The sequence below is a fragment of the Frankia sp. Allo2 genome, assembly GCF_000733325.1.
Classification (GTDB): domain Bacteria; phylum Actinomycetota; class Actinomycetes; order Frankiales; family Frankiaceae; genus Frankia; species Frankia casuarinae.
The window spans coordinates 57,672-115,125 of record NZ_JPHT01000014.1; the positions used below are offsets into that span (position 1 = coordinate 57,672).

Below are 57,454 nucleotides of genomic sequence, written 5' to 3' on the forward strand. Positions count from 1 at the left end.
CGTTCGGCACCGGTCGCATCGACGCCATTCTCTACCGCATCGTCAACGAGCCGCCGCGGCTCGACGGAGTTGGCGGCGAGTTGCGCAACCTCGTCGAGATCGCGATGGCGAAGGACCCGGCGGCCCGGCCGAGCGCGGAGGAGCTGCGGACGGCGCTGATCGGCGGGGGNACCCTCCCCNCACGCCCGGAGCCCGGCTCCATACCGTCCGGACCGCCCGGCGCCGGGCCCACCGGACGTGCCCGCCGCTGGGCTCGGCGCCGGCCGTCAGGCGCCGCGGGGTCGGCGCCCAGGTCGGAGCCGCCGCCCCGCGGCACGGGCAGCACCGGCAGCACCGGCAGCACCGGCGGTACCGCCGCGAACGTGGCGGACATGCCCGTCACCCAGCTGTCCCCGCCGCCTGTCGCCTCGCCGCCGCCGATCCCAGCCCGGACCCCGCCGCCGATNCCGGCCCGGNCCNCCCCGCCGCGTGGACAGCCCGGGTCGGTNCCCCCGCATCCAGCAGGAACCCCACACCCGCCGGCACCCAGCCCATCACCACCGGCCCCATCACCACCGGCCCCATCCAGGCTGCGGTGGTCTCGGACGGCACTGCTCGTCGCCGGACTCGCCATCGCGATCACCGCCGCAACGGTGCTGATCATCGTGCCGCGCGGCGGTGGCCCGTCGCCGGTGTCGGCGGCCGACCGCGCGTCCATCTCGTCGCGCCTGGCCGCGGACGCGGCGGCCCAGCGGGCCCGGCAACCGGACCTGGCCGGCCGGCTGAGCCTCGCGGCCTACCGGATCGCCCCGACGGAGGCCGCGCGCGCGGCCGTCCTCGCGTCCTTCGCCCAGTCCACCGCCGCGCGGATCCCCGCCGGCCCCGCGGCCTTCTCCGACATCGCGCTCAGCCCGGACGGCACGACCCTCGCCGGCACCGACGACACCGGCAGCCTCCACCTCTGGAAGGTCGACGCTGCCGGCCGGCCCACCGCCACCACCGGGGGCTCCGCGAACGACCATGCGCACGGCGTCGTGTTCGACCGCTCGGGCACCCGACTCGCGACGGGTGGGGAGACCGACGCCGGCCGGCTATGGGACATCGCCGATCCGGCGCGCCCCCGGCCGCTCAGCACGCTCGACCCCCAGGCCACGCCGGTCCATCGGCTCGCGTTGTCGAGCAGCGCGCATCTGCTCGTCACCGCCGGCGAGGACTGGTCGGTGGGGCTGTGGGACGTCGCCGACCCGGCGCGGCCCGTCTCGATCCAGTTGCTGATCGGCCGCGCCGGGCCGGTGACGGATGTGGCACTGCGGCCGGACGGCGCCGTCCTCGCCATCGCCGGCGCCGGCGGCCCCGTGCAACTGTGGAACGTCCGCGACCCCCGCAGGCCCGTCCAGACGGCCTCGGTGCCCGGCCACACCGGTGCGGTGAACACCGTCGCGTTCAGTCCGGACGGACGGCGGCTGGCCACCGGCGGCGACGACCGGATCCTGCAGGTCTCCGACGTCGGCGATCCCGACCATCCGCGGGTCCTGCGCCGGCTGTCCGGCCACACCGCCCCCGTCGCCGCCGTCGCCTTCACCACCGACGATCATCTGGTGAGCGCGGACGGCGGTGGCGCGGTCGCCTACTGGGACCTCTCCGCCCCCACACCCCCGATGACCCCCCTGGGCGTCCTGGACGCACCCGCCCGGGCGGTGGCCGGGACCGGCACCGAGACCGTCGCGCTGACCACCGACAAGGGGTCGGTCCTCCTCGGGACGCTCGACCCGGCCAGGCTGCGCCGGCTGGCCTGCGCCAAGCCGGGCGCGGCCCTGAGCCCGGCCGAATGGAGCCGGCTCGTTCCCCGCCTCCCCTACACCGACTCCTGCTCCGGTTAGGACCGCTCCCCGGTCCGGTTAAGGCCCGTTCTCCCGCTCCGGTGCGGACCGCTCCCCGGCGCCGTCCGGCACGTCACGCCCCGGGGCCCGGCGACGCCGACAGCCGAGCTCACCCGCACGCCCGGTCCTCACCCGCGGCCGCTCGCCGGTGACCGCCCCCGCACGCGGGGGCGGTCGGGGGCGGGGGCGGCTAGGCCGGTACGGGTCCCACGCCGGCCGTCAGGCTCGCGAGCTTGGCGACGTTCTCCCCGACCGTGTCGTCGTTGCGGGGGACGTAGTGCGCGTCGAAGGCGATCTTCCGGCCGTTCGCCAGGTAGTAGCGCAGGAAGGCGGCGGTCGCTGGCCGGCGCAGGGCGTCCGTGCGGGCGTAGACGAACAGCGGCTTGCACAGCGGCAGGTAGAGGCCGGTACCGACCGACACGGCGTTCGGCGCGACGCACCCGTCACCATTGTTGATTTCGACACCGCGCAGCTTGGTGCCGAAGGTCTCGTAGGTGGGGAAGTCGAGGTAGCCGATGGCCGAGCGGTCGGCGGCCACGTCGTTGGCGACCCCGCTGAGATCGGTCTGCCGGTAGTCGCGGGACCGGTCACTGGCGTCACTGATCGTGGCGTTGAACACCTGCGCCTGCACGGAGCCGCGCGGCGGCCCGACAAACGTGATCGGCTCGTCCGGGAACGACGGGTCGATCTGGCTCCACCGGGTGACGGCGGAACCGGCCCCCCACACCTGCTTGACCTGCTGCAGGGTCAGACAGTGCAGCCAGGTGTTCCGCGGGTTGACCACGATCGGCAGGGTGTGGTGCGCCACCTCGAACCCGACGACCTTCTTCTCGCAGTCGGGGTTCTTGATGAACCCGGGATTGAGTTCGAACGAGGCGTCGGCGATGTCGGCCTTGCCGCTGCACAGCGCGGCGAAACCGTCCTCGGTCGTCGTGGACTCGATGCTGACGGTGACGTTGCGCTGGACCTGACGAAATTCGTTATAGGCGGTCTCGGTAATCGGGGCGACCTCCGAGGATCCCGCCACCCGGACGAGGTTCGCGGCGGAGGCGGGTGGCCCGGTCGGGCCGGTGGCGGATGGGGCCGGCGACGCGGTGACCGCCGGGGCGGCCACCGCATCCGCCCCGGAGCCCGCCCCGGAGTCACGGCCGGTCAGCACCACGGCGAAGGTCGTCCCGAGAGCCAGGAAGAGGACCACGACAATGGCGGCGACGACCGCGGCCCGCCGGGAGCCGAAGATTCCCCGGCCGTCCCCGGCGGAGGCACCGTGCGGGCCGCCCACACCGCCCGTCGAGAAGTCCGAGGGCAGGTCGAGCTTCCCCGGCGGCCCGAGCAGAACGTGGTCCCGATCGGCGCCCACCGTCATGAGGCCGGGTGGGATCCGGTGACCGGACGTGTCGGACGGGCCCGGCCCGCCGACGACGATCCCCGGCGGCGGGGAATCCGCCGCGCCACCCGAGGAGATCATCGTGTCGTCCCCGGCGCCCAAGCCGTGCGGCGCGGAGCCGTCCGGGCCGCTGAGCACCGTCGCCGCGGCCGTCACGCCGTCCGCCTCCGGCACGCCTCGGATCCCGGCCGGACCCGCCGCGCCCGCGAACCCCCTCGGCCCGGACAGCCCCCTCGGCCCGGACAGGAAGGGCGGCCGCGAGACCAGGTCCGCGGCGTCCGGCGGCCGGATCACCGCGGTGACGTCGGAGGGTTCCTGAGCAGAGGGTTCCTGGGCGTCACCGACCTCGCCCGACGCGCCGAAACCGCCGGCGGTCACCGCCCCGACGGCTCCAAAGGCCGCGGGCGCACCCGGAACACCCGGAACACCCGGTGCACTCCCGGCGCCGACGGCGCCGAACCGGTCAGCGAGGTCGGCGGCGAGCAGTGCCGCGCCCATCGCCACATCCGCGTCCGAACCGTGGTCGATCCGGCCGATCCCGCTGAAGGTCTCCCGCAGCCGGCGGGCCACCAGCGGAAGGTGGGAGATCCCGCCGGACAACAGGATCCGGGACAGCTCGGCGGAGGTCACCGGCACCGAGCGGAGCGCCCGGCGAAAGGTCATGATTGTGTCATCGACAATCGGGCCGATGAGGGTCTCCAGCTCCGCCCGGCTCAGCGTGACGAAGGTATCGGCTCCGGGAAGGGAGACCGGAACGTCANCCTCGTCCTCACCGGAAAGGATCTCCTTCGCCTGCGCGCATTCCCGCCGCAGCCTGCCGAGCGCGGTCCGGATCATCGGGTCGGAACGGTCGAGCGCCGCACGCTCGACACCCGCGCCGGTCAGCACCCGGTCGACCAGGAGCTCGTCGAGCTCGAGGCCGGCGCCGTGGCGCAGACCCGCGGCCAAGCCGAGCAGCTGGAACCCGAACGGCGAGAAGGACAGGATCCCCGTGTCGAGGAAGCCGGCGCCGAAGTCGTACCATCCGACCAACTCGACGGTCTGGGTCGAGGAGCCGTGAGACAGCAGGGTTCCGATCGCGTCGGCGGCCGGGAACGCCGCGACGGGCACCGTGACATCGGAGAGCTGGCTCACGGCGTCCGCGAACACCTCGCGCCGGGCCGCCGACCAGAACGTCGGGAACGTCACGACGACCTGGTCCGGTTCCGACCCGAGCTGCTCGGTGGCGGCCGTGACGAGGTAGGACACCAACCGGGCAATCAGCCCCTCCCGGCTGTAGGCGGCACCCCCGAGCAGAACGGGACCGCTGTCCCCGAGCGGGCGCAGGAGGTCGGTTGCGGCACGCTCGGGGTCGACCAGCGACCGGCGGTCCGCCGAGCGCGCGAACTGCAGGCCACCGGCCGGGGCGGCGTAGATCACCGACGGCAGGCGACGCTGACCGCTCAGTTCGAGCACGCGGGGCCAGCCTCCGTCCGCCACCCCGACGATCGTGTTCGCGGACCCGAGGTCGATACCCAGCTGATAGCTCACCGCGTCTCCCGAAACCCACGCGATCATCACGGCGACCGGAGCCACGGTACTCCGCTCGGCCGCCGGAGATCCTTCCACTCCCGTTACCACGATCATCGTAGACGTTTGACCAGGCAATATTTGTGTCCGGGAGCGGACAAAATATTTCCGGCTCCCGTTGAGCCGGTGAGCAGGTCCCTGAGTTGCCGAATGGTGCCGGACGGTGCCGAATGGTGCCGAGCCCCGGCCCGACCGGCCTGCCGTGGGCGGAACTGTGGAGGGTTAGGCACAGTCCAGCGGCCGTGGGCCGTTCCTAACCCTCCACACTTTTCCGTCGTGGCTTTCCGTCGCGGCTTTCCGCGGCGTCGGAGGGTGCCGCGGCCCGGCCCTCGTGGGCGGCCAGGCCATCATGCGCGGCGAGGATGGCGTCGGCGGCCAGGCTCGGGGGGAGGGTGCCGTCGCGGACCCGCCGTTCAAGGTCCGGAGTGATCTCGCGGACCCCCGGATCGGCCCGCAGGCCCGCGAGCAGCCGATCGTGGACCATCGCCCACATCCAGTCGACCTGCTGGCGGCGGCGGCGGGCGGCGAGTTCGCCGGAGGCGTCGAGGGTGTCCTGATGCTTGACGATCTGCGCCCAGACAGTGTCCAGCCCCGTCCGCTCCACCGCGCTGCACGTCAGCACCGGGGTGTTCCAGTCCCGGAGACCGGCGGGGCCCTGCAGCAGCCGCAGCGCGCCGGCGAGTTCCCGGGCGGCACGGCGGGCGTCGAGCTCGTGCGGCCCGTCGGCCTTGTTCACCGCGATGACGTCGGCGAGCTCCAGCACCCCCTTCTTGATGCCCTGGAGCTGATCCCCCGTGCGGGCCAGGGTCAGGAACAGGAAGGTGTCGACCATGTCGGCGACGGTCGTCTCCGACTGGCCGACGCCGACCGTCTCGACCAGGACAACGTCGTAGCCCGCCGCCTCCATGACGACCATCGCCTCGCGGGTCGCCTTGGCGACGCCACCGAGCGTCCCCGCGGTGGGCGAGGGCCGGATGAACGCCGCCGGATCGGTGGACAGCGCCGCCATCCGGGTCTTGTCCCCCAGGATGCTGCCGCCGGTACGCGTCGAGGAGGGGTCGACGGCGAGCACCGCCACCTGGTTTCCCTTCCCGGTGAGCATGGTGCCCAGCGCGTCGATGAACGTCGACTTGCCCACCCCGGGCACCCCGGTGATGCCGATCCGACGGGCCTTGCCCGCGTGCGGCAGCAACGTCACCAGCAGCTGCTGCGCGAGCTCCTGGTGGTCGGGCCTGGTGGACTCGACGAGGGTGATGGCCCGCGCGATCCAGGTCCGCGACGAGGCCAGCACCCCGTCGGCGTACTCACCCGGATCGATCGGTCGTCGGGTCACCATGCCGGATACCATGCCGGATCTGCCGTCACTCGGGGCGGGTCAGGCCGCGGGGNGAGCGGGGNGAGCGGGGNGACCGAGCTGGGCCGACAGGGTCGCGAGCAGGTCCAGCGCGGCGTCGGCGATGACCGTGCCGGGCGGGAAGATCGCGGCGGCGCCGGCGGCCCGCAGCTCGTCGAAGTCGCCGGGAGGGATGACCCCGCCGACCACGATGAGGATGTCGGGCCGATCGAGCGCGGCGAGCTCCTCGCGCAGCGCGGGCACCAGGGTGAGGTGGCCGGCGGCCAGCGAGTTGACGCCGATGATCTGGACGTCCGCCTCGACGGCCTGGCGGGCGACCTCGGCCGGGGTCTGGAACAGCGGGCCGACGTCCACGTCGAAGCCGAGGTCGGCGAACGCGGTGGCGATCACCTTCTGGCCGCGGTCGTGACCGTCCTGGCCCATCTTCGCGACCAGGATCCGGGGCCGGCGACCCTCGGCGCGTTCGAAGGCGGCGGCGGCCTCGCGGGCGGCGACGATGTTACCGGCGGGTCCCGCCTCGTCCCGGTACACCCCGGAAATGGTACGGATCTGGCCCGCGTGACGCCCGTAGACCTTCTCCAGCGCGTCGGAGATCTCCCCGACCGTCGCCTGAGCCCGGGCCGCGTCGACGGCGAGCGTCAGCAGGTTCTGCTCCAGCCCGGGGCCGCGGCGCCCGTCGCGGGCCGCGTCGGCCGCCGCGGTCAGGGCGTGCAGCGCCGCCTCCACCGCGGCCGGGTCACGGTCGGCGCGCAGCCGGCGCAGCTTCTCGATCTGCTCGGCGCGCACCGCCGAGTTGTCGACCTTGAGCACCTCGATGCCCTCGTCCGCGTCGACGCGGTACTTGTTCACTCCGATCAGCGGCTGGCGGCCGGAGTCGATGCGGGCCTGGGTGCGGGCGGCGGCCTCCTCGATACGCATCTTCGGGATCCCAGCGTCGATGGCCTGCGCCATGCCGCCCGAGGCCTCGACCTCGTCGATGTGCTCCCAGGCCCGGCGGGCCAGGTCGTGGGTGAGCCGCTCGACGTAGTAGCTGCCGCCCCACGGGTCGATCACCCGGGTGGTGCCGGACTCCTGCTGCAGCAGCAGCTGGGTGTTGCGGGCAATACGGGCCGAGAAGTCCGTCGGCAGGGCCAGCGCCTCGTCGAGGGCGTTGGTGTGCAGCGACTGGGTGTGCCCCTGGGTGGCGGCCATCGCCTCCACGCAGGTGCGCACCACGTTGTTGAACACGTCCTGGGCGGTCAGCGACCAACCCGAGGTCTGCGAGTGGGTCCGCAGCGACAGCGACTTGGCGCTCTTCGGGGTGAACTGGTTGACCAGCCGCGACCACAGCAGCCGGGCCGCGCGCAGCTTGGCGACCTCCATGAAGAAGTTCATGCCGATCGCCCAGAAGAACGACAGCCTTGGTGCGAACGCATCGATGTCCAGCCCCGCGCCCAGCCCTGCCCGGATGTACTCGACCCCGTCGGCCAGGGTGTAGGCGAGCTCCAGATCGGCCGTCGCCCCGGCCTCCTGCATGTGGTAGCCGGAGATCGAGATCGAGTTGAACCGCGGCATCCGCCGCGAGGTGAAGGAGAAGATGTCCGAGATGATCTGCATCGACGGCTGCGGCGGGNAGATGTAGGNGTTGCGGACCATGAACTCCTTGAGGATGTCGTTCTGGATGGTCCCGGCGAGCTGCCCCGGGGCCACCCCCTGCTCCTCGGCCGCGACGATGTAGAGCGCCAGCACCGGCAGCACGGCGCCGTTCATGGTCATCGACACGCTCATCTTGTCCAGCGGGATACCGTCGAACAGCTGGCGCATGTCGAGGATGGAGTCGATGGCGACGCCGGCCATGCCGACGTCGCCGGTGACCCGTGGGTGGTCGCTGTCGTAGCCGCGGTGGGTCGGCAGGTCGAAGGCGACCGACAGGCCCTTCTGCCCGGCGGCGAGGTTGCGCCGGTAGAAGGCGTTCGACGCGGCGGCGGTGGAGAACCCGGCGTACTGGCGGATGGTCCACGGCTGGGTGACGTACATCGCNGGGTATGGGCCGCGCAGGAAGGGCGCGATCCCCGGGTAGGTGCCCAGGAAGTCCAGGCCCGCGGTGTCGGCGGCGGTGTAGAGCGGCTTCACCGCGATGCCCTCGGGGGTATCCCAGGTCAGCGCGTCGGCGTCCTTGCCGGTCGCCNCCNCCNGGGCGGCCCGCCACTCACCCTCCGCCGTGTCCGCCCCGGCCGGCGTGGTGCCCAGCTCCACCGCGGAGAAGTCCGGGATCATCGTGGCACGTTGCGAGCTGTCCGTGGACATCAGGCCACCCCAACCTCGGCGAGCGCCGCCCGCAGCACGGCGACGGCGTCGCATCCAGTGAACACGTACCCGCCGATGCCCGCGGCGGCGTCGGTCCGCGCGCGCGCACCGGCCTGGCCCGCGAGCCACACCCGGCTCGCCCCGGCGGCCCGCAGCGCCTCGGCGACCGGCCCGGCGTGCTCGGCGTATACCTTGTCGGCCGAGCACAGACAGGCCACGGTGGCCCCGGAGGCGCTGAACGCCGCCGCGATCGACGCCGGGTCCGTGCCCGGGCCGGACGTCGGAGTCTCGAACCCGCCCGCCTGGAACAGGTTGGCGGCGAAGGTGGCGCGCGCGGTCGAGGCCGCCGCGCTGCCCAGGGTGGCCAGGAAGACCACAGGCCGGCCGCCCGTCGCCGCCAAGTGCGCGTCGGAACGGGCGCGCAGCTCCTCGAAGGTGAGGTCGTAGGTGACCTCCGGCAGCCCGGCGCCCACCGCCGTGGCGGCCTCCCCGCCGGCGCCGGCGGGGCTCGCGGCGGGCACGGGGCTCGCGGCGGGCACGGGGCTCGCGGCGGGCACGGGGCTCGCGGCGGGCACGGCGGGCCGCTCGGGGAGCTTCTCGCCCAGGTTCGGGAACTCGCTCACCCCGGTGATCGGGTCCCGCCGGTGGGCGATCGCGTCGGAGCGCGTCGCCCAGGTGGCCGCGATCCGCTCGGCGACGAGCCCGGACCGCAGGCCGGCGACGATCCCGCCGGCCCGCTCGATCTCGGTGAACCAGGCCCAGGCCGCCTCGGCGAGCCCGGCGGTGAGCGACTCGACGTACCAGGAGCCACCGGCCGGGTCGGTCACCCGGATCAGGCTCGACTCCTCCTGCAGGAGGGCCTGGGTGTTGCGGGCGATCCGGCGGGAGAAGTCGTCGGACCGGCCGAGGCGCGTGTCGAACGGCAGGACAGTGACCGCGTCGGCGCCGCCGACACCGGCGCCGAAGCAGGCCAGCGTCGTGCGCAGCATGTTCACCCAGGGATCCCGGCGGGTCATCATCGCCGCCGAGGTGACCGCGTGCTGACGCTGGGCCCGGTCGGCCGGCTCAGCGCCGCACATCTCGGCGACCCGTGACCACATCCGGCGGGCGGCCCGCAGCTTCGCGATCGAGGAGAACTGATCGGCGGTGACCGCGTAGCGAAACTCGATCTGGGCGAGCGCCTCGGCAAGGCTCAGGCCGGCCTCGGTGAGCTCCCGCAGGTAGGTGACGCCGGTGGCCAGTGACGCCCCAAGCTCCTCGGCGTCACTGCCACCCGCGCGGTGGTACGGCTGGGCGTCGACGACGAGGGCGCGGATCCCGGGGAACTCCCGCACGCACCGGCCGGCGAGCGACACCGCCTCGGCGAGGCCCACCGGGCCGCCGGCCGGCAGGCCGGTCCGCGCGGCCAGACCGATCGGGTCGGCGCCGAGGCTGCCCGTGAGCTGCGAACCGGGCAGGCCGCGGGCGGCGACGAGGCCGAAGAACTCCTCGGCGGCCGCGGCGGTGAGCTCCCCCGCGTCCAGCACGATCGGCGCGAGGTCGAGGTAGNCCTCGCGCAGCNCCGCGCCGAGCCCGCCGATCGGCAGACCGGCGGGCCCCAGCCGCAGCCAGAGCGAGGNGGCGCCGTTCTCCAGATCGGCGAGGACCGCTTCGGCGGCGAGCGTGGCATCGGGGTTGTCATGCAGCGCGCGGACANCCCNCCCGCCGGTGCCCGCGCCCTGCGCCCGCCCACCCCGCACGAACGGGGCGAACCCCGGCAGGCCCACCCCGCCGGCGGGGGTGTTCTCGGCGGTGTAGAGCGGACGGATCCGCAGACCGTCGTAGGTCCGCGTGGCCAACAGCTCCTCGACCTCGCCGGGAGTAGTCGCCTCGGTCGCCACGCCGGACTTGCGCAGCACCTGCAGGACGAGCGTCTGCCAATCGGCGCGCGTCGCCTCCGGAAAGTCTGCGGCCAGCGACAACCCGGCCGATGGAACGCTCATGTTCCGGATCGTAGGCCCGGGGGACCCAGGCGGCCTGGAATGTACTTCCCGTCACAACGCCTTGCGCGCGTTTCGCCGGATCGTGTCCCTGCTCACGATGCCCACAGCCGCTCAGCCACCGCGGCTGTGCCGGCGGCGGACGCCTCAGCGACCGCTCTGGACGCCTCGGCCCGCTCGGCCGCCCGCGCCGCCAGGACCCGGGTCACCGCCGAGACGACCCGCTCCGGATGCCAGGTCACGTCGGCCACGCTGAAGCGCAGCACCGTCCAGCGCAACGCGGCGAGGATGTTGCCGCGATGACGGTCCTGGTAGATCATCGCCGGCGGGCTGGTGGCCGAGAAGGTGTCCGCCTCCACGTCGAGTCGCTGCGCCGGCCAGGCGAGATCCAGCCGGGTGATGATCTGACCGGTCCCGTCCATGACCGGCCACTGCAATTCCACGGGCGCGAGCCCGTTGTCGGCCAGCAGCAGCCGCAGCCGGGTCTCCAGGGGGGTCTCGGCCCGGCCGTCGGCCAGCGACCACCAGTCGGTCGTCTGCCGGAAACCGCGCCGCCCCTCGGCGGCCGCCCGTGCCCCCGCCAGGCTCGGCACCAGGCCGCGGTGCAGGGCTGCGTCCAGGTGGGCGACCGCCACCTCACGCGACTGGGCGGCCAGCACGAGATCCGCCAGCGTCCGCTCCGGCGAGGTGAGTGGGATCCCACCCAACTCGACGCGCTGGTCGACGTCGAGATCGCTGAAGTGCAGCCGGATCCCGCGCGGCTGGGCCCGGGTCTGCCGAGCCGGAAGAAGAAGGTGCACGGGTTCGGCGGAGCTTTCCGGAACCTCGAGCGGAAAACCGTGGAGCCGGGCGGCGGTGATCCCGCAGACGACGGCTCGGGGACGCCCGATGAGCGCGGCCCTTACCCGTGCAGAAAATGGCGAGAAGAAGACCGGGAGAATCGGCGTTGTATTTTCACCGCCGACGACCGACGCCGCGTGTCCGGGGCCCGCGGTGATGGCACCATGGCGCTTTCTTCGTCGGCGCGCGACGTCGTTACGGACAAGTCCGGCGGATTCCTTCTCCCGGATTTCAGAATGCTCGGCGCGCCGCCGGTCCCCCGGCCGCGGGACGTCGTTGACGGAGCCGGGGAGCTCCGTCGGGCCGAGAGGTACGACGAAGACACCGCGCACCGGATGGCTCCACTGGCCAGAGTGGACGAGCTGGCGCAGCTGGCCGCGGGTCAACCCAGCGGCCATCGCCTGCCGGTAGGTGATCGCACCCCCCTGGCGACCGGCGATGCGGACCGCGGGGTCGAAACCGGGATAGCGCACGGGACGGGTCGGCGGGGACGAGGCCGAAGCGGAAAACGTCATGGACCGAGAATCCATCAGGTAGCCCCGGTAATCCAGCGCCACAGGCCACCTGTGGATAACTCCTCACAGGAGGACGACGAACGTAGGGCCCAGCGGTAACCCAGCCGGCTGTCACCGGAACCATTTCCTCAAGCTGGCTTCGGAAGCGTAGCCGCTACCTGGCCGAGTTGCTTGCGCGAATGTACGATAACGACGGCGTGCACCGTCCGATAACGTAAGATAGTCCACGGACGGCCGGTTCGACGGACGGCCGGCTGGTCAGCCACGGATCAGCAACGCGATCGCCACGGTCGCACCGAGCGTGATGACCACGCCACGTAGAACGTTCGGTCGTAGCCGGCGGGCCACCCGGGCACCGATCGTCCCACCGAGCAGGGATGCGACCACGAGGATGCCGGCGANCCCCCACGAGGCCTTCGCGGTGACCAGGAAGACCGCCACTCCCACCGCGTTGGCCCCGAACGCGAGCAGCGTCTTCAGCGCGTTGGTGCGCTGCAGGTCGTCGGTGAGCAGAATGCCCAGCACCCCAAGGAGCAGCACCCCGAGCCCCGCGCCGAAATACGATCCGTAGGCTCCCGCGACGAAGATCCCGAGCCGAGTCGGCCAGGTCACCCGGTCGGAGGCGAGCGAACCGGAGGCGGGCGACAGCAATGCGGCCGCGGGCGAACCGGATGGCCCGGATGGCGCCGACTCCGGCGGCCCGCCACCCGCCGCCGTGCTGGCTCTCCGGCGTGCCACCACGGCCGCGAGCCGGGACTGAGCCGCCAGAAGCAGACAGGAGACCAGCACCAGGTACGGAACCAGCGCCCGGAAGCTGTCGGAGGGCGTGGCCAGCAGCACAACGGCGCCGGCCAGACCGCCGAGCAGAGCCGGCGGTCCCAGGGCACGCAGCCGGACGGCCTGCCCGGCAAGCTCGCGGCGGTAGCCCAGCGCCCCACCGGCGTACCCGGTGACCAGCCCCACCGATGAGGTGATGTTGGCGGTCAGCGCCGGCAGACCGGTGGCGAGCAGCGCCGGGAAGGCGATCAGGGTCCCGCCGCCCGCGATCGTGTTCNCCGCGCCCGCGAGCAGACCCGCCCCGCCCGCGAGCAGGGCATCGGCTGGTCCCACGTGTCCTCTATGCCGATGGAAGGAAGGGTGACGGGGTGACGGGGTGACGGGTTCGGCGCAGTGCGGCCGGTCCGGCTCAGAGGTCGAACTCCTCCGGGTTGATGCCGACCGCGAAGCACGCCTCCCGCACGACGGCCTGCTCCGTCTTGTCGAAGTTGCCATCGGCCCCGCCGATGACGATCCCGATCTGGATGACCGCCCTGGCCTCCGCCGGCTTCTTCTTCGTCTTCCCGATCTCCTGGAGGATGGAGACCTTGCCGAACTCGAAATCGGCCTGCAGCTTGCCGACATAGTCGTTGAAGCGACGCTGGAGATCATCCGCGGGAAAGTTGTTGAGCACGTCGTTGGAGATGATCAGTGCGGCGACCCGCTGCCGCTCGGCCGGGTCGATGGTCCCGTCCGCCGCGGCGACCAATGCGCACATCGCCATGCTGGCATCGCGGAAGGCACCGCTCTTCAGGTCGTTTTTCTTGGCGTTCAGCTGGCCCTGCATCGTCTGGGCGGACTGACGCAGCTGGTTCCAGATCGGCACCTGGGCTCCCTCGCACGGTGACGTATCACTAGATGGTTCCTCGCAGGTCAACGCATGACCGCCCGGACATGCTCCCACCGGCTGGCCGAGGGTCAGGAACCGGCACCGCCGCGAACGCGGTTGAGCCGGTCCACCGCCGCCTGCGCGTCACCGATCGTGGCGAAGTCGACCGCGACGAACGTCGGGATCCGCCCGCGCTCCTGGCGACAACGCTGTGCCCGGGTAAACACGGTCTCGGCGGCGTTCGCGCCGAGGGCGGCACGGCGGCTGGGCGCGGCGGCGGTGAGCCAGTGGTTCATCAGGAGCAGCGAGGCACCGTCCACGCCCCGGTTGCGGGCGCAGGTTCGCAGATCCTCGGGTTTCTTCGCATCGAACGGAGTGTCCTCGGCATACCGGTAGAAGCTGCGCAGGAACGTGCCCGGCAGGTCCTGCCGCTCGGTGAAGACCACCAGGCGTCGGCCCGAGGCGACCATCTCGCGCAGGGTCGGCCATCGGCCATGCGGATCCTCCGGCGGCGTCGTCACCATCCCCGCGAGGCCCGCGGCCGCCACGCCGCCGGCGATCTCGCTCGCCGGCACCTCATTATCCTGGATGATCAGCGTCACGACCTCGGTGGGATTACGGTTCATCCAGTCCCGGACCCGAGTCAGCTCCGCCACGAAGTCGAGGGAGCCGAGCTGGCACAGGTCATGGCACAGCCAGGTGCCGGGGCGTTCCGACCGGGCGCCTCGCGTCAGCGGGGCGAGCGCGTCGCGGGTCGCGGGCGGCAGGGTCTGCAGATAGGCGTCGACCTGGGTCGGCGATGTCCAGTGGTGCACGTCGAGCAGCAGGGCGCGCACCCCCAGGTCGAGCTGGTGCGTGATCGCCGGGTCCTGGGCAGGCCCGAGAAACCGGTCCTCGCTGGTGGCCATCGCGTTGTGGGTGGCCAGGTAGCTCACCTGGTCATAGCGCCGGTCGCACAGCGCCTGCTGGCTGTTGCAGAGCTTGCGGGCCTCGGCGGCGGCGCCCGGGAAGGCCGTCCAGGTCACGATGATCATCAGGGGCGCCGCGAGGGCGAACGCCGTGGCGACCCGGCGCCGCCGGCCGGTCCGGTTCCACCGGGCGGACACCGCGACGAGCCGCGACAATCCGTAGCCGACCAGGCCGGCCACCAGCGTCCAGGCCACGATCCGCAGGAAGTCGCTCTCGAGCGTGCCGTAGGCGCGCGAGGAGAAGTCGACCAGCACTGCGCCGGCTCCCGGCGGCAGGGGCGACGACGACCTGTCCAGCGAGGTCAGCGGATTCGGCAGCGCGATGCGCAGGACGACGCCGAGCAGCCCCGCACCAACGCCGGCGAGGACCACCGCACCGGTCGCGGCCCGGACCCGGGACACCCCCCGCCGCCCGGCCAGCACGACGATGCTGACCATGGCCGCCGTCATGATCAGGGCGAGCAGGAGGGAGACCCACACCAGGGTCGCGGCGACGTCGTGCAGCCGGTCGATCGCGACGATCATCGGCCGGTCACGCAGATCCGACAGACGGACCCCGAGATCGAGGGTGGATCCGTGGAGATACACCTGGAGCCGGCCGATGGCCGTCTCGTCGCCCCGGAAGACCTCCGGACCGACCAGCGCCAGCGCTCCGGCGATGTTGCCCGACCTCAGCAGGGCGCGCAGCGGAGCCTCGATGCGCGCCCGGGTGTCGGCGTCCACCCGGTCCAGCACCACGGGCAGGACGCGGTCGGTGTCCTGCGGGGAGAGCTCGATCGTGGGCAGGGACTTCGGCGGGCGCCCGGCGGCGATGTCGTCGAGCGCGGTGACGACACCGTGGGTGAACTCCTGCACGGTGGTGACCTGGTAGCTGGTGCCGGCGCCCAGTTCACCGGCGACGTACCGGTTGGCCAGGCCCGAGATGTTGTCGAAGATCGGCCGGAGATCGACGGCGAGTTCGACGTCGTCCGTGTCGGCCCGCAGGTAGGCGACGATCCGGTTGATCTGCTCGTCGGTCATCGCCTGGATCGTCGACGGGGGCAGCACCGTGCGCAGGTTCGCGGTGACGAGGGAGCTGTCGATCGGGAGGCCGGCCAGCAACGTGTCGACCGCGGGATCGGGCAGTACCTGGGTGTAGACGCGGTCGAAGGCGTCGGCCCGGTTCAGCGACTGCGAATAGAAGGCCGGGTTCAGCACGGTCCGCCACGCGGTGATGACGACGACCAGCGGCAGCCAGCAGAGCACGACGAGGGCGACGAGGGCGACGTGCGCGAGGCGCCCCCGCTCCCCTCCTCGGCGACCCATGGCCTACCGACAGACAGGCAGACCCGGATGGGCCCGCAGACCCGGATGGGCGACGTCCGCCAGCATCTCCTCGATGCGGGCCGCAACCTCGTCCGGGCTGCCGGAACCGTCCACCGTGCGCAGTAGGCCACCCCGCTGGTAGTAGCGGCGCAGTGGTGCGGTCTCCTGCTCGAAGACCTTCAACCGGCGACGGGCGGTGTCCTCCGCGTCGTCAACCCGGTCCTCGGTGCGGGACCGGCGCCGGATGCGGTCGAGCACCTCGTCGACGTCGACGTCGAGGTCGACGACCGCGTCGAGCGGGCCGCGGGTCGCCACGAGCATCCGGTCCAACGCCTCGGCCTGGGGGTAGGTCCGGGGGAACCCGTCGAACAGGAACCCCACCGCACAGTCGACGCCGCTCTCGAGCCGGTCGGCGACGATGTCGAGCACGATCTCGTCGGGGACCAGCTCGCCCGCGCGGACGTAGCGCTCCGCGCGACGGCCCAGCGGCGTACCCGCGGCAATCTGCCGGTCGAACAGCCGGCCGGTCGAGATCGAGGGGATGCCGTGCCGGGCGCTGATGCGAGCGCCCTGGGTTCCCTTGCCGGAGCCAGGTGGACCGAGCAGCACGAGCCTCATGGCACTGAACGGTACCGCCGCAGGTCACCAGGCGGGTCGGCGAGTCCGGTCAATCGCCGCGGATCCGGCATGGAGCAAGGCAGATCACATGAATCTTCGGCCGAAAAGTGCTCCGATGTTCCGGCCGCACGCCGGGGCTGGCCGGCTCCCGGTCAGCGACGCGTCGGCGTGATGGGCTCGGGCAGGTCCGTCCTGCCCATCAGCCAGCGGTCAGTGGCGGCGGCCGCGGCACGTCCCTCGGCGATCGCCCAGACGATCAGCGACTGCCCGCGTCCCATGTCCCCGGCGACGAACACGCCGGGGACCGAGGAGGCCCACCCGGCGTCGCGCGCCACGTTGCCGCGCGCGTCCAGCTCCACCCCGAGATCGGTCAGCAGGCCGGACCGTTCCGGACCGGTGAACCCCATGGCGAGCAGCACCAGCTGGCAGGGCAGCTCGGTGTCGGTACCCTCGACCTTCTCGAACTTCCCGCCGACGAGGCGCACCTCGTGCATGCGCAGCGCCCGCACGTTGCCGTCCTCGTCACCGAGGAAGCGCTCGGTGGAGACGGCGAAGACCCGCTCGCCGCCCTCCTCGTGCGCGCTGGAGACCCGGTAGATGATCGGGTACGACGGCCACGGGTTGGCCGGGGCCCGCAGCTCCGGCGGCCGGGGCATGATCTCGAGCTGGTGCACGGAGAGCGCGCCCTGGCGGTGGGAGGTGCCCAGGCAGTCCGCGCCCGTGTCACCGCCGCCGATGATGACCACGTTCTTGCCCTTGGCGGAGATGGGCGACTCGGGCAGGTCCCCCTGCGCGACCCGGTTCGCGGGCACCAGGAACTCCATCGCCAGCTGGACGCCACCCAGCTGGCGGCCGGGAACGGGCAGGTCCCGGCCGACCGTCGATCCGCCGGCGAGGACCACCGCGTCGTGGGAGGAACGCAGCTCGTCCGCGGAGATGTCGAGGCCGACGTTGCAGGACGTGACGAACGACGTGCCCTCGGCCGCCATCTGCGCGAGCCGGCGGTCCAAGACCCGCTTCTCCATCTTGAACTCGGGGATGCCGTAGCGGAGCAGGCCGCCGATCCGGTCGGCCCGTTCGTAGACCACGACCTCGTGGCCGGCCCGGGTGAGCTGCTGGGCGGCGGCGAGACCGGCCGGGCCGGAGCCCACGACCGCCACCCGCTTGCCGGTACGCAGCGACGGCGGAACCGGGACCACGGTGCCGTCGGCCCAGGCGCGGTCGATGATGCTGACCTCGATCTGCTTGATGGTCACCGGATCGTCGCCGATGCCGAGCACGCAGGCCGCCTCGCACGGCGCCGGGCACAGCCGCCCGGTGAACTCGGGGAAGTTGTTCGTCGCATGCAGCCGCTCGATGGCGTCCACCCAGTCGCCGCGCCGGGTCAGGTCGTTCCATTCCGGAATGATGTTCCCGAGCGGACAGCCCTCGTGACAGAACGGGATGCCGCAGTCCATGCACCGGCTGGCCTGCGTGCGCAGATGCTCCTCGGGGAACGACTCGTACACCTCGCGCCAGTCGGTGATCCTGACGTCCACGGGACGGCGCTTCGGCAGCTCCCTGCGGTGCTTGAGGAAGCCGGTCGGGTCAGCCATGCCGCTCCTGTCGGGTCCGTGCGATCGCGATGATGGTCGGGTCGTGCTTGGCGGCCCGGTCAGCCACGAGCCGCCGCCATGATGACCTCGTCGGCGACGAGCCCCTGCTCCTGCGCCTGCCGGATGGCGGTCAGCACCCGCTTGTAGTCCCGTGGCATCACCTTACGGAACGACCCGCGCACGGTGTCCCAGTCGGTGTAAAGCCGGGCGGCCACCGTCGAACCGGTCTCCCGGCGGTGCCGGACGAGCAGGTCCCGCACGATCGTCTCGTCGGCGTCGTCCAGCGCCTCGACGTCCACCATCTCGGTGTTGATCCGCGCCTCGACCGGGTCGTACAGGTAGGCCACGCCGCCGCTCATGCCCGCGGCGAAGTTGCGCCCGATGGCCCCGAGCACCAGCACGGTGCCGCCGGTCATGTACTCGCAGCCGTGGTCGCCGACCCCCTCGACCACCGCGGTCGCCCCGGAGTTGCGCACGCAGAACCGCTCGCCGACGATTCCGCGGAAGAACGCCTCGCCGCCCGTCGCCCCGTAGAGCAGGACGTTACCGGCGACGATGTTCTCCTCGGCCCGCAGCGGGGACTCCTTCGGCGGGAAGACGAAGATCTTGCCGCCGGACAGGCCCTTGCCGGCGTAGTCATTCGCGTCGCCCTCGAGGGTCAGTGTCATGCCGCGGGGCGCGAAGGCGCCGAAGCTCTGCCCCGCGGAGCCGGTGAACCGCAGCTGGATCGTGTCGTCGGGCAGCCCCGCCGCGCCGAAGCGCTTCGTCACCTCGTAGCCGAGCATGGTGCCCACGGTCCGGTTGACGTTGCGGATCGGCATCTCCAGCCAGACCGGCCGGCCGTCGTCGAGCGCTCCCTCGCACAGCTGGATCAGCGAGTTGTCCAGCGCCTTGTCCAACCCGTGGTCCTGGCTGGACGTGCAGTTCAGCGAGCCGCCGAAGGGCCGCTCCGGGGTGTGCAGCAACGGGGTGATGTCGAGGCCGGAGGCCTTCCAGTGGTCGACGGCGGCGCGGGCGTCGAGCAGGTCGACCCGGCCGACCGCCTCCTGCAGGCTGCGGAAGCCCAGCGCGGCGAGGTAGGTGCGCACCTCCTCGGCGATGAAGGTGAAGAAGGCCTCGACGAACTCGGGCCTGCCGGTGAACCGCCTGCGCAGTTCCGGGTTCTGGGTCGCCACACCGACCGGACAGGTGTCGAGATGGCAGACGCGCATCATCACGCAGCCGGCAACCACCAGCGGGGCGGTGGCGAANCCGAACTCCTCGGCCCCCAGCAGCGCCCCGACGATGACGTCGCGGCCGGTCTTCAGCTGCCCGTCGACCTGCACGACGATGCGGTCGCGCAGGCCGTTGAGCAGCAGCGTCTGCTGGGTCTCGGCCAGCCCCAGCTCCCAGGGGGCACCCGCGTGCTTCAGCGAGGTCAGCGGCGAGGCGCCCGTCCCGCCGTCGTGCCCGGAGATCAGCACCACATCGGCGTGCGCCTTGGAGACCCCGGCGGCGACCGTGCCGACGCCGACCTCGGCGACCAGCTTGACGTGCACCCGGGCCTTGGGATTGGCGTTCTTCAGGTCGTGGATGAGCTGGGCGAGGTCCTCGATCGAGTAGATGTCATGGTGCGGCGGCGGGGAGATGAGCCCGACACCGGGCGTCGAGTGCCGCGTCTTCGCGATCCACGGGTAGACCTTGTGGCCAGGAAGCTGCCCCCCCTCCCCGGGCTTCGCCCCCTGGGCCATCTTGATCTGGATGTCGTCGGCGTTGGCGAGGTACTCGCTGGTCACCCCGAACCGGCCGCTGGCGACCTGCTTGACCGCGGAGCGGCGCAGGTCCCCGTTCGCGTCCGGCGTGAACCGCTCCGCGTCCTCGCCGCCCTCGCCGGTGTTCGACTTCCCGCCGAGCCGGTTCATGGCGATAGCCAGCGTCTCGTGCGCCTCGGCGCTGATCGAGCCGTAGGACATGGCACCGGTCGCGAACCGCTTGACGATCTCCGAGGCCGGCTCGACCTCCTCGATCGGCACCGGCGTGCGCACCCCGGTACGCAGCTCGAACAGACCCCGCAGCGTCGCGTTCTCCCGGGACAGACCGTCGACCCGGGCGGTGTACTTCTGGAAGGTCTCGTACTGCCGGGTGCGGGTGGCGTGCTGGAGCAGGAAGACGGTCTCCGGGTTGAACAGGTGCAGCTCACCCTCGCGGCGCCACTGGTACTCGCCGCCGACCTCCAGCGTGCGGTGCGCGTGCTCGGAGGCGATCGGCGGGNAGGCCCGCCGGTGCCGCGCTGCCACCTCCGCCGCGATGACGTCGAGTCCGATGCCGTCGAGGCGCGACGGGGTACCCGCGAAATAGGCGTCGATCAGTTCCTGGGACAGCCCGATCGCCTCGAAGACCTGGGCACCGGTGTAGCTCGCCACCGTCGAGATGCCCATCTTGGACATCACCTTCAGCACGCCCTTGCCGAGCGCCTTGATCATGTTCTTCTCGGCCTGCTCCCGGGACACCCCGACGATCTCGCCCTCGGCGATGAGGCTGTCGATCGACTCGAATGCCAGGTACGGGTTGACCGCCGCGGCGCCGTAGCCGGTGAGCAGCGCGATGTGGTGCACCTCACGGGCGTCGCCGCACTCGACGATGAGGCCGACCTTCGTCCTGGTCCGCTCCCGGATCAGGTGGTGGTGCACGGCGGCGGTCAGCAGCAGCGACGGGATCGGGGCCTTGCGCGTGTCGGAGTCCCGGTCGGAGAGCACGACGATGCGGGCACCGTCGGCGATGGCCTCGCTGNCCCCGGCGCAGATTTCCGCCAGCCGGGCGGCGAGCGCCGCGCCGCCCCCGTCGACGTCATACAGGCCACGGACCGTCACCGAGGCGAAGCCGGGCATGTCACCGTCGTCGTTGATGCCGATGATCTTCGAAAGCTGGCTGCTGCTGATCACCGGATAGGGCAGGTGCACCATCCGGCAGGACGCCGGGGATGGCGCGAGCAGGTTGCCCTCCGGGCCGAGCACCCGGCCCAGGCTCGTCACCAACTCCTCGCGGATCGCGTCCAGCGGCGGGTTGGTGACCTGCGCGAACAACTGGGTGAAGTAGTCGAACAGCAGCCGGGGACGGCTGGAGAGCACCGCCACCGGCGTGTCGGTGCCCATCGAGCCGATCGGCTCCGCGCCCGTGCGCGCCATCGGCGCGACGAGCACGCGCAGCTCCTCCAGCGTGTAGCCGAACACCTGCTGGCGACGCAGCACCGAGGAGTGCCCGTAGAGGAGCTGCTCCCGCTCGGGCAGGTCGTCCAGCTCGATCAGACCGGCGTGCAACCACTCCGCGTACGGCGCCGCGTTCGCGAGCTCGGACTTGATCTCCTCGTCGCTGACGATGCGCCCCTCGGCGGTATCCACCAGGAACATCCGCCCCGGCTGGAGCCGGCCTTTCTGCACCACCTTGTGCGGCGGGATGTCGAGCACGCCCACCTCGGAGGCCATCACGACCAGGCCGTCGTCGGTGACCCAGTACCGCGAGGGCCGCAGCCCGTTACGGTCGAGCACCGCCCCGATGACCGTCCCGTCGGTGAACGCGATGGAGGCCGGGCCGTCCCACGGCTCCATCAGCGTGGAGTGGAACTGGTAGAAGGCGCGCAGCGCCGGGTCCATCTCGGTGTGGTTCTCCCACGCCTCGGGGATCATCATCAGCACCGCGTGCGGCAGGCTGCGACCGCCCAGGTACAGCAGTTCCAGGACCTCGTCGAAGCTCGCCGAGTCGCTCGCCCCGTCCGCGCAGACGGGGAACAGCCGGGAGAGGTCACCGGGGATCAGGTCGCTGGCGAGCAGCGCCTCGCGGGCCCGCATCCAGTTCCGGTTCCCGCGGACAGTGTTGATCTCCCCGTTGTGGGCGACGAACCGGTACGGGTGCGCCAGCGGCCAGCTCGGGAAGGTGTTCGTGGAGAACCGGCTGTGCACCAGCGCGATGGCACTGGTGAACCGGGGGTCGTCGAGGTCGGGAAAGTAGGCCGAGAGCTGGTGGGTGGTGAGCATCCCCTTGTAGACCAGGGTCCGCGACGACAGCGACGCCAGGTAGACGCCGGTCTCCCGGCGGATCCGCTTGCGGGCGCAGAACGCCCGACGTTCGAGGTCGGCCTGGTCGAACCCGTTCCCCGCGCCGCCCTCAACCGGACCGGCGGCGGGCAGACTGCCGGGCAATGCGAGGAACAGCTGCCGCATCCGCGGCTCAACCTCGTGGGCCGCGTGCCCGACGATGTGGCTGACGACCGGCACCTCACGCCAGCCGAGGACCCGCAGCCCCTCCTGGCGGACGATGCGGCTGATGGTGCGCACGGCTTCGTCCCGCTCCCCCGAGACCTGCGGCAGGAAGGCGATCCCGACGGCGTAACGCCCCGGGGCGGGCAGCGTGAAGTCGACGACGTCACGCAGGAACAGGTCGGGGACCTGCACCAGGATGCCGGCTCCGTCGCCGGTGTCCGGGTCGCTGCCCGAGGCACCCCGGTGGTCGAGGTTACGCAGCACGGTCAGGCCCTGCTCGACCAGCTCGTGACTGCGCCTGCCGTGTACATCGACGACGAAGCCGACGCCACAGGCATCGTGTTCGAAGGTGGGGTCGTAAAGACCTTGCGCACTCGGCATCCGGCGAAGTCCTGTCCATCTTCAGGGGCTGAAGGGGGTGCGGACAACGCTGTCCGAGTGGTGTGACGGCACGGCGACGCTGGCCCGGCGCCCCGTGTCTCTACCGAGTGTGCCACGCGGCCCGCTCATGCGCCGCGATCAAATATGTCCAGGAGATCACCGCCAGATGACGTCATACCTCCCCGCCCGGCCTCGGTCACTACAAGTAGGGGAAGGTCGACGGTCCAGCCGACGCCCGGGGCCCCGCCGGAGACGGCGTCTCCGGCGTCTCCGGCGTCTCATCAGGGCAGCTGCGGCTCCTCCGGCGGAACGGCCGACGTGTGCCCACCGCTCGCCGGCAATCTCGTCGCCAGGCCGCGGCTCTGCTGCGAACCAGCCGGTACGCCGGTGGTGGCAGTGGTGGCAGTGGTGGCGGTAGTGGCGGTGGTGGCGGTGGTGGCGGTAGTGGCAGTGGTGGCGGTCGACCCGGAGGCATCGGGCACCGCGGCGGCGGGCACCGACCCGGCGGAACCAGGATCGGCCGGATCGGGACCGCCCAGATCAGGATCGACCGAATCGGGACCGACCGAATCGAGAGCGGCCGAATCGGGACCGGCCGAATCGGGAGCGGCCGCCCGCTGGTCGGCGGTACCGGCGGTCGTCACCNTGGACCGCGCCGCGGGCCGGGAACGGGCGATTCCGAGGGCCTCCTGCTCCTCCCTGGACAGATTCGGATCCACGGGACTGCGGGTGACCGCCAGCGCCAGCAACGCCCCCAGACAGACGACGATCGAGGTCCAGATGTTGACCCGCAGCCCGAGGATCTGGTTCGCCGTGTCGATGCGCAGCATCTCGATCCACAACCGGCCGAACGTGTAGAGCGCGACGTAGAGGCAGAACAGCTTGCCGCGGCCGAGCCGGTGCCGCCGATCGACGACCAACAGGATCCCGGCCACCACCAGGTTCCACAGGCACTCGTAGAGGAAGGTCGGCTGATAGGTGGACACGCCGGGGATGATCTGGTGCTTCTCGTCGATGCGCACCGCCCAGGGCAGGGTGCTCGCCTTGCCGTACAGCTCCTGGTTGAACCAGTTGCCCCAGCGTCCGATCGCCTGGGCCAGGATGATGCCCGGCGCCGCGGCGTCGCCGAACAGGGCGAGGCTGATGCCGTAGCGCCGGGTCGCCAGCCACGCGCCGAAGGCCCCGCCCGCGATGGCGCCCCAGATNCCCAGCCCGCCGTTCCAGATCTTGATGACGTCCAGCACGTTGCCGTCCCGGCCGAAATAGGCGGCCGGAGTGCTGACCACGTGGTAGACGCGGGCGCCGACGATGCCGAACGGGACGGCCCAGTAGGCGACCTCGCTGGCCACCATGGGATCCATGCCGCGAGCGCGCAGCCTTCTTCCCGTCACGAATACGGCGACGAAGACGCCAATAATGATCATCAGGGCGTAGGCACGCAGCGGCACCGGCCCGAGATGCACCACGCCACGCGATGGGCTAGGAATAGCGGCGAGAACCACGGTCGCCAGGCTATCCCGTGGACCCGTCCATCACGCGCGGGGTGCCCCGGCCACGTGTCGCACAGTCACGTGTCGCACAGTCACGTGTCTCGCTCGGTGCGCGGCGGGGTGATATATGCGGCGCTCGATGTGGGCAATACTCGATGTGGGCAATACTCGATGTGGGCGACAGATGTGACGGCCGGGTCGGGGCGGCCGGGAGTTCACGCCGGAACGGGAGCGCGCACCCCTCCGGCGAGTTCCGCGGCGAGCCGACGGATTCCGGCGAGGCCCGCTGAGGCGCCGGCTCCGGAACGTTCCGCCTCAAGCAGGACCTTCACCAGCGCGGAGCCGACGATCACACCGTCGGCGAAGCCCGCGACCTCGGCGGCCTGCGCCGCGGTGCTCACTCCGAGCCCCACCGCCACCGGGAGCTCGGTGGCGGCCCGCACCCGGGCGACCAGATCGGCCGCCCGCTCGCCGACCGCCGCCCGGGTCCCGGTGACACCCATCAGCGAGGCGGCATAGACGAAGCCGCGCGCGACGCCGGCGACCAGCCGGAGACGGGTGTCCGAGGAGCTGGGAGCGACGAGGAACACCGGGGCCAGGCCGTGCGCGGCGCACGCGTCGAGCCAGGGCCCGGCCTCCTCGGGCGGCAGGTCCGGAGTGATTGCTCCGGCGCCCCCGGCGGCGGCCAGATCGGCCGCAAACGAGGCCGCGCCGTAGCGGTCGATCGGGTTCCAGTAGGACATGACCAGGGCCGGGGCCCCCGTCGCGGCGACGGCCTCGACGGTGCGGATCACGTCCCGCGTCGTGACCCCGCCGCGCAGGGCCGCATCCGCCGCGTCCTGGATCACCGGACCATCCATGGTGGGGTCGGAGTAGGGCAGGCCGACCTCAACAACGTCGACTCCCGCCGCCACCATGGCCCGCATGGCCTCGATCGCCCCGTCCACCGTCGGGAATCCCGCGGGCAGATAGCCGACCAGCACCGACCGCCCCTCCTCGCGGGCCGCCGCGAACACTGCGTCCAACCGACTCTGCACCGTGCGTCCGTTCCGTCGAGCCCGAGGGCCTTTATGGCCTGTCTGTCCTGCGCGTTCTGTGCGTCCTACGCGTCCCGTGCGTCCCGTCTTGGTTGCTGCCGGTCCCGAGACAGGATCCCTCAGGGTCCCTCAGACCGGTCGCGCCGGACCGCCGACGGGGCCCCCGCCGGCATCGGCCTCGTCGAGGAGGTCGAACCAGCGGGCGGCGGTGTCGACGTCCTTGTCCCCCCGACCGGAGCAGTTGACGACGACAGTCGTGCCCGGACCGAGCTTCCGGGCGACGTCGAGGGCACCCGCGAAGGCGTGCGCGCTCTCGATCGCGACCAGGATGCCCTCGGTACGGGCCACCAGCGCGAGCGCCTCCATCGCGGCGGTGTCGTCCACGACCCGATAGCTCGCCCGACCGGTCTCGTGCAGCAGGGCATGCTCGGGGCCGATGCCAGGGTAGTCCAGACCCGCCGAGATCGAGTGGGAGACCTGGGTCTGCCCGAACTCGTCCTGCAGCAGGAACGTCCGCATGCCGTGCAGCACGCCCGCGGAACCGCCGGCGATCGCCGCGGCGTGCCGACCGGTGGCGACCCCGTCCCCCCCGGCCTCGCAGCCGATCAGCGCGACCTCGACGTCGGGGATGAACGGGTGGAAGATGCCCATCGCGTTCGAGCCGCCACCGACGCAGGCGACGACGGCGTCGGGCAGTCGGCCGACACGATCGAGCACCTGGGCGCGCGCCTCGACCCCGATGATCCGCTGGAAGTCGCGGACCAGCATCGGGAACGGATGCGGGCCCATCACCGACCCGATGCAGTAATGGGTCGTGTCAACGGTGGCCACCCAGTCGCGCATGGCCTCGTTGATGGCGTCCTTCAAGGTTCGGCTGCCGGAGGTGACCGCAACGACCTCGGCGCCGAGCAGGCGCATCCGGGCGACGTTTAGGGCCTGCCGGCGGGTGTCCTCCTCGCCCATGTAGACGACGCAGTCCAGGCCGAGCAGGGCGCAGGCGGTGGCCGTGGCAACACCGTGCTGACCGGCTCCGGTCTCGGCGATAACCCGGGTCTTGCCCATCCGCCGGGTCAGCAGGCACTGCCCGAGGACATTATTGATCTTGTGGGAACCGGTGTGCGCAAGATCCTCACGCTTGAGCAGGATGCGGGCACCGCCAACGTGCGCGGTGAGCCGGTGGGCGTCGGTGAGCGGAGTGGGCCGGCCCGCGTAGCTCGCCAGCAGCCCGTCCAGTTCCGCGGTGAAGCCGGGATCCACCCTGGCCGCCGCGTAGGCTGCGGTGAGCTCGTCCAGCGCCGCCATGAGGGCCTCGGGGACGAAACGACCACCGAAACGCCCGAAGTGCCCCGAAGAGTCGGGGAACGCCTGCCAGCTCGACGTGTCCGGACGGACCGGACCGGAGCCCGACGGCGTCCCGGTTCCGGCGGCCGCGGGGCGAACTGACTCGGCAGCGGTTCGGGTGGTCACGGTGCGACTGTATAGGGCCGAGCCCCGGATACCGGGGCACGGGCGCCGGCGGCCTCAGCGCCCGACCCGGGCCGCCGGATGCGCGCCGGCCGCCACCAGATCGGCGACCGTCTGACGAGGATCGCCGGTGACGGCTGCCTCGCCGACCAGTACCACGTCCGCCCCCGCAGCGGCGTAGGCGAGCAGATCGTGCGGCCCCCGGATGCCGGACTCGGCGACCGCGAGCACTTCCGGGGGCACCATCGGCGCGAGCCGGGCGAAGGTGCTCCGATCGATCTTCAGCGTGTGCAGGTCGCGGGCGTTCACCCCGACCAGTTGGGCGCCGGCGTCCAGCGCCCGCACCATCTCCGCCTCGTCATGCACCTCGACCAGCGCCGTCATGCCCAGGGACTCGATCCGCTCGCGCAGGCCGACGAGCCGCGGCTGGTCCAGCGCCGCGACGATGAGCAGGACGATGTCCGCCCCGTGCGCCCGGGCCTCGAAGACCTGGTAGGGCGACACGATGAAGTCCTTGCGCAGCAGCGGGACGTCCACCGCGCGACGCACGGCGTCGAGGTCGGCCAGGGAGCCGCTGAAGCGCCGTTGCTCGGTCAGGACACTCACCGCGGCGGCGCCCGCCGCCTCGTACTCGGTGGCGAGGGCAGCGGGGTCGGTGATGGTCGCCAGCTCCCCCTTCGAGGGGGAACGGCGCTTCACCTCGGCAATCACCGAGACCCGGGAGTCCCGGAAGACGGCAAGCGCGTCCTTCGGGTCGGGAACGCGTTCCACCCGCCGCTTGAGATCTGCCAGAGAGGTCTGTTGCTCGCGGGCGGCAAGATCGATCCCGACCCCGTCGAGGATCTCGGTGAGAACGCTCATCGCCCCGCGCTCGCGACTGTCGCGGTCATGCCGCCGATGGTAGGCCAGGCAGGCACGGTGTGCCCGGCCCCCCCACATGCGGCTACGATCCACGACTCCACATAGTTGACTTTCCCGTGAGGAATCGGGTAGCGGCCCGAACGCACCCATCNTCACGGACGCTGCACTGTCAGCCACTTCGGATCCGCCTGCACCGATCAGCTACGGTCCGCAATCGATCTTGCGTCGTGAGCCCGTTGACAGAGTAACGCGACGAGGCCGGTGAACCACCGTGTGCAGAGGCACCACCGGGTTACCACCTCGATCGTCGGGCGACGACATCACGAGATCCGGGCGGCCGCACGACAGGTTCTCGGGATCGGCGGCCGCAACGCGCCGCGCACACTCGGGACCGCCGCGCCTTCGCCGACCGGAAACACGCATGGCACGCCGCACATGTCCTCGGGCGGACCCGAACCCTCGGGCGGACCCGGGCAGCGCCCCAGGGACGGCGTGGCGGGCTGGCGTCGATCGTCGGCGCCCCCTATACTCGAACATGAGTTCGACACCGAGGAGAGTTCCGATGGACAGCCGCCCCCTCTCGTCCCCCCTCTCGTCCCCCCTCGGCGCCGCCCGGGTGCCCGCGGCGCGCGACGCCCCGGGCGCGCACCGGCGGCCCCGCCTCGAGCCCGAGCTCGCCGAGCAGCTCGACGAGCTGTCCCGCTGCCTGATCCGGATGGACGCCGTCATGATGATGCTCGAAGCCGACCTGGACCGCCGGGCGCTGGCTCTCACGGAGCTGGTCGACCCGTTTCCCGACCTCCCACCCGCGGACCTGGCGCCCGCCGACCCGCTGGCCGACCCGCTGGCCGGTGGCGCTCCCGGTTCCGGCTGGCCGGCCCGCCAAGCCGGGCGTCGCGGAGACGCCAGGTGATCAGGTCGGGTCGTGGCCCCGCTCGATCGCGTCCCAGGCGTCGGCCGGAGTGGCATCGCGGGCCTGGTAGCGGCCGGACATTGCGGGCCATGACCGGCCGCGCAGGACGACGAGGGCGCCGACGAGGATGAGCAGCAGCCCGCCCGCAAACGACAGCCAGGGAGCGATCGTCTGGCTGACGTCATCGATCCGCGCCTGGCCACCGGGCACGAGCTGGCGGACCTGATCGGTCTCGCGCAGCGTCGGGAGTGGATCCCAGCCGATGCGTCCGGCCACGTAGGCGATACCGGCCCCGGCGGCCGCGGTGAGCACACCGATGACCAGCCGCCCGATGCGCCGGGTGGCCACGATCGCCACGGCCGCGGCAAGCCCGACCAGGGCGAGAGCGGTCGCCGTCGATGCGAGCGCCCCGCCGGTCCAGTGCACGGCGAGTGGCGCCGCGACGGCGCCGCCGTCCGCCCCACCGCGGGGCCCGCTCACCCGAGCGGACACCCAGGTCGCACCGCCCGACACGAGCACGACGCCGGCACCGAGCAGACATCCCAGCACCGCGAGGGTGCGTTCCCGGTGGCCGCGTCGCATCGCCTCGGCCGCGTGCACATCGCCTCCGGGACGGTGGCCCGGCGAAGGCGGCTCCGCGGTGCCGGCCCGGTCGCGCGGGGAGGATGGGCGCCCCGCGGGGGGGGACCCTGCGGCCGTCATGACGGCGGTCGCAACGACTCGGCGACCTCGACGGCGCGCAGGACGGCGGCGGCCTTCGCGCGGCTTTCCAGATCCTCGGTGTCGGGATCGGAATCCGCGACGATGCCGGCTCCGGCCTGAACGTAGGCCATACCGTCGCGCATCACTGTGGTGCGGATCGCGATCGCGGTGTCCAGATCACCGCCGAAGTCCAGGTAGCCGACCACGCCCCCGTACAGGCCCCGCCGGGTCGGCTCCAGCTCGTCGATGACCTCCATCGCCCGCACCTTGGGCGCCCCCGAGAGCGTCCCCGCCGGAAACGTCGCGGCCAGCACGTCCACGGCGCTGCGGTCCGGAGCCACCTCACCGATCACCGTGGAGACAATGTGCATGATGTGCGAGAACCGTTCGATGGCCGCGAACTCGACGACCCGGACCGAACCGGGGTTGCAGACCCGCCCGAGGTCGTTGCGGACCAGGTCGACCAGCATCACGTGCTCGGAGCGTTCCTTCGGATCCGCGAGAAGCTCCGCCGCAAGCTCGGCGTCCTGTTCGGGAGTGCCTCCCCGGGGCCGGCTGCCCGCGATGGGGTGCAGCAACGCCCGGCGGCCGGTGACCTTGACGTGCGCCTCCGGGGAGGATCCGACGACGTCGTGGTCGGCGAAACGCAGCAGGTACATATAGGGACTCGGATTCGAGGTCCGCAGCACCCGGTAGACGTCGAGCGCATCCGCGGTCGTCCGCCGTTCGAAGCGCTGCGAGACGACGATCTGGAAGCACTCGCCGGCGCGGATCTCCTCGATGGCCCGCTCGACCGCGGTCTGGAAGGCACCGGGAGGCGTGGCGGAGACGAAGTCGCCGACCCCCGCGGCGGTGCCCGCCGTGGTCGCCACGGTCGGCTCGTTCCACTTCGCGAGATCGCTGGTCATGGCCTCCAGCCGGGCCACCGCGTCGTCGTAGGCGGCGTCCAGGTCGATCCCGGCCGGGTGTGCGGCGGCGTCCGCGTCCCCACCGGTGGTGCCGGTGGCGCCTGCGTCACCGGCACCATTCCCGCGGCCGGTGAAGACGTTGGCCACCAGCAGGCAGGAACCATCCCGATGGTCCAGCACGGCGAGATCGGTGGTGAGCAGCATGCGCAACTCGGGAAGGCCGAGGTCGTCGACGGCGTGCGCGGGGAGCCGCTCGATGCGGCGCACGATGTCGTAGCCGAGATAGCCGACCAGACCACCCATGAGCGGAGGGGCCTGTGGGCTGTTCGAGGCCTGCAGAGTGCTCTCCACCGCACGCAGGATGTCGAGCGGGTCACCGTCGACCGGCACTCCGGGAGGCGGCGCACCGTCCACCCACACCGCCTGCCCGTCGCGCTCGGTCAGCGTCGCCGCGGCCCGCACACCGATGAACGAATACCGCGACCACNCCCCGCCATGCTCCGCCGATTCCAGCAGGAACGTCCCGGGGCCGCCGGCGAGCTTGCGGTAGACGCCGACGGGTGTCTCCCCGTCGGCGAGCAGCCGACGGGTGACGGCGACGACCGGATGCGCCGCCGCCGCGGCCCGGAACTCCTCCCGGCCGGGGATGATCTGCCCGGTCGTCATCGGTCCGCGCCGGCCTTGCTCACGCCGGCCCTGTCCACGCCAGCGGGGTCACCGGCGGCACCGGAAACGCTGGCGGCACCGGAAACGCTGGCGGCACCGGAGAGGTCGCGGGGCCGGGCGGTATCCGCGGCCTCGACGGTCACCGTGGGCAGAAGATTGCCGTCGAAGCAGGTCCGCGTGCCCGTGTGGCAGGCCGGGCCCACCTGGTCCACCCGGACGAGGACGGTGTCCCCGTCGCAGTCGAGCGCGACCGACCGCACCCATTGCCGGTGCCCGCTGGTCTCCCCCTTGACCCAGTACTCCGCGCGGCTGCGGCTCCAGTNCGTGGCCCGGCCCGTGGTGAGGGTCCGGTGCAGCGCCTCGTCGTCCATCCACCCGAGCATCAGCACCTCGCCGGTGTCGTACTGCTGGGCGACGGCGGGGAACAGGCCCGCGTCGTTGCGGCGCAGCCTACGGGCGATGGCGGGATCCAGAGCGGAAGGGCGAATGGTCACCCCACCATTCTGCTCGCGCCCGGCGCCGCAGCGGTGCCGGGCGNNGGGCCGCCCGCCGCTCCCGTCCCGACCCCCGCCGCCCAGGATCGGTGCAGGCGCTGGTACACGCCGCGCATCGCGATCAGATCCCGGCGCGGACCGCGCTGGACGATCCGTCCGGCGTCCACGACGACGACGTCCTGTGCCGCCTCGGCCGTCGGCGCCCCGTCGGCGCCCCGTCGGCGGACGCGCCTGGTCAGCGCACGGGTACACCCGCGCCGCGCAGCGCCGTCTTCACCTCGCCGATGCGCAGCTGCCCGAAGTGGAACACGCTCGCCGCGAGCACCGCGTCCGCGCCCGCGTCGATCGCCGGCGCGAAGTGGGCCAGGTCGCCGGCCCCGCCGCTGGCGATCACCGGGACATCGACCTCGGCACGCACCGCGCAGATCATCTCCAGGTCGTAGCCGTCCCGTGTGCCGTCGGCATCCATCGAGTTGAGCAGGATCTCCCCGGCGCCGAGCTCGACCACCCGCGCCGTCCAGGCCACCGCGTCGATGCCGGTGCCCTTGCGGCCGCCGTGCGTCGTGACCTCGAAGCGCGGACCGTCGGGACCGGGTGGGCGCCGGGCGTCCACCGAGATGACGATGCACTGGTTACCGAACCGGTGGGCGCACTCGCGCACCAGCTCGGGCCGGGCCACCGCCGCCGTGTTGATGCCGACCTTGTCGGCCCCCGCCCGCAGCAGGCGGTTCACGTCGTCGACCGAGCGGACCCCGCCACCCACGGTCAGCGGGATGAACACCTGTTCGGCGGTCCGCCGCACGATGTCATAGGTGGTCTCCCGATCGCCGCTGGACGCGGTGATGTCGAGGAACGTCAGCTCGTCGGCACCCTCGGCGTCGTAGAGGCGCGCCATCTCGACCGGGTCGCCGGCGTCGCGCAGGTCCGTGAAGTTCACGCCCTTCACGACCCGGCCGGCGTCAACGTCGAGGCAGGGAATCACCCGGACCGCGACGCTCATCGACCCACCGCACCCGCACATCCGTTTCCGATATTCCCGATATTCCCGGCAACGGCCAGGGCCTCGGGCAGCGTGAAGGCGCCGGCGTAGAGCGCCTTGCCGATGATCGCGCCCTCCACTCCGGGCACCACGGCGATCGCGGTGAGGTCGTCGAGCGTGGCCACGCCGCCGCTGGCGACCACCGGCCGGCTGGTGGCCGCGGTCACGGAGCGCAGGAGCTCGACGTTCGGCCCGGTGAGCGTGCCGTCTCGGCGCACATCCGTCACCACGTACCGGGCGCAGCCGTCGGCGTCGAGGCGGGCGAGCACATCGAACAGCTCGCCACCGTCCCGCGTCCAGCCCCGGGCCGACAGCGTGGTCCCCCGGACGTCGAGACCGACCGCGATACGGTCACCGACCCGGTCGATGGCCCGGCGGACCCAGTCGGGATCCTCGAGCGCAGCCGTGCCGATGTTGACCCGGGCCGCGCCGGTGGCCAGCGCCGCGTCGAGCGATGCGTCGTCGCGGATGCCGCCGGAGAGCTCGACGGCCACGTCCACCGCGCGTACCACCTCGGCGATGAGCTCCCGATTCGACCCCCGGCCGAAGGCAGCGTCGAGATCGACCAGGTGGATCCACTCGGCGCCGTCGCGCTGCCAGGTCAGCGCCGCCTCCCGCGGGTCGCCGTACGAGGTCTCGGAACCGGCCTCGCCCTGGACGAGTCGGACGGCCCTGCCGTCGGCCACGTCCACGGCGGGCAGCAGAGTAAGCGTCACATCGGCCACCCTACGGTCCAGCGGGGCGCTGGAGCCGCCCTAATTACAGGACATCCGCATTACAGGACATCCGCCCTCGCGTTCACGCTCACTCAGACCAGGGCTCGCTCAGACCAGGCTGCCGAGCCAGTTCGCCAGCAGGTGCGCTCCGGCATCCCCGGACTTCTCCGGGTGGAACTGGGTCGCGGCGAGCGCACCCCGTTCGACGGCGGCGGCGAACGGCTCGCCGTGCTCCCCCACGGTGTCCCCGGCGGCCGGATCGGCCTTCGCCGCGTACGAGTGGACAAAGTAGAACCGCGTGTCCGCGGGCAGTCCGGCGAACAGGATCGATCCGGCGGGCGGCGCCACAGTGTTCCAGCCCATGTGCGGCAGGATGTCGGCGGCGAGCCGGCGGACCTCGCCAGGGATCACGCCGAGCCCGACCGTCCGCACCCCGTGCTCGTCACCGAGCTCGTACAGCNCCTGCANCCCGACGCAGANCCCGAGCANGGGCCGTCCCGCCGCTACCCGCTCCCGCACCACGGGCGCGGCGCCCACGGCGTCGATGCCTGCCATACAGGCCGCATAGGCGCCCACGCCCGGTACGACCAGGCCCGCCGCGCCGCGGGCCACGTCAAGATCCGCGGTCACCGTCACGTCGGCGCCGACTCGGGCGAGCGCGCGCTCGGCCGACCGCAGGTTTCCCGAGCCGTAGTCCAGGACAACCACCCGGGGACGCCGGCCGGGTCCGTCTCCGCTCACAGCACACCTTTCGTGGAGGGTATCCCGGCGACGCGGGCGTCGAGCGCCACCGCGTCGCGCAGAGCCCGCGCGACCGCCTTGAACTGGGCCTCGACCACGTGATGGGCGTTGCGGCCGGACAGCACCCGCACGTGCAGCGCGAGCCGGGCGGACGCGGTGATCGACTCGAAGATGTGCCGGGTCAGCGTCGTGTCGTAAGTTCCGATCATCCCGACGAGATCCGGTTCGACGTGCACGCAGTACGGCCGGCCGGACAGGTCGACGGCGGCTTGGGCGAGCGCCTCGTCCAGCGGGACGGTGGCATCCCCGAACCGGCGGATACCCGCCTTGTCGCCGAGCGCCTCGCGCAGGGCGGACCCGAAGGCGATCGAGGTGTCCTCGACGGTGTGGTGGGCGTCGATGTGCAGANCCCCCCGGGTACGCACGGTGAGGTCGAACCCGCCGTGCTTGCCGAGCTGGGACAGCATGTGGTCGAAGAACGGGACGCCGGTGTCCGACGAGGAGATTCCCGTCCCGTCGAGGTCGAGCTCGACCAGGACGTCCGACTCCAACGTCTTGCGTTCGATTCGCGCGGTGCGTGCCATCGGGGGCTTCCTCGGTCTCTGTAGATCTCAGGCCGGGCCAGGGGCTCAGGCCGGGCCAGGGGCTCAGGCCGGGCCAGGGGCTCAGGCGGTGGCGAGGCTGATGACACCGTCCGCGCCGATGACGCTGCCGGTGAGAGTTCTGCCCAGCGCCCCGAGAAACGCGTCCACCTCGTTCGGCAGCCCGGCGGTGACCCGCAGCCAGCCGGTCAGACCGACATCGCGGACCAACACTCCCGCGTCCAACAGGCTCTGCCACACCGCCCGCTGATCGGCGAACCGGCCGAAGAACACGAAGTTGGCGTCGCTCGGAGCCAGCCGCAGACCGAGCGCCGGCAACTCCCGGACGATGCGGTCGCGCTGGGCCTTGACCGCCTCCACCGTGCCGAGCAGCTCGTCGGCGTGCGCGAGCGCCGTGCGCGCGACGGCCTGGGTGAAGCTCGACAGGTGGTAGGGCAGCCGCACCAGGTACAGCGAGTCCACCACGGCGGGGTGCGCGGCAAGATAGCCTACCCGGGCACCGGCCAGCGCGAACGCCTTGCTCATTGTCCGGGTGACGACGAGCCGCGGATGACGGGGCAGCAGCGTCAGCGTGCTGGGCACGCCGGCCCGGCGGAACTCGGCGTAGGCCTCGTCGACGACGACCATGCCGCTGCCGGTGGCCTCCACCGCCTCACAGGCGGCGGCGACGACCTCGGGCGGCAGGGCCGTGCCCGTCGGATTGTTCGGTGAGCAGAGGAAGACCAGGGCGGGTCGGTGCCGGGCGATCGCGTCGGTGACCACGGCCGGGGAGAGCGTGAAGTCCTCCGCTCGCTGCCCGGCCACCCACTCGGTGGCGGTGGCCAGCGCGATGAGGCGGTGCATCGAGTAGGACGGCTCGAACCCGAGCGCCACCCGACCGGGCCCGCCGAACGCCTGGAGGAGCTGCTGGAGGATCTCGTTGGAGCCGTTGGCGGCCCAGACCTGACTGGTGTGCACGCCGAAGCCGGCGTCCGGTGTCAGGTAGTAGGCGAGGTCGGCACGCAGCGCCTCGGCGTCCCGGTCGGGATAGCGGTTCGCCTCGGTGGCGGCGAGGGCCGCGGCCTTGCCGATGGCGTCGACCAGCCCGACCGACGGCGGGTGCGGGTTCTCGTTGGTGTTGAGCCGCACCGGCACGTCGAGCTGCGGAGCGCCGTAGGGCGAGAGCCCGCGCAGGCTGTCGCGCAGCGGCAGGCCGTCAGCGTCCCACGGGCGCCACGGCCGGTCCTCGGCACCGCTCCCGGCCGCCTTGAATATCATCGGAGTCGAACCTCCACCGCGTCGACGTGAGCTGTGAGGTCCTCCGCCCCGCCGAGCGCGGCGATACGCGGGGCGACGGCGGCGAGCCCCTCCCGCGTGCACTCGACCACCTGGACCTGACGTTGGAAGGCGGTGACCGCCAGACCGCTGGAATGCCGGGCGGTGCCGCCGGTGGGCAGGACGTGGTTGGACCCGGCCAGGTAGTCGCCGAGCGGGACGGGAGCGTAGTCGCCGACGAAGACCGCTCCGGCGTGGCGCACCCGGGCGGCGACCGCGGCGGCGTCCGCGGTGTGGATCTCCAGATGCTCGGCGGCCCAGCCGTCCGCCACCGCGAGACCCGCGTCGACGTCCGCGACGAGCGCGACCGCCCCCTGGCCGGCGAGCGACTCCGCCACCCGCTCCCGGTGGCGGGTGGCGGGCACCTGCTTGCCGAGCTCGACGTCGACCGCGTCGGCGAGTTCCACCGACGGGGTGATCAGCAGGCAGGCGGCCATCGGGTCGTGCTCGGCCTGGGCGATGAGGTCGGCTGCGACGAAGGCCGGATCCGCGGTGGCGTCGGCGAGGATCGCGACCTCGGTCGGGCCCGCCTCGGCGTCCACCCCGACGACCCCACGCAGCAGGCGCTTGGCCGCCGTGACGTAGACGTTGCCGGGCCCGGTGATCACATCGACCGGCGGGCAGCTCGTGGTCCCGTAGGCGGCCATCGCCACGGCCTGGGCTCCGCCGGCCGCGTAGACCTCCTCGACACCGAGCAGCGCGCAGGCGGCGAGGATCACCGGATGCGGCAGCCCGCCGTTGTCCTTCTGCGGCGGGGAGAAGACCGCGAGCGAGCCGACCCCGGCCTCCTGGGCGGGCACGACGTTCATCACGACGCTGCTGGGGTAGGCGACCCGCCCGCCCGGCACGTACAGGCCGACCCGCTCCACCGGCACCCAGCGCTGCGTCACCGTGGTGCCGGGCGCGACCTCGATCGCCACCGGCTCCCGCAGCTGCGCACGGTGCACCAGCCGAGTCCGGCGGATCGCCTCGGTCAGCGCGTCGCGCACGGCCGGATCCAGGACATCCGCGGCGGCGGCGAGAACCTGGGCGGGCACCCGCAGGCTCGGCGGGCGGACCCCGTCGAACCGCTCCGCGGCGGCGAGGACGGCCGCGTCGCCGCGGTCCCGCACGTCCGCACAGACCGGCCGGACCGCATCGACGGCGACGTCGACGTCGACGTCGGCCCGCGGCAGTAGCCGTCGGATCTCGGCTGCGGCAGGCACCGCGCCACGCAGATCAAGCCTTCTGAGCACGACAAGAGATTAGCTGGCCTCGGCGGGACCGGTAGAATCGTGTGTCCGCCGCAGGTGCGACGCTGGTTGCGTGTCCCCTCCACATACCCTGTCAGGACCGGATCACCCGGGCCGGGCGCCGGGTCCGGCCGAATCCGGCGAGTCGTTGGCGACCCTGCTGGCGGGCTACCGGGTGCATGCCCGGGCGCCTCGCGCGGCGGTGGCGGCGCTGACCGAGCAGCCACGCACCCTGCGCCAGCTGGTCCAGAGTTCGGGCCTGCCCCGACGGAGCGTGGAGGAGATCCTCGCCAGCCTCGGCGACGATCTGCGGACCGGCCCCGACGGGCGTCACGTGCTGCGCCCCGCGTCGATCGACCGCTACCGCGGCCTGATCCGCTATGACGAGCTGAGCGGACAGACTCCGCTCGATCCCCTCGCCGCCGTGATCACCCGCCACGGTCCGCTGGTCACGACCATGCATGATCTCATCGCTGCCGCGCCCCGACCGCGGGCCGACCTCGACCACGTACCCGCGACGGCGACGACCGTCGTGCGCCGGGCCGTCTGGCTGCGGACGCGTTACGACCTGCGCGGCGCGCATCTGCTGTGCATAGGTGATCATGATCTCACCTCGCTGGCGGCGGTCTCGTTGATCGACGGGCTCACCGTGACCGTCGTCGACATCGACGACGAGCTGCTCGCCTACCTGGACAGCTCGGCCCGGTCGTTGGACGTCCGGCTGCGGTGCCTCTACGCCGACCTGCGCTTCGGCCTGCCGCCGGCGGTGGTGGGCACAGCCGATCTGGCATTCACCGATCCGCCCTACACCCCGGAGGGCGTGGCGCTGTTCACCGGGCGCGGCGCGCAGGGTCTCGCGGACCGCGAACATGGTCGCGTCCTGCTGGCCTACGGGTTCAGCGACCGGGTACCGACGCTGGGTTGGAAGGTGCAGCGGGCACTGATCGATCAGGGCTTCGTGTTCGAGGCCATCTGGCCAGGCTTCCACGTCTACGAGGGCGCGGAGGCGGTGGGCGCCAGAGCCGACATGTACGTCTGCCAGCCGACCCCGGCCACCTGGAAGCAGCTGGACCGCTCGGCCACGGCGGCCACAACCGCGACGGCCGCCATCTACACCCGGGGCCGGCAGTCCACGCAGAGTCGGCCGACGCGCCTGACTGCCCCGGTCCTCGACGCGGTGGCCGCCTTCCTCGCCACCGGCCCGGCGGGTCGCGCCGTGTTCGTTGGCGAGCGGCGGGAGGNCGACGCGGTCCACGTGCGTCTCGCGACCGTGTTCGACCGGGGGCTGCCCGCGTTCGCCTCGACCGGCCCCGGCTCCTCGACCGGCCCCGGCGCCTCAACCGAGGACGGAACGGTCAGCGTGGCCACCGACCTGTCGGACGATCCGGGCCCCTGGCTGACCAGGCTCCTCCTGGCGGTCAACGCGGACCGGCTCGCCGTCGTCGTCTCCTCCGATCATCCCGATCTGGGCGTCCGCCGCCGGCGGGCCCAGGATGACCCGCTGCGGCAGCTGCGGGCGAAGTGGACCGCCACCCCCGCCCGGGACCTCGGGGACCTGCGGCTCGTGACGTTCACGGCCGTCGGCCCGGCGGCGCTCGCCCCCGCCGACCGGCTCGCCCGGTGGCTGCTGGACCGCCCGCATGGCAAGATCGGCAACGTCTGGCGGGACGGGCTCATCCGGATCGTCCGGGAGGATTCGGGGCGCACGCTCTCCCAGCGCGACGCCCGGGCCGCCGTGACCCGGGCCGCGCGCGATCCCGACCTGCTGGCCGCCCGACTGATCGATCTTCCCCGGCACGCCCTCGAGGGAATCCTCGCCGCGGTGTCGTCCGGCGACACGCTGCCGGCCGAGCCGGTGAGACCGGGCTGGATCCGGCAAAATGGGCAGACGCTGCGAAACGAGTAGATATTGACGGAATCGGAGCTGGCGACGGCGGAATCGCGGTGGCACCCGCGGGGCCGGCGGCCGGACGCGCCCGGCGCCGCCTACTGTCATGCTATGGCGACGCTTGCAGGCAACGGCTCCCGAGCACACGCATCAGACCTGCAGCGGCATCCCGATCCCGCCGGCGCCCGGGTACTGGTGGTCGAGGACGACGACGGCCTCGGTACCCAGCTCGTGCGCGGTCTGGACCGGGCCGGCTACACCGCCGACCGGGTGCGGACCGGGGAGGCCGCGCTCGCCCGGGTCGAGGGCGTGTCCCCGCCCGACCTCGTGCTCCTGGACCTGGGGCTGCCCGACATCGACGGCGCGGAGGTGTGCCGGCGCATCCGCGAGCGCGGGGACACCCCCGTGATCGTGGTGACGGCTCGGGGGGACGAGGCGGACCGGGTCGAGGCCTTGGACCTCGGTTCCGACGACTACCTGGTCAAACCATTCGGATTCGCCGAACTGCTGGCCCGGATACGGGCGGNGCGGCGGCGCGCCGCCCGGGCCACCGGTGAGAGCTCCGACGTGGTCCGGCACGGACCGCTCGTCCTCGACCGGCGCAGCCGGCGGATCTCCGTCGACGGCCGTCCGGTCCAGGTGACGGCGCGGGAGTACGATCTGCTGGCCTTNCTGGCCCGCGATCCCGGCCGGGTCCGGACCCGACGGGAGATCTTCACCGCTGTCTGGGGCGACTGGTTCGGCTCATCGAAGGTCCTCGACGTACACATCGGCGCGATCCGCCGCAAGCTCGGGATTCCCGAACTGATCGAAACGGTGTACGGGGTCGGCTTCCGCCTGGGCGGGCCGCCGACACCCGGCGCCGATCCGACCCCCGGTGACCGGAGCGCGCCACCCCTCGGCCGATGACCCGGCACATCCAATGACCCGGCGCATCCTGGCCGCCCAGCTCGCGCTCACGACGGCGCTGCTTGTCGGCCTGTGCGTCCCGATGGGGCTCGACGCCACCCGTCACGACCGGGCGCTGTTCGGCCTGCGGCTCACGGCCGCGATGCAGGCCTACTGCGCCGAGGTGAAGTGGCGGCGACTGTCCGCCGGCGCGGCCCCGCTGCCCGCCGCCGTACGCGACAGTACGGCCGTGCCACCGGACGAGCTCCGGCTGTTCGACCCGAACGGTACGCCCGTGGCCGACACCGGTGACGACATCCCGATCATGGGCTGGGATCTGGATCGGGCCCGCCGGGAGAACGTGGTCATCAACCCGAACGCGGCCAATCGACACCGGATGATCCTTGTTGCTCCGGTGTCCAACGCGCAGGGTCTGGTCGGCATCCTGGCCGTCGCGCGCAGCGATGCCGGGCTGCGCGCCTCGATCATCCACCGGTGGACGATGATCGCCCTCGCGGGCGTCCTGGTCACGCTGGCCGCATTGGGGATCTCGATACTGCTGGCCCGCTGGGTGGGCCGGCCGCTGCGCCGGCTCGAGCAGGCAGCGACCGAACTCGGTGCCGGTGATCTCACGATCCGGGCCAGAGCCGTCGGTGGCCCGCCCGAGGCACGCAAACTTGCCACGACGTTCGACGCGATGGCGGGACGGCTCCAGTTGCTGGTCGACAGCCAGCGCCGGTTCCTCGCCGACGTCTCCCACCAGATCCGCACCCCGCTGACGGCGATGCGCCTGCGCCTGGAGCTGCTGCAACAGGACGTGGACGCGGACACCACCGACGAGGTCGCGGGCACCCTGGTCGAGGTGCACCGGCTCTCCCGGATGGTCGACGGGCTGCTGGCGGTCTCCCGGGCCGAGCATGCGCCGATCCCGACCCAGCCGATCCCCCTCGCGGTCGTCGCCGAGGAACGATGCCTGATCTGGCGACCGGTCGCAGCCGCCGCCGGAGTGACGCTGACCTGCGACGTCGACGCGGACCAGGTCGTCCAGTGCACCCCGGGGCACCTGGAGCAGATCCTCGACAATCTCCTCAGCAACGCGCTGGAGGCCACCCCGTCCGGCGGCCGGGTCAGCGTCACGTCCGGGACGAACCCACCGGCCCAGCCACGCCNGGTGGGCGCCGGAGGCACCGCGGAGGCGGGCCTCGGGACGGGGAGCGCCGCGGACGAGTTGGACGAGATGAACGTCACCGGGCCGCAGAGCACCATGACGGCGGAAAGCATGACGCGGCTCACGGTCGCCGACAGCGGACGCGGCATGAGCGCCGAGCAGCGGGCCGCCGCCTTCCGCCGGTTCAGCTCCAACCTCAGTGCCGACCAGCGAGAAGCCGACCAGCGAGGAGAGGTGCCCGGCCGGGCCGATCGGCGCGGGAACGGCCTCGGGCTCGCCATCGTGCATGCCCTGACGACCGCCGACGGCGGGACGGTCACTCTGGCCGAGGGTGACAACGGGGGTCTGTGCGTCGTCCTTGACCTGCCCCGGACACATCCAGACCGACGGCCGACGGCCGCCCGGCCGGCACCCGCGCAGAGATCCGTGGACGCGGCGGGCGGCACCCGCATCGCGGCCACGCCGGGTTCTGGGGGCACGGACGGCCCGGGCCCTCGGCGGACATCGGCCACCATCCACGAACTACTGGAAGTAGTGGATTACGTCACGACAGATTACGCCATGGCCGACGACAGGCCGTGACGACCGGACAACGGCTTCACCGGACTCCCGATTAACTAGATGATCTTTACTGGTTCTTTCCGAGCCGAGGAGCGGTCCGTAACCACAATGCGCCCCGGGCCAGTTATTTTCGAACTGAGCCACCAGGGATGGAGTTCCACTGATCATGGCAAAAAGTCCGGCACAGAAGATTCGTGAAGTCGCGACAACCGGCGTCGGCACGCTTCGCCGCGAAGGCGCAAAAAACGGCAAGGGATTGAAATCAGCCTATCTGGCCGATCCGATCCACAGCTATCTGACGGAGCACAGCTCACCTCCGGATCCGATCCTCGACGCGCTCTCCGCCGTGACGGCGACGCTCCCCGAGGCGGAGATGCAGGTACCGGCCGAGCAGGGGACGTTCCTGACCATCCTGACGGCCTCGATCGCCCCGCGCCGCGCGGTCGAGATCGGTACCTTCACCGGCTATTCCGCGCTGTGCATCGCACGGGGTCTGCCCCCCGGCGGCCGACTTCTCTGCCTGGACATCAGCGCGGAATGGACCTCGATCGCCCGCCAGTACTGGGCTCGGGCCGGTGTTTCCGATCACATCGACCTCGCCCTCGGACCGGCGGCGGACAGTCTCGGCATGCTCCCCGAAGAACCCACCTTCGACCTGGCGTTCATCGACGCGGACAAGACCTCGTATAGGAGGTATTACGAGCTTCTCTTTCCCCGGATGAACCCGAACGGGGTCATCATCGTCGATAATGTGCTGCAGTATGGGCACGTGGTGCGCTCCCACTCGGACAATCCTGCTGTCGTCGCCGTCAAACAGTTCAACGAGCTTCTCGCCGGCGACTCCCGGGTACAGGTTGTCATGCTGCCCATTGCGGACGGACTGACCATCGTCCGGAAACTGCCCTCGCCGCGGACACCCGTATAGGCTCCCCCGGCCGGGGGTCCGCGGTCGCCATGAGGAGACCGGCACCGGCCGGTGCCGGCCAGTGCCGGCGCGGTGTCACNCCCCCGGCCGCGCTCCCGCCGAGGTCTGACCTCGGCAGGCGGCACCCGTGGGACGCAGGTGCCGTCGGGACAATCTTCTACGAAGAGTAGAAGGCAAGATGGTCGGGTGACCGTCACCTCGACAGGCGCGCTCCCATGCACCTGACCCAGTCGACCGACCTGGCGCTGCGGGCGCTTATGCTCACGGCCACCCGGGAGGATCGCCTCACCGTCCGCGACCTCTCGAAAGCCCTCGATGTTCCGCTCACCCACATGGCGAAGATCGTGCAACGCCTCCAGCGGCTCGACCTCGTGGTCACCGTGCGCGGGCGCACCGGCGGGGNACTGCTCGCCCCAGGCGCGACGCAGGTCACCGTCGGGCACATCGTCCGTGCCCTCGAGGGCACGGACGAGTTCGTCTCCTGCGACGGTCCCCCGTGCCCGCTGCGATGCGCCTGCCGACTGCGCCCCCTCCTGCGACGAGCCCAGGAGAACTTCCTGGTCACGCTCGACGAGGTGACCCTCGCCGAGCTCACCGACGAACCCGCCGGTGAACTCCTGCGCTCCCTCGCGCCACCGGTCCGCTGACACCCGGCCCCGCCCNCCACGAAACACCCTGGAACTATCCGGGGCTGGACGAGCGGACCCCCCCGTTCCGTCGGACCTGCGGGATAGAATCGCCTGGAACGCAGGCCGGTTACGGGAGGGATCCCCCCACAACGTCTCGGCGTCAGGCCGGCGCCTCGGACCCGAGGCCCGCCAGCACCGGCCCTTCCGCACATTCCCTCGGTTCGTTTTTCCCGCTACTGCTCCGCTTTATCGTGCTCCGCCCCGGCGAATACCCGAGGTCACCCTCGTCAGTTTCCGTAGGCGGCAATGAAGGGCGTGTCAGCCTTGATCTTGCCGAGTTTCGTGGCGCCACCCGGCTCGCCGAGCGGCGCGTCCCGACCGGGCAGGACGGCACTGAAGAACAGCGCCTCGCTTTCGATGAACTCCTTGTCCTTCGCGGGAACACGGTCGTCGCTGATGGCCGCGCCGACCGGGCAGGACACTGCGCAGGCGCCGCACTCCGTGCACTCATCCGGATTTATGTACATCTTACGGTCACCCTCGTAGATGCAATCGGCCGGGCACCCCTCCAGGCAGGAGCCGTCCTTGACATCGATACACGCGGCGGTGATGACAAATGGCATGAGAGCCCTCACTTCCGATCGACCATACCGGACCACATCCNGACGGCAGTCAATCTCATGGCTGGCCTCCGACTGCTTCTCGGCTGGTTTCGACCGAGACGGATGGCCGTGCGGCGAACCCGAATTAATGGTATAGGTTCGCGGGGCGCCGGCAGGTCGTGCACCGTGAACGGCATGTAAACAAATTATCCACGAGGCAGGCCTCATGGATATCCCCGAAATCCACTCGAAGGAAAATCTCAAAGATATTTTTATCAATAACATTATCTTGACCCGAATCACGCTTGAATACCCGCCAACATTTCCCGGAGGACGCCATCACGGTACCGACCCGGCACGAGGCAGCGGGGTAGCGGGCTAGCGGGCTAGCGGGGTAGCCCCCGGGAAAAATCCGGACGCCGGTACCCGCCGGCCGTACCCATCGGGCGTACCCACTGATCACACTCCGGGAAGGACGCTGATCATGCGACGTCACCGGCGTTCTCCAGACCCCGTCCGGGCGGGGATTCAAGATCCAGACGGAGGTTCGAGGGCCCGAGGGGCAGTCGCTCGTTGCAGGTGGGACGGAATTTCCATCCGGACGATCTCGCCGTAGGCGAGGAATCTCATGAGCACGAAGAACCAGTGCGCCGGCCACACCTGCAGTCGGACGGGGGGTTGGCCGGCAAGCATGATGACCATGCTGTCGCCGTCCACGCCGGACGCCCGCAGGTACGGGTAGCCGATATCGATCCAGCCGGTCGTGAGCGCCAGCGCGAGGCGCCAGTTCGTCAGAAAAAGATGCCCCTGGCAGACAGGGCGCCACTGGACCGCGGCGAGCGCCTCGGCGCGCCTGCGCTGGCTGCCGTTGTACAGGGCGCTGCCGAGCAGGGACGCACCGAGTAGAAGGGGACTACCGAAGGCGACGAACCACCCCTGGTTGTAGGTGACGTTCTGGCCGATGTACTGCCAGACGCGGACGGGTGCCTGGGCCAGCACGGCCTCACCCGCACCCAGCGCGATCTGCACGGGTTGTGCCCGCGGACGCCATCCGCGCGTGAGCGCCTCACCGAGTTCCGCACCGGCCAGCCAACTCTCCTCGTACGAGGTGCGCGGTCCCGGCCGCATCGGACGATGTCGGGGCAAGGTCACCAATCCCACGTCGCGCGATCGCTGTCAGCCTTGATTGTCCATCATTGCCGTTCATCAGCGGATTCCCAGCGGTCTACCTCGAGGAACAGGCAGAGATGATTCTTGATCCGTTGAGTGTGCCATGCTGATCGCCGCGATCTCGGCCGGGCGCGAACAGGCCGGGTCACCTGGTGGAACGGGTGATTGTCACAGTTGTGCCACAGCCGCCGAGACGATGCCGATCGTCAACACCGTGCTGTAATGCCCCCATGGCGACATTCGGTGCGGTGCGGCGGCACCGGGAGCGGCACAGCACGAACCGTTCGGGCTGGCTGCGCGCGGCCGTCCTCGGCGCGAACGACGGCCTGGTCTCCACCTCCAGTCTCATCGTCGGCGTCGCCGCGAGCGGCGCCTCCACCGGCGCGGTCCTGACCGCCGGGATCGCGGGTCTGACCGCGGGGGCGATGTCGATGGCGGCCGGGGAGTATGTGTCGGTGAGCTCCCAGGCCGACGTGGAACGCGCGGACCGGGCCAAGGAGAGCGCGGAGCTGGCGGCCGACCCGGTGGCCGAGCTTGCCGAGCTGGTCGGCATCTACGAGCGGCGCGGCCTTCCGCGCGACCTCGCCACGCAGGTCGCCGTGACACTGACCGAGCGGGGTGCGCTGGAGGCGCACCTGCGCGACGAACTCGGCCAGAGTGAGGCCACCCGGGCGCGCCCGGTCCAGGCCGCCGTCGCGTCGGCGGGCAGCTTCACGGCCGGCGGGCTGGTGCCGTTCCTCGGGATGTCGGCCCCGGCGGGGGCGGGCCGCCTGATGCTCGTCGTCGTGGTTACGGTGATCGGTCTCGCCGTCGCGGGCATACTCGCCGCGCGGGCCGCCGGTATGGCGCTGCTGCGTCCGACCCTGCGCGTCGTGCTGGGCGGCGCCGCGGCCATGCTGGTCACCGCGCTGGTCGGTCTGATCACCGATGCGGCCGGCGGCTGACCGACCGCCGGGACATACCTTGCCCACCACCGATCCACCGCTGGTCCGCGGGCTCATACCGTTCCTCGGTGGACGCGGGGGCGAACCATGGACCGTCGGCACCGGCGCCGCCGGGTCTGGTAGGCGGCTACATCCGGTGTTCGACGATCACGTCGGCGGTCATCGCCAGCGCGCCAGGGCTGCGCGGGCTGCGCACCACCACGAGGGCGAACAGGGCGTCGAGCACCGACAGGTGCACGATCCGGCTGGTCATCGCCTCGATGCGATACGCCGTCTCCCGACTGCCCACCACCACCGCGTGCCGCACCAGCTCGGTCAACGGTGACCGGGCAAAGCTCGTGATCGCGGCGGTATGCGCCCCGGCGTCCACGGCCGCCCGCATCGCCGCCAGTGTCTCCGCCGTCGAGCCGGTGTGGCTGACCGCAACGCACAGATCACCCGCCGCCAGCATCCGGGCGGTGACGTGCTGCACATGCGCATCCCCGGCGAACCGCGCATCGACCCCGACCGTGGTCAGCCGGTAGGCGGCATCCATCGCCAGCGGCGCCGACGTCCCCACCGCCACGAACAACGTCCGCGGCGCGGCGACGACCAGGTCGGCGATCGCCGCCAGCACGCCACCGTCGATCCCCCGCGCCGCCTCGGTCAGCGCACTCGCCGCCCCGCCGAGCACCTTCCCGGCAATCTCATCCGGGCCGTCGGCCGCGGACACCTCGTCCACCAGCTGCCGCTCCACCGGCAGCGTCTCCCGGATCAGCGCCAGCTTGAGTTCCTGGTAGCCCCGAAGCCCCAGGCTCTGGCAGAACCGCACCACCGTCGCCGGCGAGCTTCCCGACACCTGCGCCAGCTCGCTCACCGACTGGTGGATCATCGCAACCGGGTCCGCGAGGACCTGCCGCGCCACCCGCTGCTCCGCCGACGACAACGACGCCGACAAAGCCCGAATGCGCTCCAACACGGCGGGCGCGGCAGCGTCGCCCTCGACCCTCACAGTCACGTCACTAGTCACGACACGTCACGCTAAGCGCGTAGGCGCAACGGTCAGATACCCAAAGGTAAACCAAGAATGAATCTTCTACAGTAGAAGAGATCATGAAAATCCGTTTCAGTCAACCCGGTCGCTCCCGGCCAGGATGAGGGGCCCCGAGCTCGTCCGACCCTCAGCGCATGATCCCAGTATGGCCGAGGGAGTAGCGACCGGGTTGCGGCCAGACCGCGAGACCGTGCGGCTCACGGCCGACGGGGATCCGAGCCAGCAGCCGGCCGGCCTTCGGCTCCGANCCTCCGGGCCCGCCGGTGTCGAACACGTACACGACGTTGCTGCGGCGGCCGGACAGCCACAGCCGCGAGCCGTTGGCATCGACGTTGCCCATGTCCGGGGTTCCCCCACCGGGGATCGGCCAGGTGGCCACGACGGTCCGGGTGGCGAAGGAGATGACCGAGACCGAGCCCTGGTCGCCGGAGTGCGGGAACGGCGGTTTCATGGAGTCCATGTGGCCACCCCGGTTGGCGACGTACAGGAATCGGCCGTCGCGGCTCGGGTACAGGCCGTGGGTCTCCGGCCCGGTCCGGACGAAACCGACCCTGGTGAAGCGATCCCCGTCAACGAGGTGGACACCGTCGGCGTTCATGTCCGCCACGTACCAGATCCGGCCGGCCGGATCGATCTTGATGTCCTGTGGAGCGGCGTCCCGGCCGAGGTCCAGATATCCGATGACCCGCTGACGCGGGATGTCGATCTTGACGAGTCGTCCGGCGAACTCGCAGGTGGCGATCGCATAGGAGCCGTCGACGGAGAAGTCGACGTGGTTGACGCCCGCGCAGGCCGTGCCCACGTCCAGGCTGTGCCGTAGGGCGAACGTGTGCGGATCACGGAAGTCGATGTGGTGGTTCGCCTCGGCGATGACCATCGCGTTGGCCCCGTCGGGGGTGAAGTACAGGTTGTACGGGTCCGCGACCGGTACCGCGGGCCCGGCGGGCCGACCGGTCCGCGGATCGATCGGTGACAGGCTGTTGCCGCGGTTGTTGTTCACCCACAGGGTCCGCAGGTCCCAGGAGGGGACCACATGCTGAGGCTCGCGGCCGGCGGCGTAGGTGTCCACGACCCGCAGCGTGCGCTGGTCGATGACCGTGACGGTGCCGTCGCGCAGGTTCGGGACGTACACGAGAGGCGGATCGTCGCGGACCACCGGGCTCAGCATCCCGGCACGCGCGTGCGCGTACACGTCCACGACGCCGCCATCGCCACGGGGCAGGGCAGAGTCGGCTCCCCGGCCCGGCGCGGGAACGGAACCCGGCGGGCGGGCGGCACCGGCCCCCGTAGCCTGGTCGCTCCTGACCCGGATCAGCCACACCACTAGCAGTGCGACCACCAGGGCCGCCAACCCGGCCAACATGATCAGACCACGCCGCCGGGACCTGGTCCCCGGCTGGCGGCGCTGCGCTGTCGACCCCTCCGGCATGCGGCCAGAGTAGAAGGCCTGAGCGGGCGAAGCCACGATCGACGGCGCGGCCGTCCAGCTCGACCCACCAGGACTCCGCGGTACGCGGCACGCTCACACTCATCTGGCGGTGGGGGTACGCAGTGCGGGCAGGTCCCGGAGCTGGCGACGGGACGTGATGCCGAGCTTGCGGAAGATATTGCGCAGGTGGGCGTCGACGGTGCGGGGGCTGATGAACAGCCGTGCCGCGACCTCCTTTGACGTGGCGCCGTCCGCGACCAGGCGGGCGATGTGGGTCTCCTGCGCGGTGAGGTCGTCGGTGTTGCCCGACGTGCGGCCGCGCACGTCGGCGCCGGCCGCACGCAGCTCGGCGGCGGCGCGGTCGGTGAAGGCCGCCATGCCGATGTCGGCGAACCGGTCGTAGGCGGTACGAAGCTGCCGGCGGGCGTCGCGTCGCCTGCCCTGGCGGCGCAGCCACTCGCCGTAGAGCAGGTGCGCCCTGGCCAGATACGGGGCGAGCGGGCTCTTCTCGAGGTGACCTATGGCCGCGGCGAAGTCGTCCTCGTCGCCGGTGACGAGTGCGCGGGTGTAGGCGCCGACGCCCAGCGCCCACGGTGTGCCGCTGCCCTCGGTGCGTTCGGTGAGCGATACCGAACCCGACCGGGCCACCTCGTGCTCGCCGCAGCGGACCGCGGCCTCGACCAGTTCCGGCAGGGCGATCGCGGCGACGAACAGGTCGCCGTGCCGGGTGGCCGCCTCGGCGGCGGCAAGTGCCGCCGGGTAGTCGGTGAGGCCGTTACTCAGGACGGCCGTGGCCCAGTCGGCGTTGGCGATCGTCTGCCCGGTGCCGCTCGCGGTCGCCTCGGCGGTGAAACTGTCGATCACCGCCCGCGCCTGTGCCTCCCGGCCACGCAAGGCGGCGAGGTGCAGCTGCGGATACGCCAGCGGCTCCACCCCGACCGCGTCCGCCACCGCCTCCTCCTCGGCGATCGCCGACGTGGCGGCGGCGAAGTCACCGGTGTGCACCGCGCCGGCCGCCGCCATGCCAAGACCGAGGCGGAGCGTGAGCGGCGACCCCGACTCTCGGGCGGAGGCCAGCACCCAGTCGGTGATCACGCCGTGTGCCTCGGCGTCCCAGAGCTCCACGGCGAGCATCCCGGCGAGCGCCGGTCGCCGTGTCCACTGTGGACGGGAGGCGAGGATCTCGCGGACCGGCCGCGCCGCCGCGTGGTGTCCTTCCGTCGCCAGCCGCAGCAGCGCGTCCAGGAGGTCCGGCGGGCCCGATGCCGGCGGCGCCGAGCGCGCTGCCTCGACGACCATGTCCATGACCCCGCTGGCCCGGCCGACGACCAGGGCCATCTCGACGGCGTCGAGAAAGCAGTCCCGCGACCACCGTGGGTCGGTCGCGGCGAGGCGCTGGGCCGCGCGCAGCATGAACGCCGGACCGTCGCCGTCGCGCCGGCGCACGAACGTGATCCGCCCGCGCATCAGCTCCACCCTGGCCAGCGCGACGGGGTCGGTCCCGTCCACCGTGACCGCGGTGAGCAGGCCGTCCGCCGCGTCGAGTGCACCGGAGTCGAGGTGGGCCTGCGCGGCCGCGAGTGTGCGTTCGGTGCGGCGCGCGGGGTCACGGGATAGGGCAGCGGCCCGCGCGAGGAACGCCGCGGCAGCCGCCACTCCCCCACGTGCCGCGGCACGGGTGGCGCAACGGTTCAGTTCCGCGGCGGTGTCCTCGTCGGGGCCGGCACCGGCCTGCGCGCGATGCCAGGCCCGCCGGTCGGGGTCCCGTTCCGGGTCCGTGACCTCGGTGAGCGCCTGGTGCGCGGCGTGGCGGTCCTCGACGGCGGCGGCCTGGTAGACCGCGGACCTGGCGAGCGGGTGGCAGAACCGCACGCGCGGGCCGAGCTCGACCAGCCCGGACGCCTCGGCGTGCGCGCCGGCCGCCGGGCCGACACCGAGTCGTTCGGCGGCGGCCCACAGCAGGCCGGGGTCACCGGTCGGGTCGGCGCTAGCCACGGTCAGCAGCAATCGCACGTCCTCGGGCAGGGGCACGAGACGATCCTGGAAACTGCGTTCGACCCTGCTGGGCACCGAGGACGCGTCGGGCAGGGCAAAGCCGCCGGCGCCGGGCAGTTCGAGTAGCGCGAGCGGGTTGCCCCTGGCCTCGGCGAGCACGCGGTCCCGCACGGTCTCGTCCAGCGTGGCGCGGGTGTCCACCAGCAGCCGGCGGGCGTCGTCGTCGGCCAGCCCGGTCACCTCGACGCTCGGTAGCTCGTCGAGTCCGTGCCGTGCGGCTAGCACCATCGCCACCGGTTCGGCCGAGATGCGCCGCGCGAGGAACGTCAGTATCCGTGTCGATGCGTCGTCGAGCCAGTGGGCCTCGTCGACGAGGCACAGCACCGGTTCCGACCCCGCCGCGGTGACCAGCAGTTCCAGGGCCGCCATGCCGATGCGGAACATCTCTGGTGTGCCGTCGGCGAGGCCGAACGCTGCCTCCAGTGCCGCGCGGTGTGGCGGGGGNAGNGNCGCGAGGNCGCCCNNGGNCGGGACGCACAGCTGGTGCAGCGCGGCGAACGGGAGCTCGGTCTCAAACTGGGATCCGGTCGCCTCGATGACCCGCATCCCCTGCGCCGAGCGCCGCAGGTGGTCGAGCAGAGCGCTCTTGCCGATGCCGGCCTCGCCGCGGAGCACCAGCACCCCGCCCTCGCCGTTCTTGGCGCCCGCGACCAGCACCTCGAGCCTGCGGCGTTCCTCGCCCCTGCCGACGAACGTCCGGACCGGTGTCCCCACAACGGGAACAGTATGCGCGCCGATGTAGGTGGTTTTCACCGACGCGGGCGGTGCCGGACCAGTGCGAGCCTCGTGTCGAGCCACTACCCGACTCGACGGCGGGAGTCCCGGTGTCCATGACCACGGGCCACCTGTGCGAGTCCCCGACGCGCGCCGCTCGGGCGACCGTGCTCGCGGCGGCATCGAGGTCTCCGGCGTCGCCGGAGCCTTCACCTGGACCGGGATCGCGGCCCTCGCGGGCGCGATCGCCGCGGCACTGCTGATCCGTTCACCCCATCTAGGAAAGGACGACACCCGATGATCTACCACACGGTCCGCATGACCCTTCGCCCCGACGCCCCGGCAGACAAGGTGGAAGAAGCGGTCGAGAGCTTGCGCAACCAAGGTCGTGTCATCCCGTCGGTGACCTCGTTCGTGGTCGGCCGCGACGTCGGCGGCGAGTTCGCGTGGGGCGCGACCTATGTCATCGAGGACCTCGACGGATACTGGGAGTACCTCAAGCACCCCGCCCACCGGCATACCGACGAGATCGGGCTCCCGTTGGTCGACACGTTCGTGTCGTTCGACGTCACCGACCACAAGGACCCGGAGATCGCCGAGAAGATCGCCGCCCTGCACAAGCGTCGCTACGAGGAGGACCCCGCCCTCGCGAAGCTGGTATCCGGTCTTGCCTCCTACACCGGCAGCAGCGCTCCCGGCACGCACGCCTACTGACCGCTCCGACGAATCGAGACACCGTGGCCCGCCGAGCCCCTGACGTCCAACACCGAACCTATGGATGGTTCTCCCTTGTTCAGCTGGGATGTCAGTAACTGCCCACGTCGAGCAGTGCACCAAGCAGTTCCTCGGGCGTCTCGNCCTGCGGCAGGTGGCCGGACCGGGGCAGCAGCGTGAACGTCGACAGTGGGATCGCGGCGGCATAGGCCCTGCCGTATTCCGGGTCAACGATGCCGTCACTTTCGCCCCACAGAACGTGGGCTGGGATGTCGAGACCACCCAGCCGCTCGGCCAGCGTCGGGTCCGACATGACCGGGCCCGTGTACCCGACCAGCGCTCGCACATCCGGGCTCGGCCCGGCATCGCCGGTACCCGGCGAAGCAGGCATCTTGCTCGGGTCATGGAAGGAGAACGACCGGATCTCAGTAGGCGAGAGACCGCGGACATCGAGCATCGGATGGCCGTCGACGTCAATACCAATACCGTCGATGATCACCACGCCGCTGACCCGGGGGCTCTGCTGCAAGGCGATCTCGGCAGCGAGCCACCCACCGAAGGAGTTGCCGACGACGGTCACATCCGTGAGGTCGAGTTGCTCGATCATCGCTACATATATCCGGGCGAGCTCGATGACTCCCGTCAGCGCTTCGGCCTTCGGCGTACCGCCGAAGCCGGGGTGAGTGGGCAGCAGTACCCGGGAGTGGGTGCGCTCGGCGAGCAGATCGGCGAAGCCGGTCATGGTGACCGTGCCACCTCCACCGTGCAGGAGCAGAAACGGCCGGGTGCGGTCGCGGTCCTGGACGGTGATCTCGACCGCTCCCGCGGAGCCGACCTGGAGCGTGTGGGTGTGGGTGTGGGTGTGGGTGGGCCGGAGGGAGCCGGCCATGATCGGAGTACTCATGATTCCTCTCTTATTGACAGGAATATAAGTAACCTTATATCAGCTTCATGATACAAGCAACCTTACTCGACGCGCTAGGCTCAGGCCGTGAGATACCGCACCGCGGACGTCGCCTTGTCCGTCAAACGCCTGCAGTACCGCCATCACCGCGCGCTGAGCCGCGCGCTGGCACCATTGGGACTCTCACTCGCGCAGTGGGACACCCTGCGTCACCTGCACCGGCACCCGGACGCATCGCTGCACGACCTCGCAGTGCTGACGTTCCAAACCGACCAGTCCTTCGGCTCCCTGGCGGCCCGGATGGCCGCCCGCGGGCTGATCGAGCGGGTTCCGGGGCCGGGCCGTGCCGTGCGACACCGGCTCACCGAGGAGGGCGCGCGGCTGCGCGCGGCCGGCCAGGACGCCGTGGACGCCGTCTTCGATTCCTCGTTCCGCGCCCTGTCGGCCGACCAACTCGACCAGCTGGGCGCGCTCCTGGACGCGGCCCTCGGGCCCGACCCGACCGCGTAGTGGAAGGCCGGCCCAAGCCCTCTGGTGCCGCGCCGCCTGCCCGGCATGATCACGCGAGGCGCACATGGTCAGCCCGCGGCGAGCAGGTCGACGGCCGGTCGAGTCGGGACCGCCCGCTGCCGCTCCGCGGCGAGGAACGGCCCTTCGCCGCTCGGGTCCATCACGCCGGACTCGGCCCAGCTGAAGCGGCCCGCGAGCACCTCCTGCGCCGCCGTGTAGTTGCGGGCGTCGTCGTTGCGCCACAGCGCCGCGAAGGACGCCTCGACCCGGCGTCGCGCCTGCCGGCAGAACAGGTCGGCCAGGTCGGTCGCGGTCGGCTCGCCCTCCTCGTCGAGCATCCGGGCCCGCACGACCGCCGCGCTGATGGCGAACAGTTCGGCGCCGATGTCGACGAGACGCCCGAGGAACGCCTGCTTCTTCTCCAGCCCGCCCTGCCAGCGAGCCATCCCGTAGAAGGTCGACCGGGCGAGCTTGCGCGCCGAGCGCTCCACGAAGCGCAGGTGCGTGCTGAGCCGGCCGAATTCGAGGAACGAGCGCGGCGACGTCCCACTGCCGACGGCGAGGCCGGGCAGCCAGCGGCCGTAGAAGGCAGCCGCCCGTCCGGCGCTGCGGGCCTTCGCCGCGACCGGCGCGTCCGGGGAAATGATGTCGCCGGCCACCGCGAGGTGGGTGTCCACGGCCTCCCGCGCGATGAGCAACCGCATGATCTCGGTGGAGCCTTCGAAGATCCGATTGATGCGCAGATCGCGTAGCATCTGCTCGGCCGGTACCGGTCGTTCCCCCCGGTTGGCCAGGGACTGGGCGGTCTCGTACCCGCGGCCGCCGCGGATCTGGACCAGCTCATCGGCGATCAGCCAGGCCATCTCGCTGGCATACAGCTTGGCCAGGGCAGCCTCGATCCGGATGTCCCCGCGTCCCTCGTCGGCCATCAGGCCGGACAGCTCCAGCATCGCCTCCAGCCCGAACGTGGTGGCGGCCGTGAACGCGATCTTCTGGGCGATGGCGTCGTGCTGGCCGATGGGCCGGCCCCACTGGACGCGGTCCCGCGACCATTCCCGGGCGATGCGCAGCGCGTACTTGGCGCCGCCCACGCAGGTCGCCGGCAGGGCGAGGCGGCCGGTGTTCAGCGTCGTCAGGGCAATCTTGAGCCCATCGCCTTCCCGCCCGAGGCGGTCCGCGGCCGGGACCCGGACCCGCTCGAAGCTGGTCACCCCGTTCTCGATGCCGCGCAGACCCATGAACTCGTTGCGGTGCTCCACCTTCACGCCGGGTGCGTGGGCGTCGACGATGAAACACGTGATGCCACCGCGATGACCGGCCGAGCGCGGGACGACCGCCATGACCACCAGCCGATCGGCGATCACACCGTTGGTGGTCCACAGCTTGCGGCCGCTCAGCTCGTAGGCGGCGCCGCCCTCGACCGGCACCGCCTGGCTGCTCATCCGGGCCGGGTCGCTGCCCACATCGGGCTCGGTCAGCAGGAACGCGCTGATCTCCTCGCGGGCCACCTTCGGCAGATACGTCCGCTTCTGCTCCTCGGTACCGAACCCCAGGACCGGCTCGGCCACGCCGATCGACTGGTGCGCCGAGAGCAGCGTGGGCAGGCTCGAATGCCACGAGCTGGACAGTTCAAGCGCCCTGTTGTAGTACACGGTGGTCAACCCGAGTCCGCCGTACTCCTCGGGGATCTTCATGCCGAGGGCGCCTATCCGCCGCAGCCCGTCGATCACCTGCTCGGGCAGCCGCCCGTCCCGCTCGATCTGCAACGGGTCCACCGTTTCCCGCAGGAACGACTCGAGCTGGGCCAGGAACGCCTCCCCCCGCCGCCGGTCGCCCTCCTTCGGCCGCGGGTGCGGGGAGATCAGATCGAGCCGGAGATGACCGAGGAAAAGCTCCTTGCCAAACGAGGGAAGCCGCCACTCGGCCTCCCGGGCCGCCTCGGCGACCCTGCGCGCTTCCCGTTCTCCCACCTGCGCCATGTCTCGCCTCCCCGTCCGTGAGCGGCATCCCGTCCGTCAGCGGTATGCAGTCCGTCAGCGGTATGCAGTCCCTGCCTACCCGTACTCCTACCCGCACCGCGCCCATCCGCACGAGCTGGGTGAGCCCCACCGAGCGGTGTAGATCGGGGCTGCTGGACCCCCATCCCCAACACGATCATCAGCCACCCAACGCTGAGCGGGTACGCGCGGATGATCCTGATCTGGCTTCTCTCCCACACACCCGAGTACTTGGCCACCGTCAACGCGGACGCTGTCGAGCGCGAGTTCCGGGGCTGGGGTCGGCGGGTCGTTGCCGCCGCTCTCAAGGAGCTTGAATCCTCCGGGCATCTCGTTCGGAGACGGGTTCCGGGTCCAGGTGGTCGGGTGATCTGGGCTCCGTTGGCGGTCCGGGCCATGCCAGAGAGTGGTGATGCGAACACGCCAGCGGAACTACCGGTTTCGGATGGTCCGTCAGCGGAACGTCCGTATGTGGATAACCCCAACCACAGGGCAGAAACCACCCCGCCCGACCCGATCGAGGCCAGCACCGCGGAGGACGACCCGCCGGATCCCCGCCCCTCGCTGCCCTCTCCCGACCCCAGCGCGGCCAGCTCCACCACAGGCAGCAAGGCAGGCGGGGAGTCAGCTCCCGCCGTACCCGCCGGTGCCGACCTGGTCCAGACGCTGATCGACCTGGTCCGTGCGGTGACCGGGCAGACGATCGACCGGGACCTTGCCGGCAAGGGGGTGGCGATGGTCCTGCGGGCGAAGGACGGCACACCGCGGCCTGTGTCGGATCCGGTGGCCTACCTGCGGACAGCGGTCGAGACGGCGCCCACACGGTTCCTGGAGACGTTCGTCCCGCCGCGTGCGGGCAGCGCCCACAGCCGGCCGCGGCGCGGCTTCNACCCGAACGCGACGATCCACGAGCCGCGTGGCATGACCGGCCTGGACATCGACCCTGCTACGGGGTGGCCGGTCGACATGAACCCGGGTGGACGCCCGCTGCGCCGGAAGGAGACCGCCCGCGCCTTCGAGGCTGAGCAGGCCCGGGTCACAGCGTCCGGTCCGGCCGGTGACCCGTCGAAGCTGGTGTGCCTCACCCACCCGACGGCCACGTTCCACCCGGACGGGACGTGCCCGGAATGCCGCCCAGCAGCCACGCACACCGCCGAACCGGGATGGACGGCGTGGATGTCTGCGCCCACGCCCCGTACGGCCAGCACGGGCCTGCCTGCGTGGTGTGGCTCCTGCGGTGGGGACGCCGGTCACTCCCCGGCCGTCATGCAGGCCAACCCGTCGTACCGGACGGACACCGGCCGGCCCCGCGGCACCCCTTGCCCCCGGTGCCACCCGGATGGGATCCGCGCCAGCGCATGAACGGGCATCGGACACCCCTCGGGCCGGTCACTGGCGCTGGCGTGGTCGGCGTGCGCCGGCCCGGCGCGGGTCACCAGCGACCGGTCCGTGTAGGCGCCGGCGAGCTGACCCCGGCGCAGCATCCATGCTCCGCCGTCACGTTCCCACCAGGACGGCACGAGCAGATGCCGCGGGGTGTCGGCGATCTGCTCGTGCCAGCGGGAGCNGGGATGCGTCNCCTGGCCGGCCNGGGCGCGGGCATGAGCCCGCCACTGTTCCGGCGCCATCAGGACAGGATCTCCGCGGCGACCCGGTGGAGGGCGGGGCAGAGCCCGACCTCGTCCCGGTAGTGGGTGAAGTCGGAGAGGATGTCGGCGGCGTTGACGAGGATCGCGTACCGGCCGGACGGGCTCGACAACACGTCCGCGAACGTGGTGTAGATCCGGGAGGCAACGTCAGGGACGGCCAGGGCGGTGCAGTACAACCGGGCCGCGCCGTAGCCGGCGACGTTGGTGCCCCAGTGCTCCCAGTCCAGGATCATCAGGTTCGGGACGGTGACGTTGCCCCAGTGCAGGTCGAGATGTTCGGTGCTGCCCCACCCTGGCACGGCATCGGCCGGTGCAGGACGACCGAACACGGCGTGCAGCAGGTTGGTGTACCGGTCGATCCGGTTTCCCCAGATCTCCCGCCCGGTCGGCTGCCGGGAGAGCGCGTCCAACGATGCACGCAGGTCCGCCAGCCACGCCGAGGACAGGTCGAGCGGCCGCCCCAGGTACTGATCCCCGGGTGTGGCGGGCGGGTCCGGCACGTAGGTCATCAGCTCGGCGCAGACCGGCACCGGCACAGGGTCGGGGNGGGNCCATTCGGCGCTGTCGAGCAGCGTCGGTTTACAGATCCCGGTCAGACATCCCATGGTTTTCGTTGTCAAGCGGCGACGTCGAGTGTTGCTTTCTGTGTCCATGCGGTTGCCTCACTGTAGGGGGTGTGGGTCTTGAGGCAGCCGTGCAGGATTCCGACGAGCCGGTTGCCGAGCTGGCGCAGCGCGGCGTGGTGCGACGTGCCGCGCGCGCGGATCGCGTCGTAGTACGACCGGGCGCCCGGGGATGCGCTCAGGGCCGAGAGCGCCTGCTGATGTAGCGCGTCGGCGAGCCGGTTGTTGCGTGCGTAGCGGGCCAGGACCGTCTTCTTCTTCCCGGAGGCGCGGGTGATCGGGCTCGTGCCGGCGTAGTTCTTCCGTGCCTTCGCGTCGGCGTAGCGCGTCGGGTCG

At 71.6% G+C, this 57,454-nt stretch carries 44 protein-coding genes (1 of these 44 running past the window's edge); 11 read left to right on the top strand and 33 right to left on the bottom strand.

Annotated elements, in window-relative coordinates; translation table 11 throughout:
• Positions 1 to 1,859: the 3' portion of a WD40 repeat domain-containing serine/threonine protein kinase gene (locus ALLO2_RS11900; protein WP_035732042.1), read on the top strand. Its footprint begins 676 nt before the window's first position; only the last 1,859 of its 2,535 coding nucleotides appear in the window; the start codon falls outside the window, past its left edge; its stop codon occupies positions 1,857 to 1,859.
• A 190-nt stretch (positions 1,860 to 2,049) separates the two neighbouring features.
• Here ALLO2_RS11900 and ALLO2_RS11905 read toward each other — a convergent pair whose 3' ends face one another.
• The 15 genes from ALLO2_RS11905 to trpC all read right to left on the bottom strand — a co-directional run bounded on the left by ALLO2_RS11905 (position 2,050) and on the right by trpC (position 27,388).
• A complete protein-coding gene (locus tag ALLO2_RS11905; RefSeq protein ID WP_035732167.1) occupies positions 2,050 to 4,776 on the bottom strand; it encodes an Hsp70 family protein in 2,727 nt (908 codons plus the stop codon).
• 292 nt (positions 4,777 to 5,068) lie between these two features.
• Positions 5,069 to 6,151 (bottom strand): methylmalonyl Co-A mutase-associated GTPase MeaB, encoded by a 1,083-nt coding sequence (meaB, locus tag ALLO2_RS11910; RefSeq protein ID WP_049761101.1) that lies wholly within the window; start codon positions 6,149 to 6,151, stop codon positions 5,069 to 5,071.
• 39 nt (positions 6,152 to 6,190) lie between these two features.
• Positions 6,191 to 8,455: a methylmalonyl-CoA mutase gene (gene scpA / locus ALLO2_RS11915; RefSeq protein ID WP_035732054.1), complete on the bottom strand. Its 2,265-nt coding sequence runs from the start codon at positions 8,453 to 8,455 to the stop codon at positions 6,191 to 6,193.
• On the bottom strand, positions 8,455 to 10,437 hold the full coding sequence (locus tag ALLO2_RS11920; RefSeq protein WP_035732057.1) for a methylmalonyl-CoA mutase subunit beta: 1,983 nt from the start codon (positions 10,435 to 10,437) through the stop codon (positions 8,455 to 8,457). The genes scpA and ALLO2_RS11920 overlap by 1 nt, the downstream gene beginning before the upstream one ends.
• A 92-nt stretch (positions 10,438 to 10,529) precedes the next feature.
• On the bottom strand, positions 10,530 to 11,789 hold the full coding sequence (locus tag ALLO2_RS11925) for a type IV toxin-antitoxin system AbiEi family antitoxin domain-containing protein (RefSeq protein WP_232235051.1): 1,260 nt from the start codon (positions 11,787 to 11,789) through the stop codon (positions 10,530 to 10,532).
• Positions 11,790 to 12,047: 258 nt separating this feature from the next.
• Entirely contained in the window at positions 12,048 to 12,899 is an 852-nt protein-coding gene (locus ALLO2_RS11930) for a sulfite exporter TauE/SafE family protein (protein ID WP_035732060.1), read from the bottom strand.
• A 76-nt stretch (positions 12,900 to 12,975) separates the two neighbouring features.
• Positions 12,976 to 13,431 (bottom strand): tellurite resistance TerB family protein, encoded by a 456-nt coding sequence (locus ALLO2_RS11935; RefSeq protein ID WP_011437394.1) that lies wholly within the window; start codon positions 13,429 to 13,431, stop codon positions 12,976 to 12,978.
• 92 nt (positions 13,432 to 13,523) lie between these two features.
• On the bottom strand, positions 13,524 to 15,707 hold the full coding sequence (locus tag ALLO2_RS11940; protein ID WP_011437395.1) for a membrane protein: 2,184 nt from the start codon (positions 15,705 to 15,707) through the stop codon (positions 13,524 to 13,526).
• 3 nt (positions 15,708 to 15,710) lie between these two features.
• Positions 15,711 to 16,325, bottom strand: a complete 615-nt coding sequence (locus ALLO2_RS11945; RefSeq protein WP_011437396.1) for an adenylate kinase — start codon at positions 16,323 to 16,325, stop codon at positions 15,711 to 15,713.
• Between the two features lie 152 nt (positions 16,326 to 16,477).
• The gene (locus ALLO2_RS11950) at positions 16,478 to 17,920 is read right to left on the bottom strand and encodes a glutamate synthase subunit beta (RefSeq protein WP_011437397.1); all 1,443 of its coding nucleotides are present in this window, start codon (positions 17,918 to 17,920) and stop codon (positions 16,478 to 16,480) included.
• A 59-nt stretch (positions 17,921 to 17,979) separates the two neighbouring features.
• Positions 17,980 to 22,536: a glutamate synthase large subunit gene (gltB, locus tag ALLO2_RS11955; RefSeq protein WP_035732062.1), complete on the bottom strand. Its 4,557-nt coding sequence runs from the start codon at positions 22,534 to 22,536 to the stop codon at positions 17,980 to 17,982.
• 281 nt (positions 22,537 to 22,817) lie between these two features.
• On the bottom strand, positions 22,818 to 24,038 hold the full coding sequence (gene lgt, locus ALLO2_RS11960) for a prolipoprotein diacylglyceryl transferase (protein WP_035732065.1): 1,221 nt from the start codon (positions 24,036 to 24,038) through the stop codon (positions 22,818 to 22,820).
• A gap of 203 nt (positions 24,039 to 24,241) precedes the next feature.
• Positions 24,242 to 25,063: a tryptophan synthase subunit alpha gene (gene trpA / locus ALLO2_RS11965; RefSeq protein ID WP_011437400.1), complete on the bottom strand. Its 822-nt coding sequence runs from the start codon at positions 25,061 to 25,063 to the stop codon at positions 24,242 to 24,244.
• Positions 25,064 to 25,192: 129 nt separating this feature from the next.
• Positions 25,193 to 26,530 (bottom strand): tryptophan synthase subunit beta, encoded by a 1,338-nt coding sequence (gene trpB / locus ALLO2_RS11970; protein ID WP_011437401.1) that lies wholly within the window; start codon positions 26,528 to 26,530, stop codon positions 25,193 to 25,195.
• Between the two features lie 54 nt (positions 26,531 to 26,584).
• On the bottom strand, positions 26,585 to 27,388 hold the full coding sequence (gene trpC / locus ALLO2_RS11975; RefSeq protein ID WP_035732068.1) for an indole-3-glycerol phosphate synthase TrpC: 804 nt from the start codon (positions 27,386 to 27,388) through the stop codon (positions 26,585 to 26,587).
• 562 nt (positions 27,389 to 27,950) lie between these two features.
• Here trpC and ALLO2_RS11980 point away from each other — a divergent pair.
• The gene (locus tag ALLO2_RS11980) at positions 27,951 to 28,301 is read left to right on the top strand and encodes a hypothetical protein (RefSeq protein WP_011437403.1); all 351 of its coding nucleotides are present in this window, start codon (positions 27,951 to 27,953) and stop codon (positions 28,299 to 28,301) included.
• Here ALLO2_RS11980 and ALLO2_RS11985 read toward each other — a convergent pair whose 3' ends face one another.
• The 9 genes from ALLO2_RS11985 to hisD all read right to left on the bottom strand — a co-directional run bounded on the left by ALLO2_RS11985 (position 28,302) and on the right by hisD (position 36,718).
• Positions 28,302 to 28,901 (bottom strand): Trp biosynthesis-associated membrane protein, encoded by a 600-nt coding sequence (locus tag ALLO2_RS11985; protein ID WP_011437404.1) that lies wholly within the window; start codon positions 28,899 to 28,901, stop codon positions 28,302 to 28,304.
• A 98-nt stretch (positions 28,902 to 28,999) separates the two neighbouring features.
• Complete coding sequence (locus ALLO2_RS11990) at positions 29,000 to 30,577, bottom strand: anthranilate synthase component I (protein WP_035732071.1); 1,578 nt, start codon at positions 30,575 to 30,577, stop codon at positions 29,000 to 29,002.
• Positions 30,574 to 31,071, bottom strand: coding sequence for a phosphoribosyl-AMP cyclohydrolase (gene hisI / locus ALLO2_RS11995; RefSeq protein WP_035732074.1), 498 nt, complete (start codon positions 31,069 to 31,071; stop codon positions 30,574 to 30,576). The genes ALLO2_RS11990 and hisI overlap by 4 nt, the downstream gene beginning before the upstream one ends.
• A gap of 235 nt (positions 31,072 to 31,306) precedes the next feature.
• Positions 31,307 to 32,071, bottom strand: a complete 765-nt coding sequence (gene hisF / locus ALLO2_RS12000; protein WP_011437407.1) for an imidazole glycerol phosphate synthase subunit HisF — start codon at positions 32,069 to 32,071, stop codon at positions 31,307 to 31,309.
• The gene (gene priA / locus ALLO2_RS12005) at positions 32,068 to 32,826 is read right to left on the bottom strand and encodes a bifunctional 1-(5-phosphoribosyl)-5-((5-phosphoribosylamino)methylideneamino)imidazole-4-carboxamide isomerase/phosphoribosylanthranilate isomerase PriA (RefSeq protein WP_011437408.1); all 759 of its coding nucleotides are present in this window, start codon (positions 32,824 to 32,826) and stop codon (positions 32,068 to 32,070) included. Before priA ends, hisF begins: the two co-directional genes overlap by 4 nt.
• Before the next feature lie 108 nt (positions 32,827 to 32,934).
• On the bottom strand, positions 32,935 to 33,567 hold the full coding sequence (gene hisH / locus ALLO2_RS12010) for an imidazole glycerol phosphate synthase subunit HisH (protein ID WP_035732076.1): 633 nt from the start codon (positions 33,565 to 33,567) through the stop codon (positions 32,935 to 32,937).
• A complete protein-coding gene (gene hisB / locus ALLO2_RS12015) occupies positions 33,564 to 34,151 on the bottom strand; it encodes an imidazoleglycerol-phosphate dehydratase HisB (RefSeq protein ID WP_035732088.1) in 588 nt (195 codons plus the stop codon). Before hisB ends, hisH begins: the two co-directional genes overlap by 4 nt.
• Before the next feature lie 81 nt (positions 34,152 to 34,232).
• Positions 34,233 to 35,426 carry a histidinol-phosphate transaminase gene (locus ALLO2_RS12020; protein ID WP_011437411.1) on the bottom strand — a complete coding sequence of 398 codons (1,194 nt, stop codon included), beginning with the start codon at positions 35,424 to 35,426 and terminating at the stop codon, positions 34,233 to 34,235.
• Complete coding sequence (hisD, locus tag ALLO2_RS12025; protein WP_011437412.1) at positions 35,423 to 36,718, bottom strand: histidinol dehydrogenase; 1,296 nt, start codon at positions 36,716 to 36,718, stop codon at positions 35,423 to 35,425. Before hisD ends, ALLO2_RS12020 begins: the two co-directional genes overlap by 4 nt.
• 70 nt (positions 36,719 to 36,788) lie before the next feature.
• Between hisD and ALLO2_RS12030 the strand changes: the two genes are divergently transcribed.
• From ALLO2_RS12030 to ALLO2_RS12050, 5 genes are all read left to right on the top strand, one after another.
• Entirely contained in the window at positions 36,789 to 38,621 is a 1,833-nt protein-coding gene (locus ALLO2_RS12030) for a bis-aminopropyl spermidine synthase family protein (protein ID WP_051875123.1), read from the top strand.
• Positions 38,622 to 38,714: 93 nt separating this feature from the next.
• Complete coding sequence (locus ALLO2_RS12035; protein ID WP_035732091.1) at positions 38,715 to 39,512, top strand: response regulator transcription factor; 798 nt, start codon at positions 38,715 to 38,717, stop codon at positions 39,510 to 39,512.
• Between the two features lie 13 nt (positions 39,513 to 39,525).
• Complete coding sequence (locus ALLO2_RS12040; protein ID WP_035732180.1) at positions 39,526 to 41,241, top strand: HAMP domain-containing sensor histidine kinase; 1,716 nt, start codon at positions 39,526 to 39,528, stop codon at positions 41,239 to 41,241.
• Positions 41,242 to 41,386: 145 nt separating this feature from the next.
• Positions 41,387 to 42,145: an O-methyltransferase gene (locus ALLO2_RS12045; RefSeq protein ID WP_011437416.1), complete on the top strand. Its 759-nt coding sequence runs from the start codon at positions 41,387 to 41,389 to the stop codon at positions 42,143 to 42,145.
• Between the two features lie 215 nt (positions 42,146 to 42,360).
• Complete coding sequence (locus ALLO2_RS12050) at positions 42,361 to 42,792, top strand: Rrf2 family transcriptional regulator (RefSeq protein WP_035732093.1); 432 nt, start codon at positions 42,361 to 42,363, stop codon at positions 42,790 to 42,792.
• Positions 42,793 to 43,061: 269 nt separating this feature from the next.
• Here the strand turns inward: ALLO2_RS12050 and ALLO2_RS12055 are convergent, their stop codons facing one another.
• Both ALLO2_RS12055 and ALLO2_RS12060 read right to left on the bottom strand, forming a co-directional pair.
• Entirely contained in the window at positions 43,062 to 43,397 is a 336-nt protein-coding gene (locus tag ALLO2_RS12055) for a ferredoxin family protein (protein ID WP_011437418.1), read from the bottom strand.
• Positions 43,398 to 43,904: 507 nt separating this feature from the next.
• Positions 43,905 to 44,504 carry a hypothetical protein gene (locus ALLO2_RS12060; RefSeq protein WP_023840788.1) on the bottom strand — a complete coding sequence of 200 codons (600 nt, stop codon included), beginning with the start codon at positions 44,502 to 44,504 and terminating at the stop codon, positions 43,905 to 43,907.
• 272 nt (positions 44,505 to 44,776) lie between these two features.
• Between ALLO2_RS12060 and ALLO2_RS12065 the strand changes: the two genes are divergently transcribed.
• Positions 44,777 to 45,490 carry a VIT family protein gene (locus tag ALLO2_RS12065; RefSeq protein WP_023840787.1) on the top strand — a complete coding sequence of 238 codons (714 nt, stop codon included), beginning with the start codon at positions 44,777 to 44,779 and terminating at the stop codon, positions 45,488 to 45,490.
• A 127-nt stretch (positions 45,491 to 45,617) separates the two neighbouring features.
• On the opposite strand, the gene ALLO2_RS12070 is transcribed toward ALLO2_RS12065, so the two are convergent.
• From ALLO2_RS12070 to ALLO2_RS12080, 3 genes are all read right to left on the bottom strand, one after another.
• Entirely contained in the window at positions 45,618 to 46,499 is an 882-nt protein-coding gene (locus ALLO2_RS12070) for a MurR/RpiR family transcriptional regulator (RefSeq protein WP_011437421.1), read from the bottom strand.
• Between the two features lie 151 nt (positions 46,500 to 46,650).
• A complete protein-coding gene (locus ALLO2_RS12075; RefSeq protein ID WP_011437422.1) occupies positions 46,651 to 47,952 on the bottom strand; it encodes a YncE family protein in 1,302 nt (433 codons plus the stop codon).
• A gap of 99 nt (positions 47,953 to 48,051) precedes the next feature.
• A complete protein-coding gene (locus ALLO2_RS12080) occupies positions 48,052 to 50,904 on the bottom strand; it encodes a LuxR family transcriptional regulator (RefSeq protein WP_084588407.1) in 2,853 nt (950 codons plus the stop codon).
• Here ALLO2_RS12080 and ALLO2_RS26395 point away from each other — a divergent pair.
• Together ALLO2_RS26395 and ALLO2_RS12085 are read left to right on the top strand one after the other, a co-directional pair.
• Complete coding sequence (locus ALLO2_RS26395) at positions 50,855 to 51,022, top strand: hypothetical protein (protein ID WP_162238922.1); 168 nt, start codon at positions 50,855 to 50,857, stop codon at positions 51,020 to 51,022. The two genes, ALLO2_RS12080 and ALLO2_RS26395, sit on opposite strands and share 50 nt — an antisense overlap.
• Positions 51,019 to 51,435, top strand: coding sequence for a Dabb family protein (locus ALLO2_RS12085; protein ID WP_011437424.1), 417 nt, complete (start codon positions 51,019 to 51,021; stop codon positions 51,433 to 51,435). Before ALLO2_RS26395 ends, ALLO2_RS12085 begins: the two co-directional genes overlap by 4 nt.
• Positions 51,436 to 51,526: 91 nt before the next feature.
• Here ALLO2_RS12085 and ALLO2_RS12090 read toward each other — a convergent pair whose 3' ends face one another.
• Positions 51,527 to 52,339, bottom strand: a complete 813-nt coding sequence (locus ALLO2_RS12090) for an alpha/beta fold hydrolase (protein ID WP_035732102.1) — start codon at positions 52,337 to 52,339, stop codon at positions 51,527 to 51,529.
• 87 nt (positions 52,340 to 52,426) lie between these two features.
• Here ALLO2_RS12090 and ALLO2_RS12095 point away from each other — a divergent pair, with 87 nt between their 5' ends.
• Positions 52,427 to 52,849 (top strand): MarR family winged helix-turn-helix transcriptional regulator, encoded by a 423-nt coding sequence (locus ALLO2_RS12095; RefSeq protein ID WP_011437426.1) that lies wholly within the window; start codon positions 52,427 to 52,429, stop codon positions 52,847 to 52,849.
• Positions 52,850 to 52,917: 68 nt separating this feature from the next.
• Here the strand turns inward: ALLO2_RS12095 and ALLO2_RS12100 are convergent, their stop codons facing one another.
• From ALLO2_RS12100 to ALLO2_RS12115, 3 genes are all read right to left on the bottom strand, one after another.
• Positions 52,918 to 54,828 carry an acyl-CoA dehydrogenase family protein gene (locus tag ALLO2_RS12100; protein WP_011437427.1) on the bottom strand — a complete coding sequence of 637 codons (1,911 nt, stop codon included), beginning with the start codon at positions 54,826 to 54,828 and terminating at the stop codon, positions 52,918 to 52,920.
• A 1,645-nt stretch (positions 54,829 to 56,473) separates the two neighbouring features.
• Entirely contained in the window at positions 56,474 to 57,025 is a 552-nt protein-coding gene (locus ALLO2_RS12110) for a hypothetical protein (protein WP_232235053.1), read from the bottom strand.
• 86 nt (positions 57,026 to 57,111) lie between these two features.
• Positions 57,112 to 57,454, bottom strand: a 343-nt coding sequence (locus ALLO2_RS12115; protein ID WP_035732106.1) for a transposase, incomplete at its 5' end; no start/stop codon positions are given.

What these genes read in the sequence shown, in the direction of transcription:
- ALLO2_RS12100 (WP_011437427.1), bottom strand. Translation starts at nt 54,828, where the DNA reads ATGGCGCAGGTGGGAGAACGGGAAGCGCGCAGGGTCGCCGAGGCGGCC.
- ALLO2_RS12065 (WP_023840787.1), top strand. Translation starts at nt 44,777, where the DNA reads ATGGCGACATTCGGTGCGGTGCGGCGGCACCGGGAGCGGCACAGCACG.
- trpC (WP_035732068.1), bottom strand. Translation starts at nt 27,388, where the DNA reads ATGAGCGTTCTCACCGAGATCCTCGACGGGGTCGGGATCGATCTTGCC.
- ALLO2_RS12045 (WP_011437416.1), top strand. Translation starts at nt 41,387, where the DNA reads ATGGCAAAAAGTCCGGCACAGAAGATTCGTGAAGTCGCGACAACCGGC.
- ALLO2_RS11925 (WP_232235051.1), bottom strand. Translation starts at nt 11,789, where the DNA reads ATGACGTTTTCCGCTTCGGCCTCGTCCCCGCCGACCCGTCCCGTGCGC.
- ALLO2_RS12055 (WP_011437418.1), bottom strand. Translation starts at nt 43,397, where the DNA reads ATGCCATTTGTCATCACCGCCGCGTGTATCGATGTCAAGGACGGCTCC.
- ALLO2_RS11945 (WP_011437396.1), bottom strand. Translation starts at nt 16,325, where the DNA reads ATGAGGCTCGTGCTGCTCGGTCCACCTGGCTCCGGCAAGGGAACCCAG.
- ALLO2_RS11980 (WP_011437403.1), top strand. Translation starts at nt 27,951, where the DNA reads ATGGACAGCCGCCCCCTCTCGTCCCCCCTCTCGTCCCCCCTCGGCGCC.
- ALLO2_RS12060 (WP_023840788.1), bottom strand. Translation starts at nt 44,504, where the DNA reads ATGCGGCCGGGACCGCGCACCTCGTACGAGGAGAGTTGGCTGGCCGGT.
- ALLO2_RS12020 (WP_011437411.1), bottom strand. Translation starts at nt 35,426, where the DNA reads ATGATATTCAAGGCGGCCGGGAGCGGTGCCGAGGACCGGCCGTGGCGC.
- ALLO2_RS11950 (WP_011437397.1), bottom strand. Translation starts at nt 17,920, where the DNA reads ATGGCTGACCCGACCGGCTTCCTCAAGCACCGCAGGGAGCTGCCGAAG.
- ALLO2_RS12085 (WP_011437424.1), top strand. Translation starts at nt 51,019, where the DNA reads ATGATCTACCACACGGTCCGCATGACCCTTCGCCCCGACGCCCCGGCA.
- ALLO2_RS11940 (WP_011437395.1), bottom strand. Translation starts at nt 15,707, where the DNA reads ATGGGTCGCCGAGGAGGGGAGCGGGGGCGCCTCGCGCACGTCGCCCTC.
- hisF (WP_011437407.1), bottom strand. Translation starts at nt 32,071, where the DNA reads ATGAGCGTCGCGGTCCGGGTGATTCCCTGCCTCGACGTTGACGCCGGC.
- meaB (WP_049761101.1), bottom strand. Translation starts at nt 6,151, where the DNA reads ATGGTGACCCGACGACCGATCGATCCGGGTGAGTACGCCGACGGGGTG.